The 57,113-nt window shown below is 65.2% G+C and carries 48 protein-coding genes, 1 tRNA gene, 4 pseudogenes and 1 riboswitch (1 of these 54 running past the window's edge); of the genes and pseudogenes, 32 read left to right on the top strand and 21 right to left on the bottom strand.

Features of this window, described 5'->3' with window-relative positions:
* Nucleotides 1-470: the 3' portion of an amidohydrolase gene (locus AB4Y43_RS11605; RefSeq protein WP_368727845.1), read on the top strand. Its footprint begins 409 nt before the window's first position; only the last 470 of its 879 coding nucleotides appear in the window; its start codon lies beyond the left edge, outside the window; its stop codon occupies nucleotides 468-470.
* Between the two features lie 184 nt (nucleotides 471-654).
* Here AB4Y43_RS11605 and AB4Y43_RS11600 read toward each other — a convergent pair whose 3' ends face one another.
* Entirely contained in the window at nucleotides 655-1,137 is a 483-nt protein-coding gene (locus tag AB4Y43_RS11600; RefSeq protein ID WP_368727844.1) for a hypothetical protein, read from the bottom strand.
* Between the two features lie 242 nt (nucleotides 1,138-1,379).
* Here AB4Y43_RS11600 and AB4Y43_RS11595 point away from each other — a divergent pair, with 242 nt between their 5' ends.
* Complete coding sequence (locus AB4Y43_RS11595) at nucleotides 1,380-1,670, top strand: hypothetical protein (protein ID WP_368727843.1); 291 nt, start codon at nucleotides 1,380-1,382, stop codon at nucleotides 1,668-1,670.
* Between the two features lie 636 nt (nucleotides 1,671-2,306).
* Nucleotides 2,307-3,527, top strand: a complete 1,221-nt coding sequence (locus AB4Y43_RS11590; protein ID WP_368727842.1) for a sensor histidine kinase — start codon at nucleotides 2,307-2,309, stop codon at nucleotides 3,525-3,527.
* Between the two features lie 193 nt (nucleotides 3,528-3,720).
* Here the strand turns inward: AB4Y43_RS11590 and AB4Y43_RS11585 are convergent, their stop codons facing one another.
* Nucleotides 3,721-4,104, bottom strand: coding sequence for a hypothetical protein (locus tag AB4Y43_RS11585; RefSeq protein WP_069266268.1), 384 nt, complete (start codon nucleotides 4,102-4,104; stop codon nucleotides 3,721-3,723).
* A gap of 246 nt (nucleotides 4,105-4,350) precedes the next feature.
* On the opposite strand from AB4Y43_RS11585, the gene AB4Y43_RS11580 reads away from it, so the two are divergent.
* The 9 genes from AB4Y43_RS11580 to AB4Y43_RS11540 all read left to right on the top strand — a co-directional run bounded on the left by AB4Y43_RS11580 (nucleotide 4,351) and on the right by AB4Y43_RS11540 (nucleotide 10,770).
* The gene (locus AB4Y43_RS11580) at nucleotides 4,351-4,791 is read left to right on the top strand and encodes an Hsp20/alpha crystallin family protein (RefSeq protein ID WP_342946424.1); all 441 of its coding nucleotides are present in this window, start codon (nucleotides 4,351-4,353) and stop codon (nucleotides 4,789-4,791) included.
* A gap of 15 nt (nucleotides 4,792-4,806) precedes the next feature.
* Nucleotides 4,807-5,214, top strand: coding sequence for an Hsp20/alpha crystallin family protein (locus tag AB4Y43_RS11575; RefSeq protein WP_069266266.1), 408 nt, complete (start codon nucleotides 4,807-4,809; stop codon nucleotides 5,212-5,214).
* Between the two features lie 363 nt (nucleotides 5,215-5,577).
* Nucleotides 5,578-6,018, top strand: a complete 441-nt coding sequence (locus AB4Y43_RS11570; protein ID WP_069266265.1) for an Hsp20/alpha crystallin family protein — start codon at nucleotides 5,578-5,580, stop codon at nucleotides 6,016-6,018.
* Between the two features lie 40 nt (nucleotides 6,019-6,058).
* Nucleotides 6,059-6,469 (top strand): Hsp20/alpha crystallin family protein, encoded by a 411-nt coding sequence (locus tag AB4Y43_RS11565; RefSeq protein ID WP_368727841.1) that lies wholly within the window; start codon nucleotides 6,059-6,061, stop codon nucleotides 6,467-6,469.
* An 80-nt stretch (nucleotides 6,470-6,549) separates the two neighbouring features.
* On the top strand, nucleotides 6,550-6,831 hold the full coding sequence (locus AB4Y43_RS11560) for a DUF6566 family protein (protein WP_069266263.1): 282 nt from the start codon (nucleotides 6,550-6,552) through the stop codon (nucleotides 6,829-6,831).
* A 105-nt stretch (nucleotides 6,832-6,936) separates the two neighbouring features.
* Nucleotides 6,937-7,245: a hypothetical protein gene (locus AB4Y43_RS11555; protein WP_256094838.1), complete on the top strand. Its 309-nt coding sequence runs from the start codon at nucleotides 6,937-6,939 to the stop codon at nucleotides 7,243-7,245.
* A 233-nt stretch (nucleotides 7,246-7,478) separates the two neighbouring features.
* A complete protein-coding gene (locus AB4Y43_RS11550) occupies nucleotides 7,479-7,721 on the top strand; it encodes a hypothetical protein (RefSeq protein ID WP_069266262.1) in 243 nt (80 codons plus the stop codon).
* A gap of 32 nt (nucleotides 7,722-7,753) precedes the next feature.
* Complete coding sequence (locus AB4Y43_RS11545) at nucleotides 7,754-8,347, top strand: hypothetical protein (RefSeq protein WP_368727840.1); 594 nt, start codon at nucleotides 7,754-7,756, stop codon at nucleotides 8,345-8,347.
* Nucleotides 8,348-8,577: 230 nt separating this feature from the next.
* Nucleotides 8,578-10,770: an ATP-binding protein gene (locus AB4Y43_RS11540; protein WP_368727839.1), complete on the top strand. Its 2,193-nt coding sequence runs from the start codon at nucleotides 8,578-8,580 to the stop codon at nucleotides 10,768-10,770.
* 369 nt (nucleotides 10,771-11,139) lie between these two features.
* Here AB4Y43_RS11540 and AB4Y43_RS11535 read toward each other — a convergent pair whose 3' ends face one another.
* Complete coding sequence (locus AB4Y43_RS11535) at nucleotides 11,140-11,859, bottom strand: alpha/beta family hydrolase (RefSeq protein ID WP_069266259.1); 720 nt, start codon at nucleotides 11,857-11,859, stop codon at nucleotides 11,140-11,142.
* Nucleotides 11,860-12,399: 540 nt separating this feature from the next.
* Between AB4Y43_RS11535 and AB4Y43_RS11530 the strand changes: the two genes are divergently transcribed.
* A complete protein-coding gene (locus AB4Y43_RS11530) occupies nucleotides 12,400-16,272 on the top strand; it encodes an autotransporter outer membrane beta-barrel domain-containing protein (RefSeq protein WP_368727838.1) in 3,873 nt (1,290 codons plus the stop codon).
* A 239-nt stretch (nucleotides 16,273-16,511) separates the two neighbouring features.
* On the top strand, nucleotides 16,512-17,696 hold the full coding sequence (locus tag AB4Y43_RS11525; RefSeq protein ID WP_368727837.1) for an endo-1,4-beta-xylanase: 1,185 nt from the start codon (nucleotides 16,512-16,514) through the stop codon (nucleotides 17,694-17,696).
* A 140-nt stretch (nucleotides 17,697-17,836) separates the two neighbouring features.
* On the opposite strand, the gene AB4Y43_RS11520 is transcribed toward AB4Y43_RS11525, so the two are convergent.
* The 7 genes from AB4Y43_RS11520 to fdnG form a co-directional block, all read right to left on the bottom strand.
* Nucleotides 17,837-17,932 (bottom strand) — tRNA-Sec (locus AB4Y43_RS11520).
* 46 nt (nucleotides 17,933-17,978) lie between these two features.
* Nucleotides 17,979-19,907, bottom strand: coding sequence for a selenocysteine-specific translation elongation factor (selB, locus tag AB4Y43_RS11515; RefSeq protein WP_368727836.1), 1,929 nt, complete (start codon nucleotides 19,905-19,907; stop codon nucleotides 17,979-17,981).
* Nucleotides 19,904-21,370 (bottom strand): L-seryl-tRNA(Sec) selenium transferase, encoded by a 1,467-nt coding sequence (selA, locus tag AB4Y43_RS11510; protein ID WP_368727835.1) that lies wholly within the window; start codon nucleotides 21,368-21,370, stop codon nucleotides 19,904-19,906. Before selA ends, selB begins: the two co-directional genes overlap by 4 nt.
* 15 nt (nucleotides 21,371-21,385) lie before the next feature.
* On the bottom strand, nucleotides 21,386-22,318 hold the full coding sequence (gene fdhE / locus AB4Y43_RS11505; protein WP_368685379.1) for a formate dehydrogenase accessory protein FdhE: 933 nt from the start codon (nucleotides 22,316-22,318) through the stop codon (nucleotides 21,386-21,388).
* Nucleotides 22,319-22,445: 127 nt separating this feature from the next.
* Nucleotides 22,446-23,072 carry a formate dehydrogenase subunit gamma gene (locus AB4Y43_RS11500; protein ID WP_368727834.1) on the bottom strand — a complete coding sequence of 209 codons (627 nt, stop codon included), beginning with the start codon at nucleotides 23,070-23,072 and terminating at the stop codon, nucleotides 22,446-22,448.
* Complete coding sequence (fdxH, locus tag AB4Y43_RS11495) at nucleotides 23,059-23,994, bottom strand: formate dehydrogenase subunit beta (protein WP_069266253.1); 936 nt, start codon at nucleotides 23,992-23,994, stop codon at nucleotides 23,059-23,061. Before fdxH ends, AB4Y43_RS11500 begins: the two co-directional genes overlap by 14 nt.
* Nucleotides 23,995-24,006: 12 nt before the next feature.
* The gene (gene fdnG, locus AB4Y43_RS11490; RefSeq protein ID WP_342946436.1) at nucleotides 24,007-27,078 is read right to left on the bottom strand and encodes a formate dehydrogenase-N subunit alpha; all 3,072 of its coding nucleotides are present in this window, start codon (nucleotides 27,076-27,078) and stop codon (nucleotides 24,007-24,009) included.
* A 195-nt stretch (nucleotides 27,079-27,273) separates the two neighbouring features.
* Here fdnG and AB4Y43_RS11485 point away from each other — a divergent pair, with 195 nt between their 5' ends.
* Nucleotides 27,274-28,680 (top strand): YihY/virulence factor BrkB family protein, encoded by a 1,407-nt coding sequence (locus tag AB4Y43_RS11485; protein WP_342946437.1) that lies wholly within the window; start codon nucleotides 27,274-27,276, stop codon nucleotides 28,678-28,680.
* 220 nt (nucleotides 28,681-28,900) lie between these two features.
* The gene (locus AB4Y43_RS11480) at nucleotides 28,901-30,094 is read left to right on the top strand and encodes a porin (RefSeq protein ID WP_342946438.1); all 1,194 of its coding nucleotides are present in this window, start codon (nucleotides 28,901-28,903) and stop codon (nucleotides 30,092-30,094) included.
* 230 nt (nucleotides 30,095-30,324) lie between these two features.
* On the opposite strand, the gene AB4Y43_RS11475 is transcribed toward AB4Y43_RS11480, so the two are convergent.
* The 3 genes and pseudogenes from AB4Y43_RS11475 to AB4Y43_RS11465 all read right to left on the bottom strand — a co-directional run.
* Nucleotides 30,325-31,224 (bottom strand): LysR substrate-binding domain-containing protein, encoded by a 900-nt coding sequence (locus tag AB4Y43_RS11475; RefSeq protein ID WP_368727833.1) that lies wholly within the window; start codon nucleotides 31,222-31,224, stop codon nucleotides 30,325-30,327.
* A 255-nt stretch (nucleotides 31,225-31,479) separates the two neighbouring features.
* Entirely contained in the window at nucleotides 31,480-31,929 is a 450-nt protein-coding gene (locus AB4Y43_RS11470; RefSeq protein ID WP_069266248.1) for an HU family DNA-binding protein, read from the bottom strand.
* A gap of 504 nt (nucleotides 31,930-32,433) precedes the next feature.
* A pseudogene (locus tag AB4Y43_RS11465) lies at nucleotides 32,434-33,044 on the bottom strand (PLP-dependent aminotransferase family protein); the annotation flags it as partial.
* Between the two features lie 11 nt (nucleotides 33,045-33,055).
* Here AB4Y43_RS11465 and AB4Y43_RS11460 point away from each other — a divergent pair.
* The 5 genes and pseudogenes from AB4Y43_RS11460 to AB4Y43_RS11440 all read left to right on the top strand — a co-directional run.
* Nucleotides 33,056-33,418, top strand: a pseudogene (locus AB4Y43_RS11460) (carboxymuconolactone decarboxylase family protein); the annotation flags it as partial.
* A gap of 226 nt (nucleotides 33,419-33,644) precedes the next feature.
* The gene (locus AB4Y43_RS11455) at nucleotides 33,645-34,328 is read left to right on the top strand and encodes a DJ-1/PfpI family protein (RefSeq protein ID WP_069266245.1); all 684 of its coding nucleotides are present in this window, start codon (nucleotides 33,645-33,647) and stop codon (nucleotides 34,326-34,328) included.
* Between the two features lie 172 nt (nucleotides 34,329-34,500).
* A complete protein-coding gene (locus AB4Y43_RS11450) occupies nucleotides 34,501-34,830 on the top strand; it encodes a hypothetical protein (protein ID WP_069266244.1) in 330 nt (109 codons plus the stop codon).
* Between the two features lie 293 nt (nucleotides 34,831-35,123).
* Nucleotides 35,124-36,620 carry a DASS family sodium-coupled anion symporter gene (locus AB4Y43_RS11445; protein ID WP_368727832.1) on the top strand — a complete coding sequence of 499 codons (1,497 nt, stop codon included), beginning with the start codon at nucleotides 35,124-35,126 and terminating at the stop codon, nucleotides 36,618-36,620.
* A 41-nt stretch (nucleotides 36,621-36,661) separates the two neighbouring features.
* Entirely contained in the window at nucleotides 36,662-37,714 is a 1,053-nt protein-coding gene (locus AB4Y43_RS11440) for an Ldh family oxidoreductase (RefSeq protein WP_368727831.1), read from the top strand.
* 82 nt (nucleotides 37,715-37,796) lie between these two features.
* On the opposite strand, the gene AB4Y43_RS11435 is transcribed toward AB4Y43_RS11440, so the two are convergent.
* Nucleotides 37,797-38,969, bottom strand: a complete 1,173-nt coding sequence (locus AB4Y43_RS11435; RefSeq protein WP_368727830.1) for a 4-hydroxybenzoate 3-monooxygenase — start codon at nucleotides 38,967-38,969, stop codon at nucleotides 37,797-37,799.
* A 320-nt stretch (nucleotides 38,970-39,289) separates the two neighbouring features.
* Here AB4Y43_RS11435 and treF point away from each other — a divergent pair.
* From treF to AB4Y43_RS11415, 4 genes and pseudogenes are all read left to right on the top strand, one after another.
* Nucleotides 39,290-41,053, top strand: a pseudogene (gene treF, locus AB4Y43_RS11430) (alpha,alpha-trehalase TreF).
* Nucleotides 41,054-41,153: 100 nt separating this feature from the next.
* Nucleotides 41,154-41,837, top strand: a complete 684-nt coding sequence (locus tag AB4Y43_RS11425; RefSeq protein ID WP_069266238.1) for an HAD family hydrolase — start codon at nucleotides 41,154-41,156, stop codon at nucleotides 41,835-41,837.
* 207 nt (nucleotides 41,838-42,044) lie between these two features.
* Complete coding sequence (locus AB4Y43_RS11420) at nucleotides 42,045-43,004, top strand: glycosyltransferase (protein ID WP_342946444.1); 960 nt, start codon at nucleotides 42,045-42,047, stop codon at nucleotides 43,002-43,004.
* An 89-nt stretch (nucleotides 43,005-43,093) separates the two neighbouring features.
* A complete protein-coding gene (locus tag AB4Y43_RS11415; RefSeq protein WP_256094835.1) occupies nucleotides 43,094-45,064 on the top strand; it encodes a PAS domain S-box protein in 1,971 nt (656 codons plus the stop codon).
* A gap of 34 nt (nucleotides 45,065-45,098) precedes the next feature.
* Here the strand turns inward: AB4Y43_RS11415 and AB4Y43_RS11410 are convergent, their stop codons facing one another.
* On the bottom strand, nucleotides 45,099-45,932 hold the full coding sequence (locus AB4Y43_RS11410; protein WP_069266236.1) for a class II glutamine amidotransferase: 834 nt from the start codon (nucleotides 45,930-45,932) through the stop codon (nucleotides 45,099-45,101).
* Nucleotides 45,933-45,994: 62 nt separating this feature from the next.
* Nucleotides 45,995-46,669, bottom strand: coding sequence for a MarC family protein (locus tag AB4Y43_RS11405; protein ID WP_368727829.1), 675 nt, complete (start codon nucleotides 46,667-46,669; stop codon nucleotides 45,995-45,997).
* 245 nt (nucleotides 46,670-46,914) lie between these two features.
* On the opposite strand from AB4Y43_RS11405, the gene AB4Y43_RS11400 reads away from it, so the two are divergent.
* On the top strand, nucleotides 46,915-47,130 hold the full coding sequence (locus tag AB4Y43_RS11400) for a DUF3311 domain-containing protein (RefSeq protein WP_028205546.1): 216 nt from the start codon (nucleotides 46,915-46,917) through the stop codon (nucleotides 47,128-47,130).
* The gene (locus AB4Y43_RS11395; RefSeq protein WP_069266234.1) at nucleotides 47,127-48,602 is read left to right on the top strand and encodes a sodium:solute symporter; all 1,476 of its coding nucleotides are present in this window, start codon (nucleotides 47,127-47,129) and stop codon (nucleotides 48,600-48,602) included. The genes AB4Y43_RS11400 and AB4Y43_RS11395 overlap by 4 nt, the downstream gene beginning before the upstream one ends.
* A 61-nt stretch (nucleotides 48,603-48,663) precedes the next feature.
* Here the strand turns inward: AB4Y43_RS11395 and AB4Y43_RS11390 are convergent, their stop codons facing one another.
* Nucleotides 48,664-49,281, bottom strand: a complete 618-nt coding sequence (locus tag AB4Y43_RS11390) for a glutathione S-transferase family protein (RefSeq protein ID WP_368727828.1) — start codon at nucleotides 49,279-49,281, stop codon at nucleotides 48,664-48,666.
* Nucleotides 49,282-49,294: 13 nt separating this feature from the next.
* A complete protein-coding gene (locus AB4Y43_RS11385; protein WP_069266232.1) occupies nucleotides 49,295-49,660 on the bottom strand; it encodes a hypothetical protein in 366 nt (121 codons plus the stop codon).
* Between the two features lie 103 nt (nucleotides 49,661-49,763).
* On the opposite strand from AB4Y43_RS11385, the gene AB4Y43_RS11380 reads away from it, so the two are divergent.
* Complete coding sequence (locus AB4Y43_RS11380) at nucleotides 49,764-50,210, top strand: MarR family winged helix-turn-helix transcriptional regulator (RefSeq protein ID WP_069266231.1); 447 nt, start codon at nucleotides 49,764-49,766, stop codon at nucleotides 50,208-50,210.
* Here the strand turns inward: AB4Y43_RS11380 and cobM are convergent.
* From cobM to cbiE, 3 genes are read right to left on the bottom strand one after another with little or no spacing between them, the layout of a single operon-like run.
* Entirely contained in the window at nucleotides 50,207-50,944 is a 738-nt protein-coding gene (cobM, locus tag AB4Y43_RS11375; protein WP_368727827.1) for a precorrin-4 C(11)-methyltransferase, read from the bottom strand. The genes AB4Y43_RS11380 and cobM overlap by 4 nt on opposite strands.
* Nucleotides 50,941-51,684, bottom strand: coding sequence for a cobalt-precorrin-6A reductase (locus AB4Y43_RS11370; RefSeq protein WP_368602867.1), 744 nt, complete (start codon nucleotides 51,682-51,684; stop codon nucleotides 50,941-50,943). Before AB4Y43_RS11370 ends, cobM begins: the two co-directional genes overlap by 4 nt.
* Nucleotides 51,681-52,907: a precorrin-6y C5,15-methyltransferase (decarboxylating) subunit CbiE gene (gene cbiE, locus AB4Y43_RS11365; protein ID WP_368727826.1), complete on the bottom strand. Its 1,227-nt coding sequence runs from the start codon at nucleotides 52,905-52,907 to the stop codon at nucleotides 51,681-51,683. Before cbiE ends, AB4Y43_RS11370 begins: the two co-directional genes overlap by 4 nt.
* A 129-nt stretch (nucleotides 52,908-53,036) precedes the next feature.
* A riboswitch (cobalamin riboswitch) is annotated at nucleotides 53,037-53,224 on the top strand.
* Between the two features lie 95 nt (nucleotides 53,225-53,319).
* On the opposite strand from cbiE, the gene cobG reads away from it, so the two are divergent.
* The 4 genes and pseudogenes from cobG to AB4Y43_RS11345 form a co-directional block, all read left to right on the top strand.
* The gene (gene cobG, locus AB4Y43_RS11360) at nucleotides 53,320-54,717 is read left to right on the top strand and encodes a precorrin-3B synthase (protein ID WP_368727825.1); all 1,398 of its coding nucleotides are present in this window, start codon (nucleotides 53,320-53,322) and stop codon (nucleotides 54,715-54,717) included.
* Nucleotides 54,710-55,336 (top strand): precorrin-8X methylmutase, encoded by a 627-nt coding sequence (locus AB4Y43_RS11355; protein WP_368727824.1) that lies wholly within the window; start codon nucleotides 54,710-54,712, stop codon nucleotides 55,334-55,336. The genes cobG and AB4Y43_RS11355 overlap by 8 nt, the downstream gene beginning before the upstream one ends.
* Nucleotides 55,337-56,068, top strand: a complete 732-nt coding sequence (locus AB4Y43_RS11350) for a precorrin-2 C(20)-methyltransferase (protein WP_368602863.1) — start codon at nucleotides 55,337-55,339, stop codon at nucleotides 56,066-56,068. It abuts the gene before it with no gap.
* A pseudogene (locus tag AB4Y43_RS11345) lies at nucleotides 56,056-57,113 on the top strand (cobalamin biosynthesis protein CbiG); the annotation flags it as partial. The gene AB4Y43_RS11350 and the pseudogene AB4Y43_RS11345, both read left to right, overlap by 13 nt.

Here is a 57,113-nt window from a genome sequence, read left to right as displayed (position 1 = left end):
CTCTCGCAGCGCGTATTGCGCCGCTGGGCTGGCACATCGAACTTGTCGTCCAGGGTGCCAGGCTGCCGGAACTCGCACCACGCCTGAACGCCTTGCCGTGCCCGCTGGTCATCGACCACATCGCGCACATCCCGCAACCGGACGGCCTCGGCTCGGAGGCAATGAAGGCCGCGCAGCGCCTCGTCGACAACGGGAAAACGTGGGTCACGCTCTCCGGACCATACGTGGATACAAAAGCCGGCGCTCCCGCCTATGCAGACGTGGCGCCGGTCGCCAAGGCCTTGATTGCGATGGCGCCCGACCGGATGCTGTGGGGAACCGATTGGCCGCATCCTACGGAAAAAGCGCGCAAGCCGGACGATGCCTTGCTGGTCGACGTCATGGCTTCGTGGATAGGACGAGCGGACTGGCAGGAGAAGATCTTCGTCAAAAACCCGGAGAGGCTTTATGGATTCGTGGGCGCAGAGTGAGCGAAACAAATGGTTGTGAGGGTGTACTGAGGCGGAACGGCCACGTCCGCCGCACGCTTTTTCGCGAAACATTGGGCGCTTTCCTCTGTCGATCGCGCACTGAGATTGCCCGGTTTGATGGACGGATTTGCAGTCGGCGATCTGCGGAAGCATCGTGGCGTCCAATACCTGGTTCCCCTCACCTCTACCAAACCGGAAACACGACGTCTGGTTGCGGCGTAAATTCAATGCCCGAGTCGGGGCAGGATACGCGTCCCCTGACGGCAACCCGCTGTTTCAGATACGGCAGCAGGAGCGTGGGGGATGGTTCGCCCCCCTCTCCAAGAAGGATGTCGGACACCACCTTGTGGTTGCAGGGCGAGGTGGAGGGGCGATCCAGCATGATTGTCGTATAGTCACCCGGCGCATACTCCCCGCTGCCACGCTGGACAGTCCCGGTGATCCAGATGTCGTGTTGCAGGGGCAACGTCGGCAGCGGCGGGCTGGCTGACATGGCGTTCTCTGACCATAACCCGGCAATCACAATTGCCGGGACCAAGGCGCACAATCGTCTGTTCATGGTACAAGCCTCTTGACGTCCAGTGACGCTCCCCTGCATGTCACGTTTTCTTTTCACTTCCCTGAAGCATGCCGCCGTGCGTACGTGCCTCACGACGAGCGTGTGCATACGGATCTCCAGTCCGTTGCGTATCTCGACTCTCAGCCGTTCCATTGAAGCACTCCCCTTCGCGCGGGTACCGGTATCGCACCCTCCATGCGGTGCTCGCGCGAAAACCGCTCCGAACGCGGCGCTGAACGCTTCGTGGGACGGCACCGGGTGCACGGCGCGAACGACGGCATACCGTCGTGGCAAACGGTGCCCGCGGGGCAACCGCCCTGCCAACGGCGGCACAGGCTCGACGTGAACTGGTGAAACGTCAGCTACCCGGCGGCGATGCGCTCCGACAGCGTGCGCCGGGCACGCTGCGCAACCGGCTGGAAAACGCCGGACACGGCGACGATCGTACGGGGGACGTGCCCGAACAACGTAGTCGAAGCCGGGCGGAAATGAAGGCAGCTCATCGTATTCTCCTTCGACGCAGCAAGGAAGAGAACGGGCTTGCGCGCTCCAGTTCGCCTGCCATGCTGCGGGGCAAACAAATCGAAACACGCAGCATGCAACCGATCCATCACCGGGCACACTGCCAGAGCTGGATATAAGTTAGTTTCACTGATGAAAATTTTCAAGGTGGCGCGATGGATCCCGCTCACCTGGACCCGACATCCCGAATTACCGGACGCTGAAAGCCGGCGTTGCCTGTCGGACGGATCGCGTCAGGATATCCGCCCGTGGCTCACGGAGGACACCACCTTTTCACGGTGGCGGGCCTGAGCGCAGCCGGGACCGGCTTGATAAAGACAGTCGTTCCACTGCAGCGGCCCCGGCATCGAAGGTGGCATCGCCGTAGGAAGCAGAATCCGGATGTGTGCCAGCGCAGGATGCGCCCGGATCTGGCGGCACAGCTCACACACCGGTCAGCGACATCGTCTAGTCCGTTATGATCAGATCGGTGGCTGGCGCAGGGCATGGTTGAGGGCCTCCACGCCTTTGTGTGCGCAGTGCACGCCGTACCCGTTCGAGGGTGAACATGAGGCAGTAGGCGTCGGGCAGTTCAGGCGGGTCGTTGACAGGCAGGATAGAAGGTATTCTGCTGGTCGGTGGACTTGTTTCCGCCAGGCGGAGCAAATTGCGTTCCCGGCTGCCATCCTGGTCATTGTCCATAGACGGTGCGAGGAAACGATAATGTGTCCTCCCACGCAGGTCTTTCGAAATGGTGTCACGCATTGGTACGGATCATGACCGATTCTCAAACGGGAACTACCCTGCAGGCCCTCGCCGGATTTCTACGACGGGAACAGGCGCGCCTGACGGAAAGATGGATGCAGGCCGTCGCTGCGGATGCCGACCTCATCGAAGCCGACCGGCTGACGTGGGAGCAGCTGGCCGATCATCTGCCCGCTATCCTGGGCGGCATCTGCATCGCGCTCGAAGAGCAGGATCTCCAACCGGTCGAGCGGGCCATTGAACGCAATGCGAGGCAGCACGGGAACGTGCGCTGGCAGCAGGGGTACCGCGTTGATGAACTCGTTCGTGAACTGGAGCTGTTCCGGCAGGAACTGGCCACCGCCGTCCGGGCATTCGCGGAGTCCGACGACACGTTCACACGCGACCACGAATCCCGCGCCCTGCATCTGATCGACGAGGCGCTCAGCTTTGTCACCCTGACATCGATCCGCGAGGTCATCGGCGAGCGTGACCGGACCATCGCCGAATACACGAGCCAGCTGGAGCGTGCTAACAAGGAACTGCGTGAGCAGCAACGCGAGGTCGGCGAACTGTACCGGTCGCGCATGCAGGTCACGCGCGGCCTCGTGCACGACCTGCGCAACTTTCTGAACGCCTTTTCGATCGACCTGCAACTGATTGCGCGCGTTCCGTCCCGAGCCGAGGCCGGACTTGCGCTCGCGACCCGGCAGGCGGAGGACATGAAGCAGCTGGTCGACGAAATGGTGGAATATTCGGTTGTCGTCGGCGACAGCAGCCAGATCTGCATCGAGCCGGTTGATCTGCCCATGCTGTTTGACGAACTGGTCACGAACGCCCGTCCAGCGATCGAAGGAAAAGGCCTGCGTCTGTCCGCCTCGCTTGAGGCCGGACTGGTCCGTGTGCAGTCCAACCGCATCAAGCTCAAGCAGGTTGCGCTGAACCTGCTGTCGAATGCAACGAAATATACCCGCGAGGGGGGAATCGAACTGGTCATCGCGAGATGCGGTGACGGCCGGTGGTTCATGCGCGTGGCCGATACCGGTGTCGGCATTGCGCCGTCAGATACGGAGCGCGTGTTCAGGGAGTTCGAGCGGGCCGCCAGCGACGACATCCCGGGCGCCGGCCTGGGTCTGGCGATCGTCAGGGAGCTGTGCCACGCACTCGAGGGCGAGATCCACTTCGAGTCCCGCGAGGGTCAAGGCACGACCTTCGAAATCCGCTTTCCGGTCGAACTGAAGCCGCGAGGCTGACGCGGCGCCCGCCCGGCTCGTGATCCGAACGGATGTAAGCAGGGTGAGCGCCTTTCGGTCAGTGTTCCCGGCGGGGTCGATATCGCGGATCCAGCCCGACCTGCTCCGCAGGACGGCCTTCGGCCGACGCCTCACGTCCTTGTCGCGCCGGGGGCACACTCCGGCGGCTGCCACCGGCCCGTCTGCAGCCCTGTCACTGGATCGGCGGTGCGGTGCCCAGCTTTTCGGCCAGCATCCGCTCGTACACGCCGAAGTGCAGGTCCACTTCAGACTGATCGACTGCGGTAACGATCAGGGTGATCTGGTCCGGCAGGAGACCAAGCACGCCTGCGATAAACGTTTCGAGCTGCGGCGCGCATACCTTGTCCTTGGCGACGGTCGTCCCGATCGTGACTTCATAGTTTTTTTCCTGTCGGCAGACCACCTCCACCAGGCGCGCGCGGGCGCTCATGTTGTTGTCGACCGCAGTCCGGATGACGTCCACCGCCTTACGCATTGCTTCCGTCGGAAAACCTTTGGTCGAGCGCAGACGCACGCGGTGCGGGCCCAGGGTCAACCAGTCGGTATCGAATTCCATCGTGTCCTCCGCTTGCTACATGTTTCCGCCGCGATGATATGAGCTGGCAAAATTTTTTCAAGGTGCAACGCTGCTTTTGCTCCTTGAAATCCTCGCCAGAGTACCTATCTTAGGATTCGCTCAGGCAGACGCGCGGGTTTCCGCGTCCCGTGCGCTGCGTGTTTCGATTGTTTGCCAGACGCTGGCAGGCGAGCTGGAGCGCGTAGGCCCGTTCGCCTCCTTGCGTCGTTCAAGGAGAACTGCATCATGAGCGATCTCTATTCTGGATCCGACCTCTTCAGCGAGTTCGACCGGCTGCAGCAGCAGATGGCGAGCCTCCTCGGTACTTTCCCCTCCAGTCTCCGGGCGAGCCGCTTTGGCACGTTCCCGCCCGTCAATATTGGCGCCACCGACGACTCGATCGAGATTGTCGCGTTTGCACCGGGCATCAATGCGGCGGAGCTCAACGTATCGATCGACAAGGGACTGCTGACCATCAGCGGTGAGCGCAAGCCGGCACAACCGGATACCGGTGAGGACACACGCGTTTATGCGCAGGAGCGCTTCACTGGCGCTTTCCGGCGGGTCATCGAACTGCCGGAGAACGCGGACCCCGACAAGGTTCAGGCACGCTACGAGAACGGTTGCCTGTCGATCGCCATCGGCAAGCGCGAATCGTCGAAGCCTCGAGCCATCACAGTCCAGTAATCCAGGGAGCTGAAAATGAGCGATACCACCGAACTGAGCAGGCGCGACCCGTCAGCGGTCGCGCGCAGCGAAAGCCGGCCCTCCGCACGGCGGATGACGATTACTCCTGCTGTCGATATCTACGAGAACACCCAGGGCGTCACGTTGTGGGCGGACCTCCCCGGTGTTACCCGGGACAAGCTCGATGTGCGAGTCCACGACGGCAATCTCGCCATCGAGGCTGAGGCGGTTGTGCCGACACCGGCAAATCTGCGGCTGCAGCATGCTGAGGTTCGTGAGCCGCGCTTTGCGCGCACGTTCACGCTCTCCCCGGACTTCGATACCTCGAAGATCGAGGCGAGCCTGAAGGACGGCGTACTGAAGCTCACGATTCCGCGCCGCGACGAGGCGCGCCCGCGACGAATCGAAGTGCGGACGGGCTGAGGTCGGCGCGCGGGCAACAACGGCAGGAAGCACCGGGTGGCGGCTGCCTGGCTGCCACCCTCTGACAGCGGAGGCCCGTCGACGGCAGATAAACGGCGGCGCGGGAGGCAAGTAGAGCGGCAGTTGCACGGTATCGATCTGCTCCTGAAGCCTGTCGAAAAGGTCCATAAAGCCCCCGGTGACATGTTGCAGGGCCACTTGAAATTTCCGTTCCTTGCGCTATTTTATGCATCGCTCAGGCAGTCGCGATCAAGCGCTGCGTGTTTCGATTTGTTTGTCGGCGGGGTTTCCCACGGGCAGGCGGACTGGAGCGCGTGGTTCCGTTCGTCTTTCGTGCGCGGCCCCGGTTTCAGGGAGCCAGTCATGAGCGATCTTTTCTTCAGCACCGATCTGCTGGGCGAATTCGACCGCCTGCAACGGCAGATGGCCAGCGTCTTTGCGGGCTTGCCCGCGAGCCTGCGCGCCACGCGCAGCGAAACCTTTCCACCCGTCAACATCGGCAGCACCGACGACAGCCTCGAGATCGTCGCGTTCGCGCCAGGACTCGATCCCGCCGCCATCAACGTTTCGATCGACAAGGGGGTGCTTGCGATCAGTGGCGAGCGCAAGCCGCCCGGACCTGAAGCGGACGATCAGACCCGCGTCTACGCCACGGAACGCTTCATGGGGGCATTCCGGCGCGTGATCGAGCTGCCGCAGCACGCGGACCCCGACAAGGTCAGTGCGCGCTATGTGAACGGCTGCCTGACGGTGAGCGTCGGACGTTCCGAGGCGTCGAAGCCACGCGCCATCGCCGTCCAGTGAGCCCGGCGCAAATGGAGTACGTGAAAGCACGGAGGACATCATGAACGACAGCACCCTGGCCGCCCGTGAGTCGCGCACTGACGTTGCCTCGCGCGAGGGTGCGCAACCTGCGAAGCAGCTGACCCGGATCTCACCTGCGGTTGACATCTTCGAGGACAGCCGCGGCATCACGCTATATGCCGACCTGCCTGGTGTGCCGCGCGAAAAGCTCGACGTGCGCGTGCAGGACGGCAGTCTGAACATCGAGGGCGAGGCAGTGATTCCCGTTCCATCAGGACTGCGCCTGCAGCATGGCGAGGTGGTCCACCCGCACTTCAGGCGCGCCTTCACGCTCAGCCCCGATTTCGACGCCTCGCGCATCGACGCACAGTTGCGCGATGGCGTCCTGAAGCTCACCGTTCCTCGTCGTGAGAAGGCAAAGCCGCGACGCATTGAGGTGAACGTTGGCTAGGCGTATGCACAGGGGCAAGGCCGGTCATGCGGCGTGGACCGGGCGGCCCGCGCCGCGTGACCTGTCACGCGGAGGTATTTATGGACGACGTACGCAGCGAATGCTGGAGGGGCTTCGTGATCGAGACCCGCGCGTTTCCGGTTCGGCACTATGCGCTGCCTCATGCCGGCCGCGATACGTACGTGGCCGTCGTGCGCATCCGGCACGCGGAGCAGATGGTCGCGGACTGGCATCTGCCGCGCTACGCCCAGCACTGGGCAAGCGTGGACGAGGCGCATCGGGAGACGGTCGAGTACGCGATACGCGCCATCAACGCAGGCTGTCTGAACGACACGGGTTCGCCGGCGCGATTCCTCGCGTGAGCGCGCCGCGTTGCATGGTAGCGCAGCCCCTTTCCGGCTTGCACTACGTTTCGTTTTTCTGCAGGGGACCGCTGCTTTCGGGACCCTGCCTTACGGGAGAAGAAAATGCTCAGTCCACACGAATTTGCGACCCTGATGCTGGTTCGTCAGGCGCCGGACCAGCTCGACATGGACCGCGCCGAACTCGACGCGCTGCTCGAACGCCAGCTGGTCATGCTGGAACATTGCGCCGAGGGCGCACGCCGCGCATACCTGACCGGGAAGGGCCGAACGTTCCTCGACGCGCTTCACCCGGGCGACGCAGCCCGCCGAAGCCGGAAGACCGCCGGCAACGGCAGTGGGGAGAGGCCGGAGCCGTCCCTCGTGCCGGGCAGCCAACCGGCGGATATCGTGTTGCCGGGACATGCAGGCTGAATGGGTGTGCGATCACAACGCCTGGCTTGTCATCTCCGCGGTCGCGTGTGGGCGCGAGGTTATCGTGAAATTCTCCGGTAACCCCGGTGCGATACAGGTCGTCGCCGGGCGTCCAACCGATGGCCACCCGAGCGTGCAGGTCGGGGAATGACACGTGCTGCGCTTGACGGACTGGACGCGAATTCCGCGTGTCCGGTCATGTTTTGGAAATGATGCTCAGCTGGAGATGTCATATGCAAACGGACAAAGTCATCGAGTATCACGGCTGCGAGGTCCGGCCGGTGGTCACCGCCACCGGGAGTGGCCGTTACGCAGCCGCGGCCGTCGTCACCGACCGGGCGGGCGAAATACGCACGCTCGGTGTCGATGGAGATTTTGCCAACGCCCAGGAGGCACGCGATGAAGCGCTGGAGCTTGCCGTCGCGTGGATCCAGCAGCGCTCGGTCGTTTCGGACCGGTATGTCCGACGAACCTAGCCGCCAATCAGCAACTGCCGTCCGGACGCAGGGTGAACAACGGCGGATTCGAGGGTCGATCCGAGTCCGGTTCGCCGTGCTTCCGGAACCGTTTGGGCACAAGCCACATCAAGGAAAAGAGAATGACAGATATTGCAGTCATCGATCCCGACGACGAAGACGCGCTTTATGAACGCATCCGGCTCCTGCTCTTCAGCGCTGACCTGCCGGTGCAGCGTCTGCAAGCCGACATCGACGACATCGGACGTTTCACCACGCCGAATGTGCGCTCACCGCATCTGCACCTGGTCGAGGCCATGCCGCCGCTTACGCCCGCTGCGGAAGCGATCGTGCGCGCCATGATCCGCGCATACGGCATGGAGCTGTTCGGGCGCGGCAGCGCGAATTCCGGGCTGCGTGCCTTGATCAAGGCTGGACCGGTCAAGTTTGGACAAACTGCCTTGATGCTGGGGCCTGACGCCCCTGTGCCGGTGCGTGCCCGTCCACTCGTCGAGGCGTTCAACCGAATTTTCGAGCGCTACCCCGAAAGCGGCTTCCCGCAGGCACGATACTTTCTTTCGGCTATTGGGCTGCCAGTCGGCCGCGACATGAATTCGCGAGTGCGTCGCTCGCTCCAGCGCAACTAGCACAGGCGTCGTACAGCCAAATATCCAGCGTCGGGAACTTCGCTTCATGTCATAGCGGTCACCGAAATCATCGGGCTGATGCGTCACTGGAAACCGATCAGCACGGAACTGGAGTGTATGCAGCGGAACGATTTTTGCTGGGCATAACGTTGCTCGCACCGCTTTGGTCTTTCGGCGGCCGGGGCTCCGATGCGCAAGGGCGCAGGCGATCCATACCTCCGGTGTCATCGATGAAAACTACCGACGTATTGACGGCAGGATCGGGCGGCCATGCCGACCACTGCGTGCACTTCTATGAAGACGATGCGCCGCTGATCCGGCGCGTCGCGGACTTCGCGGAAGAAGGGCTGGACGCCGGCGGCAGCGCGATCCTGATTGCAACGGAGCCGCATCTTGCCGCGCTTCGGGCGCGCCTGAGCGGTCGCAGCGTCCGCGGCGATCCTGAGGCCCGCGAGTCGTCACTCGTCATGCTCGATGCGCAGACGACGCTCTCAGGTCTGAGCGTTGACGGCTGGCCGGACGAGCGTCTGTTCGATTCGACGGTCGGTGCCATTGTCGCCCGCGCTGCGCGACGCAGCGGACCCGTGCACGCGTTTGGCGAGATGGTCGCGCTGTTGTCCGCGCAGGGCCGGCATGACGCAGCCCTGCGGCTCGAGCACCTGTGGAACGCGCTGGGCACCCGGTACCACTTCTCGCTGATGTGCGCCTACCCGCAACGCCTCTTTCCGACTGGCGAAGAAACTGGCGTTTTCCGGCACATCTGCGACGCCCATACGCGCGTGCTGCCAGACGACATTTTCACCGCCGATTCGCCAGCGGAGGCATTCCGGCACACTGCGCTCTGGCGGCAAAAAGCGGGCGCCCTGGAGGCGGAAATCCTGCGCCGGCAGCGCGCCGAGCGACAGCGTGACGGCATGCTGATGAATTCACCTGTCGCCTCCGCACTGCTCGTCGGTCCCGATCATTGCTTCCGCCTCGCGAATCTCGCCTACGCGGCGCTGGCGGGTCATGATGACGTCATCGGTTGCCGCTACGCCGACGTGTTTCCCGGGGATCATGAGATCGTACAGGCGTTGCGGCGCGCGTTCGCGCGCGGCGAGGCGGTCGTCATCGACGAACACCGCCGTCACGGAGCCGCTGGCGCTGGGCGCGTGTTCACCGTGCACATCAATCCGCTGCATCCGGAAAGCGGCCAGCCTGTCGACAGCCTGATCCTGACGGCCGTTGACGTTACGGAGCATGTGCGTACGCGTGAACGGCTGGAGCGACTGCATGCGGAACGGGCCACGCTGGTCGCTGATCTCGAGCAGGCAGGTCGCGTCAAGGATGAATTCCTCGCCATGCTGGGTCACGAACTGCGCAACCCGCTGGCACCCATTGTCACCGCGCTGCAGCTGATGCGGCTGCGCGGAGAAACGGCAGTGGCCCGCGAGCATTTGATCGTCGAGCGCCAGGTGGACCACCTCGTCCGTCTGGTCGATGACCTGATGGATGTTTCCCGCATCACACGCGGCGACGTGGTGCTGAAAAAGGAAGCCGTCAATGTTCGGGAGGCGATCGCGAAGGCAGTAGAAATGGCAAGCCCGCTGCTCGAGCTGCGCGGACACGCCCTCGAGGTCGATATCGGGAGCGACATGATCTGCGACGCAGATCCCGTGCGCTTCGCGCAAATCATCAGCAATCTGCTTACGAACGCGGCACGTTATACCGATGCGGCGGGCAAGATAAGCGTAAGAGCTTCATGCGACGGTCAACATGTCCAGATCCGCGTACGCGATAACGGCATGGGCATCGCACCGGACTCGCTCACGCAAATCTTCTTGCCGTTCTATCGCGGCAACGCAGCCGACGGACGCGGTGCAGGCGGACTGGGGCTCGGTCTGGCGCTCGTGAAAAATCTCGTCGAGCTGCACGGCGGCTCGGTGCGCGCGACGAGCGACGGGCCCGGATGCGGCAGCGAATTCACCGTCGAGCTTCCGCGCGGCAACGTCGAACCGCTGCCTGCCGATGCGAAGGGCGGTATGGCGACTGTGACGGCAGCCGCGGGGCGGCGGGTTCTCGTGGTCGACGATAATGAAGATGCGGCCCTTGCGCTCGCCGAGTGGCTGCGGATCCATGGTCATATCGTAGAGACGCTTCATGATCCGGTCGCAGCCCTGCAATGCGCGCCGTCAATCGATCCTGACGTCGTCGTGCTCGATATCGGCCTTCCTGGCATGGACGGTTACGAACTGTGCAGGCGCTTACGCACCCTACTCGTCTCGCGGGCGCGCACGTACGTGGCGCTGACCGGCTACGGGCAGGACGGCGACCGGGCGCGCAGCCGCGCCGCAGGCTTCGATCACCACTTCGTGAAGCCGTTGCAGCCGCCCCTGCTTCTGGATATGATCCTGGCCTCGCCAGCAGGCAGGGAGCGAAAGTGATGCCATCTCGCCGAACATTGCGGTTTGTTCGCGCGCACACCGACGTTCATTCCTCACAGCCTGGGTCCTCGCCCCTCCGAGCCGTATGTGCAAGCTCGCCGGGAAATATCTCGGACGGCAAGGCGGCTCCGCGACGCACGCCGCCCGCATGGGAGCGTCCAATCGGGACGCCTCGGGACAGTACACGGTCTTCCGGCGCCCTCGCCTGTTACCCGCGCCCCGATCTGCGCGACTCCTCGCAGGCTTCATGAGTAAGTATTCCTATCTAAACCGTAGGAACGTACCCCCGCGTCGCCCCGACGAACGGACGTTCACGCACTCCCAATCGGGCTCTACCCGGTCTTCGGTTCAGTTGAAGTCTTTGTAGATTTATCGACTCGCGCCTGATTTCCTGGACCAGGTACCTGGCACGAACTCTCCTTCGGCGAAGAACCACGCCGACATCGTCCGTGCCAGTTCGAGCACGACTTCCGCGTCGGTCCGGCCGGAGGATGCGCGCACGTGGAACGAATGATCTGCGTCGTCCACCACATGCAGCGTGGCGCGTGGCCCCAGCGTCTCGACGACCGACCTCAGCAGGTGAAGCTCGGCCAGCTTGTCGCGTGTGCCCTGCAGGAAGAGAATCGGCACCGTGACGTCCGCCAGGTGCCGTGCCCGCTCCACGCCGGGCGCGCCCGCCGGGTGCAGCGGGAATGCGACGAAAGCGAGGCCACGCACGCCGTCGAGCGGTGCGATGGCTTGGGCCTGGGACGTCATGCGGCCGCCGAACGACCTGCCGCCCGCGAAGAGCGGCAGGTCTGGCAGCCGCCGGCGGCCCTCTGCGACTGCTGCCTGCACGGCAGCATGTGCCACGGCCGGCGAGTCCACCCGCCTGGAGCCCCGCTCCATGTACGGAAACTGGTAGCGCAATGTGGCGACATTGGCCGACGCAAGCGCGTCGGCCAATGACGACATGCCGGCATGCTGCATGCCCGCCCCGGCACCGTGCGCGAAGACATACAGGGCTCGCGCGTCCTCCGGCACTCGGAGGAGCGCAGAGACCTTGGTGCCGTCGGGCACTGCCAGGGAAAGCGATTCTGGGTCGTCCATGGTATTCAGGTCGTGTCGTTGTGGCCATTGCGCCGATTCTGCATCAAGCGGTGTAATTGCACGCCTGCATCATTGTCAGCGAACTGTTACGACACTGCAATCAGCGTCAAAGGAGTTTCTCGAAGGGCAGTTCATTTAAAGGGCGAAGCGGCCAATCGTCGCCACCGCTAATTATATTTAGGTATCCAATTTACTGAATGCAAACATATTGAATAACATGCATTTTGGTTGCGCTCACGTGTGTTTAGGAGACGGTATATTCGCAATCGAATCCTTCCGGGTTTCTTCTTGACAATTCGATCTGCCTACCTATTATTAGCGAGGCTTAATTACAACTCAACCGACAGGGCACAACTAGTAGGGCAATGACTGTTCGGGGCCTCGCTGTCCAACATTTATCGTCGATGGGTCGGTCTCCCAAGGTCGAGTTCGTTCTGACCTGGCAAGCTTCCACCGGCGGGTATTGGAGGGGCTGGCATGGCTGCAAGATCGATTCGTCGCGCATCGTTAAACACTTTTGCGGGCGTCGCGCCCAGTCAATTGGCGACATCGCTGACGACGCGGCATCAGCGGCTCAACCCCCTCAACATCCTCCATGCCGTCTGGCTCCTGGGCCTGTCACCCGCGTCGGCGCTGGCACAGCAGATACCCACTGAACTGCCCAATCTCTCCGGGAGCGGAACCATCGACACTCCCCCCAACCACGTCCTGATTGTTGGCACCGACGGCACCGACACCGCTTTCTCCGGCACGATCAACAACGCTGGCGTTGCGAGCGATCCCGTGTCGCTACAAGGCCAGTTTGTCAAAACCGGGGCCGGGACGATTACGATCAACGGCGCGACGATCCAGGGCGGCTCGGCGTTCGTGGTGGGCGGTGGACTGGCGCTCACCAACGGCAGCACCGCGATCGACTATCTTTCGCTGGGCACCGGATCGACGTCTTCGGGCACGTTGAACGTGAGCGGCGGCACGCTCACGTTCAACTCCGCGCTTCAGGTCGGCGACTTCGGCGGCACAGGCACGGTGACGCAGACCGCGGGCAACGTCGTCTTCGGTACGCCGGGCACGCCGGTGTCGCTGAATATCGGCAATCAGGGCGGAACGGGCACCTACAACCTGTTGGGCGGAACGGTCACGTTCGGCAACAGCGTCACCGACTTCGTGACGCTCGGGCGCAATACGCAAGGCAACCCGAGCAGCGGCACGCTCAACCTGAGCGGCGGCACCTTCAACGTGGCCAACGGGTCGCTGTTCCTCGGCTCGAACGTCGCGTCAACGGGTACCGAGGGCACCGGTACGATCAACCAGACCGGCGGCACCCTGGCAATCGGCAACGGGTCGAGACTGTTCCTCGCGGCCGCCGGCAACGGTACGTACAACCTGTCGGGCGGCACACTGCAGATTGGCGGGAATTCGCTGTTCGGCGACTTCAACAATCTGGGCGGCACGTATGCATTCAACCTCGGTGGCGGAACGATACAGGTGGTGGGTTCGGTGCTGAACGCAGGCGTCAACGCAACGCTGGTCGGCGGCACGACGTCGACCATCGACACCAACGGCATCGGCGCGACATGGTCCGGCGTGCTTTCCGGAAGCGGCGCGCTGACCAAGGTCGGCAACGGCGTGCTCACGCTGACCAATGCGAACACCTATACCGGCATGACGACCATCTCGGCCGGCACGCTGGCGCTGACCGGCAACGGCAGCATCAATCTGACCAGCGGGATGTTGAACAACGGCACCTTCGATATTTCGGGCGTCACGACCACGCCGATACCGGGGATCCCGACCGGTGTCGTGCCGCTGCCGAACCTGTCCGGCAGCGGCACCGTGATCGATGGCACGAACATCCTGGTGGTTGGCACCGATAACACGAACACCACCTTCTCCGGCACGATCGTCAATACCGGCACGGTGAACGACGCGCTGCACGGCATCTTGGTCAAGACTGGCACAGGGACGTTCACGATCAACGGCGCGCGGATTCAGGCCGGCTCGGCTTTTGTCGTGGGCGGCGGACTGGCGCTCACCAGCGGCAGCGCCGCGATCGACTATCTTTCGCTGGGCCTCGGCAATGCGCTGGCGACGCAGGTGCCCGGATCGACGTCGTCGGGCACGTTGAACGTGGGCGGCGGCACGCTCACGTTCAACTCCGCGCTTCAGGTCGGCGACTTCGGCGGCACAGGCACGGTGACGCAGACCGCGGGCAACGTCGTCTTCGGTACGCCGGGCACGCCGGTGTCGCTGAATATCGGCAATCAGGGCGGAACGGGCACCTACAACCTGATGGGCGGAACGGTCACGTTCGGCAACAGCGTCACCGACTTCGTGACGCTCGGGCGCAATACGCAAGGCAACCCGAGCAACGGCACGCTCAACCTGAGCGGCGGCACCTTCAACGTGGCCAACGGGTCGCTGTTCCTCGGCTCGAACGTCGCGTCGACGGGTAGCGAGGGCACCGGTACGATCAACCAGACCGGCGGCACCCTGGCAATCGGCAGCGGGTCGAGACTGTTCCTCGCGGCGGCCGGCAACGGTACGTACAAGCTGTTGGGCGGGACACTGCAGATTGGCGGGAATTCGCTGTTCGGCGACTTCAACAATCTGGGCGGCACGTATGCATTCAACCTCGGCGGTGGAACGATCCAGGTGGTGGGTTCGGCGCTGAACGCAGGCGTCAACGCAACGCTGGTCGGCGGCACGACATCGACCATCGACACCAACGGCATCGGCGCGACATGGTCCGGCGTGCTCTCGGGAAGCGGCGCGCTGACCAAGGTCGGCAACGGCGTGCTCACATTGTCCGGCCAGAACACCTATACCGGTGTGACCAACGTTCGCGGTGGCGTGCTCAATCTGACCGGCTCGTTGCAGTCGCCGGTCAATGTGGAAGCGAACGGAACCCTGGGCGGGGCAGGAACGGACTTGAATACCGTCACCAATGCCGGAACGGTTGAGCCGGGCTTCGGTCTCCCAGCGGGGCAATTCGGTGTGATGACCGTCAAAAATTATGTGGGGGCCGGCGGCACGCTCGCGCTGCGCACGTTCCTCGGTCTGGATGGCTCGCCGTCGGACAAGCTCGTCATCAACGGCGGCCGCGCCGACCCTTCAGCCGTACGCGTCACGAACGCCGGCGGCTCCGGTGGGTTGACGACGGGCAACGGCATTCTCGTCGTCGAGACAACCAACGGTGGCACCACGGCGTCGGATGCCTTTACGCTCGCTGGCGAGGCGCGCGGTGGCGCGGAAGACTATCGTTTGTTTCGCGGTGGCCTCAACAGCAGCAATCCCGAGGACTGGTTTCTGCGCTCCTCGTTCGTCGTGCCGCCTCCACCGGGGGGAGGCGAAGAGGAACTGGAACCGGGAACCGGCACCGGGCCCCCACCGGATCCGCTGCCGCCTGGCATCTACCCGATCATCGGGCCGGAACTCGCCACCTACGGCGTCGTGCAACCGGTCGCCCGGCAGATGGGTGTCGAGATGCTCGGGACGCTGCATGAGCGCATCGGCGACACGCTTACGACGCAGAGCGGCGCAGCGGGCGGTTCGGGCTGGGCAAGCTCCGCATGGGGACGCGTGTTCGGCGGCCAGATCGACAACCACTACGAGGCCTACGCCGATCCGCGCGCGAGCGGCGGAGTCGGAGGCTTGCAGACGGGTCTCGACGTATGGCGAGGAAGCTTCCTGCCCGGCCATCGCGATGCGGCAGGCGTCTACTTTGCATACGGCTACGGCAGTGCCGATGTCGATGGCCTCGTCACCAACGCCGCGACAACCGGATACGTGCTGGAGCACACCGGCTCGATGCATCTGAATGCCTACACAGGCGGTGGCTACTGGACGCACTACGGCCCCAGCGGCTGGTATCTCGATGCAGTCGTGCAGGGTACGCACTACGACGGCGCCGCGACCACGCAGTTCGCGAATCTGCCGGTTCAGGGTACGGGCTTCGTGACATCCCTCGAGGGTGGCTACCCGATCCCGCTGCCGCTCGGCCCGGGTTTCGAGCTGGAGCCGCAGGCGCAAATCATCTGGCAGCATGTGTCGTTCTCCGACACGAACGACGGTCTGGGCGACGTGTCCCTCGGCTCCACGTCGGGCGCGACTGGCCGTCTCGGCGTGCGCGCGAAGTGGACCATCGAAGGCAGCCATGAAGCGGTGTGGCAGCCCTATATGCGTGCCAACCTGTGGCGGGATTTCAATGCCCAGGCCACCACGACCTTCGGCAATGAACCGGTGCCCCTGAATGTGCAGGCCACGCGGCTCGAGCTCGCCGGCGGTGTCACCGCCAGGATCAAGGATCGGCTGAACCTTTACGGACAGTTCGGCTACCAGTTCGCCGTAAGTGGAAGTAGCAATGTCCGCCGCAGTGGCGTCGAGGGCGATCTCGGCGTGCGCTTTCTTTGGTAGGTAACGCTGTAGCTAGCGCTGCGACGTGTCGAGCGGCGCAGTCTATGTCGCGCGTACTCGACATCGATGCGCAGTTCTCGTTCTCTCGTCAAAAGCCGCCGCTGCACCTCGCGCGCGTCAGGTAAACCCCGCATGGCAGCCTTGAAGTCCGGTGTTTAACATCCCACGACGTTACCGGTAACGTCGCATGGTACGCAAACATGCTTTCTGGCGAGGCACATCACTATAAGGAGACGGGAATGCGTCCATCGGGAGTCGCCGTGCGTGCACTGTACGCAGGCGTCACATTGCTCACGATTGCGTCGATCTCAGGTTGCGCGCACAACCAAACGGCTGCCACCCCCGATGGATTGCCGCTCGCAGCCGCTCCCACGCAGGCCGTGCCACAACTGAAAAGCGTGATGGCCGCGCATTTCAAGGTAGGCGCGGCGATTGAACCCGATTCCATCGACAGTCCCGCCGACGCCGCGCTGCTGGCCGTCCAGTTCTCGAGCCTGACCGCCGAGAACAAAATGAAGCCGGGCACGATAGGCGTGGCCGCAGGCGAGTACAACTTCGCGCCGGCCGACCAGATCGTGGCGTTCGCGCAGGCGCATGGCCTGGCCGTGCGTGGGCACACGCTGGTGTGGCATTACAGGAGCGGCGAATGGACCGAGGCGCCGGACTGGTTCTTTGCAGGCGACGCCAAAGATCCGCATTATCACGATATCGTCGCGGCACGGCTCCAACGCTATGTGACCGATGTCGTCACGCATTTTCGCGGCAAGGTCTATGCATGGGACGTCGTGAACGAAGTCATCAGCGACGACCCGCATCAGGTCTATCGCGAAGACAGCCCGTGGTATCGCGCGCTCGGCAAGGACTACATTGCAATTGCGTTCCGCGCCGCGCGTGCGGCCGACCCTGACGTCAAGCTCTATATCAACGAGTACAGCACGGACGACGCGGCCAAGCGCGCGAAGCTGCTCTCCGTGATACGCGATTTGCGTGCTCAGGGCGTGCCGATCGATGGCGTCGGGCATCAAATGCATATCAGCATCAACTGGCCGCCGCTGCAAAATATGAAGCAGGCTTTCGACGACGTCGCCGCCCTCGGACTCGAAAACCAGGTGACGGAACTCGATGTCAGTCTCTACAGCGACCCGGGCGCATGCTGGAGCCATCCGCCTGCGTGCTTGCCCGATCTCGGCCAACCGGTGCCGAACGACGTGATGCGTGCGCAGGCGCAGCGGTATCGCGCGGTGTTCGATCTGTTCGAGCACGAGCCAAGCATCAAGGCCGTCAGCTTCTGGGGCTATTCGGACAAGCACACGTGGCTGACCTCGATACCGGTGCCGCGTACCAATCTGCCGCTGCTATTCGACGCGAACCTGAAACCGAAAGCCGCGTTCTGGGCAATAGCCGATTCGTCGTGGCAGCCGTAAGGCGGATGGCGAAATTGAAAGTCCACGATCTTTCCGCCGACGTCCAGGCATCCGTCATATTGCGGCGAGAGGGCTTCGAACAGAATGCGGTCGTCTGGGGGCCATCGGAAGAGAGATCGGAGTAGGCCGTAAGGCCCATATGGCGGAAGGCAGCCAGAGTCGAACTGACCCGGGAGCGGCTGACGCCCCCAACCGGGTTTGAAGCCCGGCCGTACCACCGGATACGAATGCCTTCCTTCGTGAAACCCAACCACCTGCAACCACACGCACATATCGATGTGCCTACAACCATTCGCGCATCCGGCTGTCGTGCCGTAGCAGATGCGTATCGCGCTGAAAGCGAGTATATCCAACGCGGTCGAAGTACTCCAGAATCTGGATCGCACGTTTGCGGCCCAATGCCGTGGCGTCGCGAAACGCCGCGGCGTTGACCGCACCGCCCTGCTCCGCGGCAATCTGTGCGACGGCACGCGCGAGCGTCTGCACCATGTCGCGATCGTAGAAGAGATCGCGCACGACCTGATACACCATACCCAGGCGCGCAAGCTTGCGCAGCAGCGCACGCACCTTCTCTTCCGGCTGCCGCGTCTCACGTGCGAGATCCCGCACCCACGGCGGATCGAAACGCCCTTGTGCGAGCAGCGGCATGAGGCGCGCGGCGAGCGCTTCGTCTTCGGCGTCGAGCGTCACCGCGTGTGACGGCAGATGCAGCCACGGCCCGCTGCGTGCCACGCGCCCCTCGCGCTCGAGCGCTTCGATCGCGGCGCGCCACACCGCATCGCTCACGAGCGGCGCCGCCATGCGGCGCAACCGTGCCGCGTCCGGCCCCTGCTCATCGGGCGAGCGCGCATGAAACTCGGCGAGCGCCTCGACAATGCGTTCGGTGAGCCTCGACCAGTGCGCGTGTGCGATCACCGCGCCTTCGTCGTCGCGTCCTTGCGGTGCGATGGAAATCGCATCGGCGGGCAAAGCGAGCGCAGCGTCGTCGTAACCGGTCAACTGCGTCAACGTCGCGCGCGCAATGCCACGCGGCGCTTCTTCGATCAGCGGCGCCAGGCTCGCTTCGTCGAGCCATGTGCACAACGCGTCGAGCCAGGCACGCTGTTCTGGCGTCCGGCGCCGCCGCGACGGACCGAATGGATCGAGCACACGCCCGCCACCTATGGTGTGGTTTGCCTGCGCGTTGCGGACAATGAAGCGGTCCCCCGGCAACGCGTGCAACGGCGCTTCGAAGACGAGCTGCACTCGGGCAGCCGCGCCCGGCGCGAGCGTTTCGCCTTCGAGCAACGCAACGTTCGCCACGCGATGCGTCGTGCCGAGATGCACATGCAGCGGCGACCAGTGCTGCAACGTGATACCCGCGTCGTCGAGCAACTGCAGTTCGACGTCGAGACGCACGGCCGGCTCGGCCAGCCGCGCATCGACGATCCAGTCCCCGCGCTCAATCTGCTCTTTGTCGATGCCCGCGAGATTGAGCGCGCAACGCTGGCCGGCGTGGCCTGAATCGCCCGCCTGTACCGCTCGGTTCTGCGCATGCAGGCCACGCACGCGCACAGGCGTGCCGGCAGGTGCGAGCACGAGCGCGTCGCCCGCCTGTACGCGCCCGGCGAATACAGTACCCGTCACCACCGTCCCCTGGCCCGTCAGCGTAAATACGCGATCCACGGCGAGGCGAAAGAGTCCATCGTCTCGTCGCGCCCGCCATGTACTCGCGCGCTCGCGCAACCAGGCGTCGAGGCGCGCCACGCCTTGGTCATGCAGCTGCGTGGCATTGGTCTCGAATACGGGTGCGTCCGCAAGCATCGTGTCAGCGAGCCACGCGGCGATTTCGGCACGCACGGCGTCGAGCTGCGCCGCATCCACGCGATCGCCCCTGGTCAGCGCGATGGCGCCTTGCTGCACGCCCAGCAGTTGCAGAATGGCGAGATGCTCGCGCGTTTGCGGCATCACGCCGTCGTCGGCCGCAATCACGAGCAGCGCCAAGTCGATGCCGCACGCACCCGCCGCCATCGTATGGACGAGCTTCTCATGGCCGGGCACGTCGATGAAGCCCAGCACGTCGCCGTTGGCGAGCGGCAGGTACGCATAACCCAGTTCGATCGAAATGCCGCGCGCCTTCTCTTCTTTCAGGCGGTCGGTATCGACGCCGGTCAACGCGCGGACCAGCGTGGTCTTGCCGTGGTCGATGTGCCCCGCCGTGCCGACGATCACAGACGCAGCTCCGCGAGTTGCGCCACGAACGCCGCTTCGTCCGCGGGTTCGAGGCAGCGCAGGTCCAGGCGCAGGGCGTCGTCGGCAATACGGCCGATCACGGGACGCGGCAGTTCGCGCAAGGCGCGTTCGAGCCTGAGCAGCGCACGGCCACTGCCGCCCTTCCCCGCATGGCGCACGACGAGCCCGCTGCTCGGCAGCACGTCTACGGGCAGTGCGCCGCTACCGATCTGGCTGAACATCGGCTCGACGCTCGCCGCATACGCTTCGCCTATGGCGCGCTGAAACGGGGGCAGCGCGCGCTGCGCGGCCTCTTGCATTTGCAGGGCGGGCCGCGTGAGCAGGCGCAGCGTAGTGAGCCGTTCCTGCAGGAATTCGGGCGCTCGATAGAGCCGCAATACGGGCTCGAGCGCAGCGAGCGTGAGCTTGCCGACCCGCAACGCGCGCTTGAGCGGGTGCTTCTTGATCTTCGCAATCAATTCCTTGCGGCCGACGATCAGTCCCGCCTGCGGGCCGCCCAGCAGCTTGTCGCCGCTGAAGGTCACGAGGTCCGCGCCCGCTTCCACGGTCGCGCGCACCGTGGGCTCGGCCGGCAAGCCCCACTGCGCGAGATCGACGAGCGTTCCGCTGCCCAGATCGACCGCTACGGGCAGGCTGTGCTGACGTGCCAGCGGCGCGAGTTCATCGAGTTCGACACTCTTTGTAAAGCCACTGATCGCGTAGTTGCTGCAATGGACTTTCATCAGGAGCGCGGTGTGCGCGTTGATCGCCGCTTCGTAATCCTTGAGATGCGTTCGGTTCGTCGTGCCGATCTCGCGCAAGCGTGCGCCCGCCCGGCTCATGATGTCGGGAATGCGAAATGCCCCGCCGATCTCGACCAGTTCGCCGCGCGAAACGACGACCTCCTTCCGATTGGCGAGTGCGCTCAACAGCAGCAACACGGCCGCCGCGTTGTTGTTCACGACGGTCGCGGCTTCTGCCCCCGTCAGTTCGCAGATCAGCGAGTCGATCAGGTCGTCGCGGTCGCCGCGCTTGCCGCTCGCGAGATCGAATTCGAGGTTTGCGGGTTGCGTGAGCGCCTGCACCACCGCTTTCACGGCCTCGTCGGGCAGCAGCGCGCGGCCGAGATTCGTGTGCAGCACCGTGCCCGTGAGATTGAAGACGGAACGCAGGCCGCTTTGCGCGCGTTCGGCCAACCGTTGCGTGGTCGCCTCGATCACGCGCTCCAATGAAAATGGTTCGGCATCCTTGTTTTCATGCGCCAGAACGCCAGCTCGCACATCGCGACGCCAGCCGTCCTGCGTGGCGCGAATCGCGTCGATCACCTGGGTGCGTCCGTACTGCGCGATCAGCGGCTGCGCTTGCTCCGAGGCAATCACGCGCTCGACCGCCGGCATTTTCGCGAGCAGCACATGCAGGGCGTGCGCATCGTGCTCCGCTGCTTGTCCCACGGCTTCACTCATGGCGTGCGCGGCTCCTTACTGGTCGCCCGGCACTTCGGGCCATAGCAACGGATTCGGGCTCGCGCGACGGTAGCCCGCGTCGCTCATCAGCAGATCGAGCGTGAGGCTCGCCAGGTCGTCCGCGAGCGGCTCGAAATCGAGGTCCTTCTCCTGATAGCCGATCTTGCGGTACGTATGGCATTCGTCGCACGATTCGGCCTTGAGTGCGGCATTGCCGCCTTCGATGCCGTGATACGCAATGCCCTTGGTCGAATCGCAGTTCGTGCACTTCACGCGCACCACGTGAGCCTCGGTGCCGCACAGGCCGCATTGCGCAAACCGGTAGCCCTGATACACGCCGCCAATGCGCACGATGCTGGCAACAGGCGGCGATCCGCACACGGGGCACGCACCTGGTGCGTCGACATAGGGCACGTCGCGTACGTCGATGCGGCTCGCGAGGTCGGTCCACACCACCTGCAGCGCGGCCATGATGAACGGCGCGGTGGCGGGCGCGACTTCGGTGTAGCGCTGGGCGAGAACCGCATCGGCCTGGGCATCGAGTTGCCCTTCGTTCATGGCGCGCAGGTCGCCCAGCACTTTCGCGAGCGCAGGCCCAACCGCTCCTGCCGCTTCGACCCGATCGGCAAGACGCGATAGCACGGCGCGCCATTGCGGATCACGCTCGCCCGAAAGCGCCGGCAGGATCGGCATGGAGTGATGCTGCGCGTTCGTAATCGCTTCACGCGAAGGCATGGAGGCGCTGCAATGTTCTAGCGCCTCCTGCTGCGCGTCGACGAGCGCCGCCATGAGCCGCACGTAGCCGCCAATGGGATTGTGGTCCGCGAGATGCCGCAGGCGCACGGCGCGCGTACTGAAAAAGGCGACCCGTTCGGGCAGACGAATGCGCGGAATGGCCGAAGGATCGAGCGATTCGATTTGCTGCGGGTCGAGAATGCGTTGCGTCACGACGGGTCGACTCCAGAACGGCTTCACGAAGAAAAAACCGCCGTACCCTCGCGGGCGCCGGCGGTTTGCCGCTCGCGCCGCCACTGCCTTCGCCAAACGGCGCGGCAGGCGGCGCGCAGCCTGTGCGTTACTTGATGCTCTCGCGGAACCAGCGCGGATGATGCTTTCTCGCCCAGCCCCAGGTGACGTAACCGCGCGTCATCGCGCCGATCGACCCCTTCACCCATATGGCTGCATAAATATGAATGATGATGCCGCAGATCAACACGAATGCCGCTACCGCATGCACCAACGCTGAGAGCCGGATAATTTCGATCGGAAAGTAGACCGAAAAACATCGCCGCCAGATCACGATGCCGCTCAAGAGCAACAGCACGAGGCAAACCACCATCACAAAGAATAACAGCTTCTGGCCCGCATTGTAGCGACCGATCTCGGGCAGCCTGTCTTCGCGGTTGTTGAGCACGTCGCCCATCTGTTTCATCCACTGGATGTCGTCCTTGTCCAGATAGTTGTGATGCCAGAAGCGCAGCGCAAGGATCAGGAACGAGACGAACATCACCACGCCGATGAACGGGTGCAGAATGCGCGTCCACTGGCCACCGCCGAGCACCGCGTACAAAAATGCCATGGCCGGGTGAAACATCGCGAGGCCCGAGAGCGCGAGCAGGATGAAGCAGATTGCGGTGATCCAGTGGTTGCTGCGCTCGTTGGGCGTATAGCGCTCGATCAGTTGCGGTTCATCGTCTTTCATCGCCGCGCTCCTCCGGTGGTTCGCCACGCATGCGCCGCGCCTCTTCGCGCGCCGCGGCTTCGTCTTCAGCCGTCACTTCGTTCGGGCCGACCCGCGTGTAATGGAAGAAACCGGCCAGTGCGGTGAGCGCCATGATGGCGAGCCCAATCGGCTTGGCCACGCCCTTCCAGATCCGCACCATCGGGCTGATGTGCGGATCCTGGGGCAGTCCGGCATAGAGCGACGGCCGGTCCGCGTGATGCAGCACGTACATCACGTGCGTGCCGCTCACGCCCGGCGGATCATAAAGCCCGGCGTTCTCGAAGCCGCGCTCCTTGAGGTCCACGATGCGCTCGGCCGCGTGCTGCTTCATGTCTTCCTTGGTGCCGAAAACGATCGCACCGGTCGGGCAGGTCTTCACGCACGCGGGCTCCTGCCCCACGGCCACGCGGTCCGAGCAGAGCGTGCATTTGTAGACGCGGCGTTCGCTCGACATGCGAGGAATATTGAACGGGCAGCCAGTAATGCAATTGCCGCAGCCGATGCAGTTTTCCTGGTGGAAGTCGACGATGCCATTTGTATATTGCACGATCGCGCCCGGCGAGGGACACGCCTTCAAACAGCCCGGGTCCTCGCAATGCATGCAGCCGTCCTTGCGGATCAGCCATTCGAGGTTGCCCTGCGAGTTCTCGTATTCCGTGAAGCGCATCACGGTCCACGAGTGCTCGGTCAGATCGTGCGGATTGTCGTAGACGCCCGTATTGATACCGATTTCGTCACGCAGATCGTTCCACTCCATGCACGCGGTCTGACACGCCTTGCAGCCGATGCATTTGGAAACGTCGATGAGCTTCGCGACCGTGCCAGTCACCGGCTCGCGCACGCCGGGTGGCTCCGAGGTGGTCGCGGAGAGGCGTTTGACGTCAAGTGATTGCCATGCCATGTCGTCGCCCCCTTATGCCTTTTCGACCTTCACGAGGAACGACTTGAACTCGGGCGTCTGCGAATTGCCGTCGCCCACGGGTGGCGTGAGTGTATTCGTCAGATAGCCCGGGTGCGTGAGCCCCTTGAAGCCCCAGTGCAGCGGTACGCCAACCTGATGCACGGTCTTGCCCTCGATGGTCAACGGCTTGATGCGCTTGGTGACGACCGCCACCGCGATCAGATAGCCGCGATTGCTCGACACCTTCACGCGCTCGCCCGCCACCACGCCCACCTCCTTCGCGAGCGCCTCGCCGATCTCGACGAACTGCTGCGGCTGAATGATCGCGTTCAGCCGAGCGTGCTTCGTCCAGAAGTGGAAGTGCTCGGTGAGCCGGTACGTGGTCGCCACATGCGGGAACTGCTGCGCGGTTCCAAACGTCTTGCGGTCGTCGGGGAACACGCGCGCCGCCGGATTGCTCGTGGCGAGCGGGTTGTTCGGGTGGAACGGGTTATAGCCGAGCGGATTCTCGAACGGTTCGTAATGCTCAGGGAACGGACCTTCGTTCATGCCGTCGCGGGCGAAGAAACGCGCCACGCCCTCGGGGTTCATGATGAACGGCCCCATGCCCTGATCGGGTGCCTCATCGGCTTTGAAGTCGGGTATGTCCGCACCCCTCCATGCGCTGCCGTTCCAGGCAATCAGCTTGCGGGTGGGATCGAAGGGCTTGCCCGCCACGTCGCATGAGGCACGGTTGTACAGCACGCGCCGGTTCGCCGGCCACGCCCAGGCCCAGTTGAGCGTCTGCCCGATACCCGTGGGGTCGTCATTGTCGCGGCGACCCATCTGGTTGCCCGCCTGGGTCCACGCGCCACAGAAAATCCAGCAGCCGCTCGCGGTCGTGCCATCGTCCTTCAACTGCGCGAACGCCGAGAGCTGCTCGCCCTTCTTCACGAGCACCTTGGTCGGATCTTTCGCGTCGGTCTGGTCGGCGAGCGCGCGGCCGTTGTACTCCCTCGCCAGTTCCTCCGGCGTGGGGCTCGCGGGATCCGAATACGGCCAGTCGAGCTTGACTATCGGATCGGGCAGCTTGCCGCCGTCCTTCTGATACGCGGCGCGTACGCGCAGGAACAGGCCCGACATGATCTCGAGGTCGCTCTTCGCCTCGCCCGGCGGCTCCGCACCCTTCCAGTGCCACTGGAGCACGCGGCTCGAACTCACGAGCGAGCCGTTTTCTTCCGCAAAGCACGTGGTGGGCAAACGGAACACTTCGGTCTGAATCGAAGTCGGATCGACATCGTTATAGTCGCCGTACTTCTTCCAGAACTCGGCAGTCTCGATGGCGAGCGGGTCCATGATCACGAGCCACTTGAGCTTGCTGAGCGCCGAGACGGTCTTGGCCTTGTTCGGGGAAGAAGCGAGGACGTTGAAGCCCTGGCAGATATAGCCGTTGACCTTGCCCTGATTCATCAGCTCGATGGTCTGCAGCAGGTCGTACGGCTTGTCGAGCTTGGGCAGCCAGTCGTAGCCCCAGTTGTTGTCCTTCGTCGCCGCGTCGCCCCACCACGACTTCATGAAGCTCACGAAGAACGCGCCGTAATGCTGCCAGTAACTGAGCTGGTTCGGCCGCATGGGCTGCGACGCGCGCTTCTTGATGTAGTCGTCGTAGTCCTGCTCCGCTTCGGACGGCAGCGTCATGTAACCCGTGAGCAGGTTCGACATGAGCCCGAGGTCCGTCAGCCCCTGGATGTTCGAGTGGCCGCGCAGCGCGTTCATGCCGCCGCCCGCAATGCCGATGTTGCCGAGCAGGAGCTGCACCATCGCGCCGGTGCGAATATTCTGCGAGCCGATCGAGTGATGGGTCCAGCCGAGCGCGTACAGGATCGTGCCCGCGCGGCCCGGCACGGCGGTGGTCGCGAGCATTTCGCACACCTTGAGGAATTTGTCCTTCGGCGTGCCGCACACTTTCTCGACCATTTCCGGCGTGTAGCGCGAGTAATGCTGCTTGAGCAGCTGGTACACGCAGCGCGGATTCTGCAGCGTGTCGTCGGTCTTCACGAAGCCGTCGTCGCCGAGCTCGTAGTTCCACGACGACTTGTCCGGGTACGAATGCTTTTGCGGATCGTAGCCCGAAAAAATGCCGTCGTTGAACGCGTAGTCTTCGCGCACGATGAACGAGAAGTCCGTGTAGTTCTTCACGTACTCGTGCTGGATCTTGTCGTTGGTGAGCAAATAGTTGATCACCGCGCCGAGGAACGCGACGTCCGTGCCGGTGCGGATCGGCGCGTAGAAGTCTGCGACCGATGCGGTGCGCGTGAAGCGCGGATCCACCACGATGAGCCGTGCACCGCGGTGCGCCTTTGCCTCCGTGACCCACTTGAAGCCGCACGGATGCGCCTCGGCCGCATTGCCGCCCATCACCAGAATCACGTCCGCATTGCGAATGTCGACCCAATGGTTCGTCATCGCTCCACGGCCAAACGTCGGGGCAAGACCTGCCACCGTCGGGCCGTGTCAGACACGCGCCTGGTTGTCGAATGCGAGCAGGCCCATGCTGCGGGCCACTTTGTGCGTGAGATAGCCGACTTCGTTGCTGCCTGCCGATGCGGCCAGCATGCCCGTGGTCAACCAGCGGTTCACGGTCTTGCCGTCGGCGGTCTTCTCGACGAAGTTCGCGTCGCGATCTTCCTTCAACAGCTTCGCGATCCGGTCGAGCGCGTCATCCCACGAAATGCGCTTCCACTCGTTCGAGCCGGCCGCCCGGTACTCGGGATACTTGAGGCGGCTCTCGCTATGAATGAAATCGATCAGACTCGCGCCCTTCGGGCACAGCGTGCCGCGATTGACGGGGTGATCGGGATCGCCCTCGATATGGATGATGCTCGTCGTAGCATTCTTCGCGCCATCGCCGAGACCGTACATGAGGATCCCGCAGCCAACCGAGCAGTACGGGCAGGTATTGCGGGTTTCAGTGGTGCGCGCCAGTTTGTATTGTCGGACCTCGGCAAGTGCGTTGTCGGGCGCGAAACCCATCAACGCGAGGCTGGAACCCGCCAGCGATGTTGCCGTGACCTTGAGGAACTGGCGCCGGGACATCTGCAGCATGATTCGTCCTCGGCTTGATTGTGGGTTTTTTCAGTATAAGACGTTTTGGGAGACGGATCGCGCTGGATGCTCGCGAGCGTTACGCACGTACAGCGCGAGCTCGCCCGGGAACCGCGCTTGCTAATATCGAATGGCGAATGAACCATCTTTGTGACGAAAACGAACCACTGAAGCACCACCGCGGGGCGCACCATCATGTCAACGCTTTCCACCGAACGACTGCAGTCCGCCGCACGCAAGGAAGCGTCGTGGGTGGTGGGCGCGTTGCGCCAGTTCATCGCCAATCGCTGCCCGTCGCTCGCGGCGAGCATCGCGTTCTATTCGGCGTTTTCGCTCGCGCCGACGCTCGTGATGGTGATTGCCGTGGCGGGCTGGTTCTACGGCGTCGATGCCGCGCGCGGCGAACTCTTCCGCCAGGTCCACAACGTGCTCGGCGACGACGCGGCCGCGGGCATCACCACCATCGTGCAGAACGCGCATCGGGCGGGCGGCAAGGGCGGCGTCGCGGCGATCATCTCGCTCGCCCTGCTCGTGATCGGCGCGTCCGCAACCTTCTCCTCGCTCAATTCCGCGCTGAACATCGTCTGGCCGCCGGACGGGCAGCGTCCCTCCAGCGTGATGGCGCTCGTGCGCGTGCGGCTCATTTCGTTCAGCCTCGTGCTGGGCGTCGCGTTCCTGCTGATCGTCTCGCTCGTGCTCGACACGGCTATTACGTTCGTCGGTCAGTGGATCTGGGGCAATTCCCCTTATGTGATCATCGGCAACCTGATGCAGCTTGCCGTGGGCCTCGTAGTGCTGGCCGTCGCCTTCGGCGCCCTGCTGCGCTTCCTGCCAGACGCCGACGTGCGCTGGCGCGACGCGATGGTGGGCGGCGTCGTCGCGGCGGTGCTGTTCTCGGCGGGCAAGAAGTTGTTCGCGCTCTATCTCGCGCACGCGGGCATGGCAACGGCCTTCGGCGCCGCCGGCTCTCTCGCGGTGCTGCTCATGTGGCTCTATTTTTCAGCGGCCGTGCTCCTGCTGGGCGCGGAATTCTCGGCCGCGCGCGGGCGTATGCACGATCCGCGCGGCGCGTGGGGTTTCCTCGAGGAAACGCCGCCCGGCAGCCGCGCCAAGCTGGCCTCGGTGCTCGCCGCCTCCACCATCGTCGCGCGGCACGACACGAAGCGTGCGGACCGCCCCGCTGCGTCGGCGCCGCAGGCCGTGCCGATCGGAAACGGCGGCGCAGCCGCCCCGGCAATGCCTGCGGCCCTGGCGGCAGCTGTTTCGGCAGACAAATCGACACTATCGGAAACCCCGCTCGGCGCGATTCGGCGCGCGAGCGCGCACGGTGGCCCATTCGGGAGGCTGAAATCGGGATTGCATATCCGCCGTTCGGTCGTGCGCATGGAAGACAGCGCCACCTACGCGGCCGCGCTCACGCTGGTTCACGCGGGCCGCACGGTCGCCGCCGCCGACCGCTATGTGAAGCGCCATCCGTGGGGTTCGGTGCTGTTCGTCGCGAGCGCGGCGCTCGCCATGACAACCGCCGGCAGGCGCCGCCACCCCCATGCCGCCGCGCCAATTAAGGCTGCTACCAAAGGTCGCAACAAGGCGCAAAAATAACGGCTGTTTACGGAACTTTTATCAAAACCAACAATAATGCTCGATCAACAATCCAATATTTCTTGAAACGGCATAATGGACGGAGTCCCCGCCTGACAAGGGATTCTGGCCGGTGTCAGGTTTTCGCGACAATCTTTATTTTTTCAGTTCAGGTCGCCTGGCCTGCTGCGTTATTCTCCAACGCGCAACAACTACACAATTTCTGCGTGGAGAAAACAGAATGAAACGAGTCGCTCTCTCGACCCTCTCGCTGGCCCTCTTGGCCGCAGCAGGCACCGCGCACGCTCAAAGCAGCGTGACCCTCTATGGGGTGATCGACGAATCGATCCAGTGGGCCCACAACACGATGGACGCCAACAACAAGAATGCAAACCTGGTCGGCCTCGCCGGTGGCAACCTGTCGGGCAACCGCTGGGGCCTGAAGGGTACGGAAGATCTGGGCGGCGGCCTGAAGGCGATTTTCCAATTGGAAAACGGCTTTGACATCAACAACGGCAAGCTCGGTCAGGGTGGCCTGATGTTCGGCCGTCAAGCCTATGTCGGCCTGACGCACGAGCAGTTCGGCACGATCACTCTCGGCCGCCAGTACGACCCGCTGGTCGACATGGTTCAGCCGCTGACCGCGGACAACTATTTCGGCAGCACGTTCACAACGCCGGGCGACGTCGACAACAACGATAACAGCTCGCGTACGAACAGCGGCATCAAGTACGTCTCGCCGGTTCTCCAAGGCTTCCAGTTCGAAGGCATGTACGCTCTGGGCGGCGTGGCTGGCGCAACGGGCTCGGGTCAGAGCTGGGGCGCAGCGGCTACGTACGGCATCGGTTCGTTCAACGTCGCTGCTGGCTACTTCCGCATGGACAACGCGTCGTCGCTCGCTGCGCGTACGACGACGTCCAACGGCGTGAGCACGGTGGGCTGGGCTTCGGGCGCAACCTCGGGCGCCATGTTCGACAGCCAGATCAACGAAGCCTACGCGTCGGCCAAGTCGGTTGGCACCGCTGCGATCGCTGCGCAATACGTCGCTGGCCCGTTCACGTTCGGCGCACGTTACAGCAACGTTCAAATCCGTCCTGACGGCTACTCGACGTTCTCTTCGACCCAGCGTTACAACGTCGCTGCTGGCTTCTTCGGCTACCAGCTGAACCCGGCCCTGCTGCTCGGCCTCGGCTACACTTGGACGCACGGTGCTGGCGACTCGTCGAACACGTACAACCAGGTTTCGATCGGCGCGGACTACAATCTGTCGAAGCGCACCGACCTGTACGGCGTCGCCGCATGGCAGCACGCCAACGGCCAGCAACCGGGCGAACCGGCAGGCACGGCAGCCGGCGCATCGATCGGTTCGTACGGCTTCAACTCGGCTTCGAGCTCGCAGACCCTGGTCAGCCTGGGCATCCGCCACAAGTTCTAAGCAACGCTTTACTCCGGGCTTCGGCCCGGCGCCGGAACTGGCTGACGAGCCAATCCGGCGAAGCGAGCGAGACCGCGCAGCTAAAACCTACACGCTGCACAAACCAGCCTCGGGCGCAAGCCCTGGCTGGTTTTTTTATGGCCGCCGGGTTTTAGAAGCGATCCTCCAGGGTGTTCTCACGCAACGCCACAACTTGCGCCGTTTACGCGCCATTTACACGAGCGCAAGACTCAGCGCAGTCGCGCCAGCGCGGCGCCGGCGTGCCACACGAACGCGTCGCTGAGCGCCGTCGCCGCGCGCTGCGCTCCGCGCACGACATGGAGCGCGCTCGACAGCGTGGGCGTGAAGCGTTTCACGCTCACCCGTGCGCTCGCGTGCTGGGCGGTCAGCGCGTCGACGAGCGCGATGCCCATCCCCGCTTCCACTATCGCCACGACCGATTGCGCGAGCGCCGCTTCGACGCCGGGCTCGCGCACCACCCCGCATTCGGCAAAGAGCCGGTCGATGGAGAGGCGCGCCTCGCTCGCCGCGGCAAACGAAATGAAGCGTTCGCCCGCGCAGTCTTGCGCATGAATCACGCGTTTGCGCGCAAGCCGGTGTCCGCGCGGCACGATGCAGCGCAGCGGCCATTCACCCAGATACTCGAGACGCGCGCCAGGATGCGCGACGGCTTGCGCGACGAAACCGAGATCGCAGCGTTGCGCCGCCACGCGCTCGGCAATCCCGGCGGCTTCGCCAGTCAGCAGTTCGAAATCGACGCCTTCGTGCTCGCTTGCAAACGCGGCGGCCACGCGCGGCAGGAAGTCGGCGCAAAGATCCGCTGAAGCGGCAACGCGCACGACCCCGCGCCGTTGTGCGCGAATCTGCGCGGCCGCCTGAGCCACGCGCTCGAAGCCGAAGAACGCGCGCTCGACTTCATCTTGCAGCGTATGGGCCTCGACGGTCGGCAGCAAACGCCCCTGGCGCCGCTCGAAAAGCGCGAACCCCATCCTGGCTTCGAAGTCGGCAAGCAAACGGCTCACCGCAGGCTGAGAAATGCCGAGCGCCTGTGCCGCGCGCGTGACGGTACCCCAGTGCATCAGCGCGCGAAACGCTTCCACCTGCCGCAAACTGAGGTCGGTTGCCTGCATAACACTATGCTATGGAAATTTAAATTAGCGGGTCTACGACATCGTTTTCGTACGACATGAATGACACTGATGCCTCTAACACAGGGACATCATACCGGATACCTGACCATAACATCAGAGCATAGATATGCATGTTCTGTGCGCATTGCACGCACCAAATGAAAAATCCCCGTGAGCTCGACGCCAACGGGGATTTTTTGGTACTGACAGGTAACCGCTACCCGAAGGTCGCGGCTTCAAGCGCAATCAGCGCAATCAGGCTGCTGCTGCGTCCTTCAGCTTCTTCAGGGCGCGCGCCTTGATGCGGACCGATGCGGGCTTCGCCGGGAACCAGCGCTCTTCACCCGTGAACGGATCCTTGCCGAAGCGCTTCTTCTTCGCCGGCACGGCCTGGACGACGATCTTCAGAAGGCCCGACAGCGTGAATTCGCCAGCGCCCTTCTTGTGGACCGAACCGAGGATCGTGTCTTCCAGCGCGGCGAGCACGGCCTTGGCAGCCTTCGGCTCGACGCCTGCACGTTCAGCGACGTGGGTAGCCAGCGAGGCCTTCGTGAAGGTGTCCTTGATCGGCGTCGGTACGCCGGACGCCTTCACGGCGACCTTCTTAGCTGCGGCCGTCTTGGTGGCGGGCGCTTTCTTTGCGGCAACCTTCTTGGCCGGGGCAGCTGCCTTTTTTGCGGCCACTTTCTTTGCGGAAGTCGGCATGTTTCTCCTACCAGTGTTGGTCAGTGAATCGAAGAAGCACTGCGGAATGCACGTGCTTCAACGGCGGATTCTACATACGCGCAAGCGTTTTGCGTGAAGCTTTTGCATTGTCGTTACGATTTTGTTGCGCAGCGCTGACTCTCGAACACATTTTGACGCCTGTTTACAGGGGTAAACGTGCACCTGGCGCAGCCGGATCACCGACGGACGATACGCTTCGGTGGGGCGCAGCGCACGGCGCGTTCGACAGGAAAGCGCCACACGTATGGCGTTTTCTCGCGATTTCGGCTGCCATGCCGGTGTCGCCGCGACGGCAAAATGCAGTCAAAGCGTGCGCAGCAGCGTGGCGAGCGATGTCAGCGCGGCGTCGATACGCTCGGCGTCGACCCCACCGTAACCGAAAAGAAAACCGCTCTGCACAGGCGCTTCGAGATGAAACGGCGCGAGCGGATGCAGGCCGATCGACGCGCGGCGCGCGGCCTGCGCCACCGCGGCAGCGTCGAGCACGTACACGAGCCGCGCCGCTTTCGGCAGCCGCGCGACGACGAGCCCGTCGTGATCCACCGGCACCGGCACGACCTTCGCGCCCAATGCGGCAAAGATGTTGCGCGCGAGCAGATCGAGCGCCTGCTGCGCGCCCTGCGTGACGATCACGTCCTGCCAGATGCCCTGCACCGCGCGGTTGAAAGCGAGATAGCGCGACACCGCAAGGCGCAGCTTCTCCTCGCCCGCCGGATCGCGATACATGCCGAAACCGCGCGCCTGCACGCGCAGCGCGTCGTTGATGCAGCGCCGCCAGACGTCGAAGGGAAAGCGCGACTTGTCGGTGACACCGCCCGCGAAATCGCAGGCGAGCCGCGTATCGAGGCGCGGCAACGAACCGTGCAGCGCCTCGGCTTGCGCCTGCGCGCCACGCGCGGCACCTTCCCGGTACGCGCAGAAGTGATCGCCGCGGTGGCCGCGCGTATCTGCGGATTCGGATGACCGTGCTCGCGCGCGGGCAGGCGTTCGAGCGTCTGCGCCACGAAAGTGCCCGAGCCGCGCCGCGATTTCAGATAGCCTTCGGCGAGCAGCCGTTCGAATACGTCGAGCGTGGTCTTGCGCGAAACGCCGAGTAGAGCGCGCGAGCAAAAGCTCGATTGAAAAGCCGCTCGCGGAACCGGTGCGCCTGCGCGCTTCGCAGATCAACGGCTGCGCCTATTGCGTGGACATGCACACCGGTGATGCGCGTAAAGGCGGCGAAACCGATCGCCGGCTCGCCACGGTATCGGTGTGGCGCGAAACCCCGTTCTTCACCGAGCGCGAGCGCGCGGCGCTCGAATGGACCGAATCAGTCACGCTGCTCGCGCAAACGCACGTACCCGACGAAGTGTGGGAACGCGTGAAGCCGCATTTCAGCGATCAGGAGATCGCCGACCTCACGCCGCTGATCATCGCGATCAACGGCTGGAACCGCATCGCGGTGACGTTCCGCAAGATGCCGGCTTGAGTCCAAGCAGCAAGCGCGCTGCTTCAGCTGCCGCAAATTAAGCGGCGACTGAACGCGGCGCGGGTGTCGATCACCGAGTGCTTTCCGATTGCGGCTCGCGCGCCGCTGGCAGTTTTTGCGCGGTTTTTGGCATGGTTGTGGAGCGGCGCGAGATTACAGTGATTCCCGAATCATCGGCACACCGCGTCGGCCTTTTCGACAGCCAAACCTTGACCGGGAACACCACATGGCACTGCAGATCGGATTTCTCGTCTTCCCCAACGTTCAACAGCTCGACCTGACCGGCCCATACGACGTGCTCGCCTCGATGCCGGACACCCGCGCGCGGCTCATCTGGAAGACGCTCGACCCGGTGCGCTCGAGCACCGGCCTCATGCTCACGCCCGACACGACCTTCGAGGACTGCCCGCCGCTCGACGTGATCTGCGTGCCGGGCGGCAGCGGCGTCTCCCAGCTGATTCCAGACGACGAGACGCTCGCGTTCCTGCGCCGCCAGGCGAGCACGGCGCGCTACGTCACTTCGGTTTGCACGGGTGCGCTCGTGCTCGGCGCGGCCGGGCTGCTGCGCGGACGCCGCGCGACCACGCACTGGGCCTTCCACGAACTGCTGGAGCCGCTCGGCGCGCTGCCCGTGAAAGCGCGCGTGGTGCGCGACGGGAACGTGCTGACCGGCGGCGGCATCACCGCGGGTATCGATTTCGCATTGACGCTCGCCGCCGAACTGATCGGCGACGAGGACGCCCAGGCGCTCCAGCTCGAACTCGAGTACGCGCCCGCGCCGCCGTTCGATGCGGGCGACCCCGCCAGCGCACCGCGTGCAATCGTGGAAAGGTTGCGCGCGCAGACAGCCGCATCGCTCGCCGCACGCGCACGCGTAGTCGCGGCGGCGGCCGCGAAGCTCGGTGCTTGAGCGCCCGTTGAGGCCGCCGGGGTAACTACTGCGATTACCGGCAAGCCAGGGTCAGCGCTTGCTACCGTCTTTGATGGGGATCGATTACATTGAGCAACGGGCGCGCCGCAGTCGTTTGCGCCCGTCCTCCCAGACCTGGGTAAGTCGTTCAAATCAACCATTAAGGGAATCAATGCGCTCCACCACCAGCAAGCTGACTCTCGCCGCGGCGACCGCCGCATTCCTGATCGGCGTTGCCGCGCCGGCATTTGCGCAAACGGAAGCCAGCGCACCCGCCGCCACGGCCTCGCAACCGCTCACCAAGGAACAAAAGGCGCAGGCCAAAGCTCAAGCCAAAGCGCAGCGCAAGGCCGAACGCAAACAGGCCCGCGCGAAGAACAATGCCGAGTTGAAGAAGCTGGAAGACGCAGGCTACAAGCCGGCGCTGAACGACCCGAACTATCCGCAGAACCTGCAGGACGCACAGAAGAAAGCTAACGCTGCTGCAGGCGCCAGCCAGTAATTCGCGTCAGCGGTCGTTTTAACCGGCTGTTTTGCCGGTTAAAACGCCTCCACCCTCAACGTGCCCGCATCACCCGCAGCATGCTGCAACGCTGCGCTTCCCCCGCCTTCGCGCTCGCGCACTCCCGCTGTACACACTAAACGCTTCATCAGTCGAATGGCAGTACCATCCGCGAAGCGAATGCGCTGACTCGTTCGCAAGCCGCCACACCGCCGCTTTTCGATGCTGCATGCGCTCTGCCAGAAGCGACACGCGAGCCATGCCGCGTGCATGCCCAACAGGGAGTCATCGCCATGAACGCACCCCAGCCAGCCGCCAACGCGAGCGCGGCGCCGCAGAAGAAGGGCATACCTGTGGGCCTGATCGCGGGCGTGGTCGCGCTCGTCGTCGTGCTTCTGCTGCCCCTTCCCGATAGCCTCCCGCCCGCCGGCCAGCGCATGCTCGCCATCCTCGCGTTCGCCGTGGTCGTGTGGCTCACCGAAGCCGTATCGTACGAAGCGAGCGCCATCATCATCACGTCGCTCATGGCGTTTCTCGTGGGCACCGCGCCCACCATCGAAAACCCCGCTGTCGATTACGGCACCAACAAAGCCATCAGCATGGCGCTCGCGGGCTTCTCCAATTCCGCGCTCGCGCTCGTGGCCGGCGCACTCTTCATCTCCGCGGCGATGACCGTCACCGGGCTCGACCGGCGCATTGCGCTCGTCACGCTCTCGCTGATCGGCACCACCACGCGGCGCATCCTGATCGGCGCGGTCGCCGTGACCATCGTGCTCTCGCTCGTCGTACCGAGCGCCACTGCGCGCAGCGCGTGCGTCGTGCCGATCATGGTGGGCGTGATCTCGGCGTTCGGCGTCGACAAGCGCTCGAACATCGCGGCGGGCATCATGATCGTGGTCGCGCAAGCCACGAGCATCTGGAACGTCGGCATCCAGACCGCCGCCGCGCAGAATCTGCTGACCGTGGGCTTCATGGACAAGATGCTCGGCGCGCGCGTCACGTGGCTCGACTGGCTCATTGCGGGCGCGCCCTGGGCGATCGTGATGTCGGCGGCGCTGCTCTTCATCGTGCTGAAGATGCTGCCGCCCGAAGCCGATGCCATCGCGGGCGGCAAGGAAGCCGTCGAAGCCTCGCTGCGCGAACTCGGCCCCATGACGGGCCCGCAGAAACGCCTGCTCGGGGTGTCCATCGGCCTGCTGCTCTTCTGGGCGACCGAAGGCAAGCTGCACCCGTTCGACACCACTTCGGTCACTTACGTGGGGCTCGTGCTGCTGCTGTTGCCGCGCTTTGGTGTGATGGACTGGAAGACCGTGCAAAGCCGCATTCCGTGGGGCACGGTGATCGTGTTCGGCGTGGGCATCAGCCTCGGCACGGCGCTGCTCACGACGAAAGCGGGCCAATGGCTCGGCGACCTCGTCGCGCATCACACGGGGCTCGACACCGCCACGCCGTTCATGGCCTTCGCGATTCTCTCGGCCTTCCTCATCCTCATCCACCTCGGTTTTGCGAGCGCAACGGCGCTCACCTCCGCGATGCTGCCGATTCTCGTGTCGGTGCTGCAGTCCATGCAGGGCGACTTCAACCGGCTCGGTCTCACCATGCTGCTCGGCTACGTGGTGAGCTTCGGCTTCATCCTGCCGATCAACGCGCCGCAAAACATGGTGTGCCTCGCCACCGAAACGTTCACGGCGAAGCAGTTTGCGCGCGTGGGCATCGTGCTGACCGTCGTCGGCTATGTGTTGTTGCTGCTGTTCGCCGCGACGTGGTGGCGCTGGCTGGGCTGGATCTGAACACTGCACCCGAACGCTGCACGGTTAGCAAGGAGCCGCTCATGGAAGTCAGGATCGACGACGCACGCCGCTTCGCCACGGCCGTGCTCACGAACGTCTCGGTGCCCGAAGACATCGCCGCCGACGTGGCCGACCATCTGATCGAATCCGACCGCGTGGGCTACGCGAGCCACGGCCTGTCGATCCTGCCTAACTACAAGCGCGTGCTGGCCGCGGGCTTCGTCACCGCAGACGGCCGCGCCGAGCGCGTCGTCGACCGCGGCAGCCTGATCGGCTATGACGGCCACAGCGGCTTCGGGCAGCACATTGGCAAGGTCGTGATGGAAGACGCGATCGCTCGCGCGCGCGAACATGGGCAGTGCATCGTAACGCTGCGTCATAGCCATCACCTGGGGCGCATGGGCCACTACGGCGAAATGGTCGCGGCGCAGGGCTACGTGCTGCTCGCCTTCACCAACGTGGTCAATCGCGCGCCGACCGTCGCGCCGTTCGGCGGACGCGAGCCCCGGCTCACGACCAACCCGCTGTGCTTCGCGGGTCCGCTGCCGGGCGGGCGGCCGCCCTTCGTCGTGGATATCGCCACGAGCGCCATCGCCGTGAACAAAGCGCGCGTGCTCGCCGAAAACGGCCTGCCGGCGCCTGACGGCTCGGTGATCGACGCGAACGGCCAGCCGAGCACCGACCCCAACGTGTTGTTCGCCGACCCGCCAAGCGCGCTGCTGCCGTTCGGTCTGCACAAGGGCTATGCGCTGGGTCTCGTGGCGGAACTGCTCGCGGGGGTGCTCTCGGGCGGCGGCACGATCCATCCGGACAACCCGCGCAATGGCGTCGCGACCAACAATCTGTTCGCGCTGGTGCTCGATCCGCAGGTGGACTTCAACACGACGTGGCGCTCGCAGGAGGTCGAATCGTTCCTCGACTATCTGCTCAGCTGCCCGCCGCAGGATCCGTCGCAGCCGGTGCAGTACCCCGGCCAGTACGAAGCGGAAAATCGTGCGCGGCACATGCAGACGATCACGCTGCCCGACTCCGTGAGAAAGCCGTTCGCCGACATCGCCACCGAACTGGGCATTGCGCCGCTTACGGCGATTTGAGGCGATCCAACGCGACGCTGTAAACAAAAAACCGCGCGAACCCTGCGGGACTCGCGCGGCCGTTTCATGCGTTGAGCTTACCTCACACGGCAACCGCGCCCACGTAGTTCTCGGCCATCGCCGTCGCGGCGGGGCGGGACGTGGTGACATGTTCCAGTTCGGCAACCTGCAGGCGCTGCTCGAACGGCGTGGCGTCGTCAAGGCGGTGCATCATGCGCGTCATCCAGTACGAGAAGTGTTCGGCGCGCCAGATGCGGCGCAGCGCCGTTTCGCTATAGCCATCGAGCAGATCGGTGCGGCCTTCCTGGTAGAACGCCACGAGCGCCGCGGTCAGCACGCGCACGTCCGCCACCGCGAGATTGAGGCCCTTCGCGCCGGTCGGCGGCACGATGTGCGCCGCATCGCCCGCGAGAAAGAGGCGGCCGTGCTGCATCGTGGTCGTGACGAAGCTGCGCATGCCCACGATGTTCTTCTGGAAGATCTTGCCTTCCACCACCTGGTGGCCTTCGCGCGAATCGACGCGCGCGTGCAGCTCGGCCCAGATGCGGTCGTCGGACCAGTTGTCGACGTTGTCCGTCGGATCGCACTGGAAGTACATGCGCTGCACGTTCGGCGAGCGCGTGCTGACGAGCGCGAAGCCGCGATCGTGCCGCGCGTAGATCAGCTCGTCGGAAGTGGGCGGCGCCTCGACGAGAATACCGAACCAGCCGAACGGGAACACGCGCTCGTAGTCCTGGCGCAGCGCCGCCGGAATCGAGGCGCGCGACACGCCGTGGAAACCGTCACAGCCGATCACGTAGTCGCAGTGCAGCTCGTGCTCTTCGCCTTCGTGCGTGAAGCGGATCGACGGCGTGCTGGTTTCGACGCCGTGAATCGACGTGTTCGAGACATTGAAGAAGAGCTTGCCGTCCGCGGCCACGCGCGCCGCCACGAGGTCCTTGAGCACTTCGTGCTGCGCGTAGACGGTGATGGCTTTGCCCGTGAGGCCGGTGAGATCGATGCGGCGGCGCTTGCCTTCGAACGCCAGTTCGAAGCCGTGATGCAGCGCGCCTTCGGCCTTCATGCGCTCGCCGACGCCCGCTTCGGTGAGCACGTCCATCGTGCCTTGCTCGAGCACGCCGGCGCGTATGGTCGATTCGATCTGCTCGCGGCCACGCAGCTCGATCACGACCGAGTCGATGCCACGCAAATGCAGAAGATGGGAAAGAAGCAGGCCCGCGGGCCCGGCGCCAATGATGCCAACCTGGGTGCGCATGAGATGTCTCCTGATGCGGCGTTGCTTGAATTGATTTTTGGCAAGTTTCGCCGCAGCACGCGTTATCGCGCAACGCGATATGGAGAATATGGACTATCTCTATTTTGAATAGTGCTGCAGTCGCCAGCCGTCTCGCACCGCCATTGTGCGGAACGGAAATTGCTTATTGCCACGCTTCGCCTGCGCCCCAGGTTTGCGCACTGGCGCGCTCGTCGCCCCTCAAAAACATTAAGGCCATGTCCTTCCCGTTCCGCTCCCGCACGCCCACATCCGCCACGACATCCCGCCCCGTCCCGTTTGCCGCCACGCTCGCCGCTGCGCTGTGCCTCGCCTGGCCGCTCGCGCAAACCGCCCATGCCGCCGACGCACAAGCCGACGTCGCAGCCTCCGCTAGCGCACCCGCCAACGCGCAGGAATTACAAACGCCCGCGCGAGCGGCAATGCCGGTTCGCTCGCCGGCGCAGCATGACGCCGCAAAAGAGAGCCGGCCCGCCACGCCCGCCGACCTCTATGGCCGCCTCTATCACGACGTGCAGCTCGCGCAGATCTTCCCCGACGGCAAGACGTTTGCCGACATACTGCCCAACGAGCGCCCGAGCCAGATCACGGCCGCCTACGAGCGCTGGCGCCAGCAACACGCGGGGCTGCACGACAGCGCCGCGCGCAAGGCCGCGCTCGCGCAGTTCGTGAACCGGTACTTCACGGCCCCGGCGCAAACCGAAGATCACTACGTTTCCGATCCGAACCAGGATGTCGTCGGCCATATCGACACGCTCTGGAACGTGCTGAGCCGCCGCCCCGACGCAAAGCCGAATCCGTATTCGTCGCTGCTGCCGCTGCCCTATGCGTACATCGTGCCGGGCGGGCGCTTCAACGAAATCTACTACTGGGATTAGTACTTCATCATGCTCGGCCTGGAAGCGAGCGGCCGCCACGAACTCGCGCTCGACGAGCTGAGCAACTTCGGCGCGCTGATCGACCGATACGGCCACATCGCGAACGGCAATCGCACGTACTACCTGAGCCGCTCGCAGCCGCCGTTTTTCGCGCAGATGGTGAGCCTCGTTGCGGAAAAAGACGGCGACGCCGTGTACCTCCACTACCTGCCGCAATTGCGCAAGGAATACGACTACTGGATGGCCGGCGCGCAGACGCTCAAGCCCGGTCACGCCGCGCGCCACCTCGTGCGCCTGCCCGACGGCACGCTGCTCAACCGCTACTGGGACGCGCGCAACCGCCCGCGCGACGAGTCGTACCGCGAGGACATCCTGACCGCGCGCGCCACGCCGCAACGCGACGCCTCCGACCTCTGGCGCAACTTGCGCGCGGGCGCGGAAACGGGCTGGGACTACAGCTCGCGCTGGCTCGCCGACGGCCAAACGCTCTCGACTATCGATGTGACCTCGCTCGCGCCGGTCGACCTCAATTCGCTGATGGTGATCCTCGAACGCACGCTCGCGAAGGCCTATGGCCTCAGGGGCGACGCGCGCGAGGCCGAACTGATGACGAAGCGGGCGCAACAACGCGCCGACGCCATCGACCGCGTGCTCTGGGACCCGCAACTGCATGCCTACAGCGACTACGACTTCGCGCACCGCACGCTCACGCACCGGCTCACGGCGGCGACCGTCTATCCGCTCTATGCGGGCGTGGCGACGAAGGCCCAGGCGCAGGAAGTGGCCGCCGCGGTGCGCGCCGGGCTGCTGCGCCCCGGCGGCCTCGCCACCACCCAGGTCGCGACCGGCCAGCAATGGGACGAGCCGAACGGCTGGGCGCCGCTGCAATATCTCGCGGTCATGGGGCTGCGCCGCTACGGCGCACAGGACCTCGCGCAGGAAATCGCCACGCGCTGGATCGCGACGAATCTCGCCTACTACGCGCGCACGCATAAGCTCGTCGAGAAGTACGACGTGAGCGCGTCGGCCACGAAGGCCTCGTCGGCAGGCGGCGGCGAATATCCGCTGCAGGACGGCTTTGGATGGACCAACGGCGTCCTGCGCGTGCTGCTGCAGATGTATCCGCAGACGGGCGCCGCGCAAGGCGCACCGGCGGCGTCCGCCGCGGCCGCCGCCAGCACGCCCTGAGGCGCCGCCGCGCGCCCGCCGCGCCGCACGCCGGCGGCGCGCGGCGTACACTTTTTGCGCCACCGCAGCGTAATCGTCGTATAGCAACCAGGAGCCCCCCATGCGCAACGAAACGGCCTTTTTGTTCGACCTCGACGGTACGCTCGTCGACAGCGTGTATCAGCATGTGCTCGCATGGAAGGAAGCGCTCGACGCGGACGGCATCGAGCTCTCGGTGTGGCGCATTCACCGGCGCATCGGCATGAGCGGCGGTCTCTTCATGAACCAGTTGCTGCGCGAGACCCACGAGGCCCACGAGTCGATCGCCCCCGAGCGCATCGCGCGCTTGCAAAAACTACACGCCGACGCCTACCGCCGCCACGCCGACCAGGTGCGCCCGCTGCCCGGCGCCCGCGCGCTGCTCGACACCCTCAGCGCGGCGCAAGTGCCCTGGGCGATCGCCACGAGCGGGCGGCTCGCCACGGCGTCCGTGAACCTGCAGGCGCTCGGCGTGGACCCGTCCGTCACGACGGTGGTCACGCGCGACGAAGTGCGCCACGCCAAGCCCGACCCCGATCTTTTCGTCGCCGCGGCGCTGCGGCTGAACGTGCCGATCGAGCGCTGCCTCGTGGTGGGCGACAGCGTCTGGGACATGCTAGCGGCCCAACGCTGCCGCGCGCTCGGCATCGGCCTGCAGTCGGGCGGCTACGGCACCGAGGAGCTGCAACGCGCGGGCGCGCTACGCGTGTACGAAGATCCCGCCGACCTGCTCGACCACCTCGACGAAGTCTGCGCTCGCGATTGAGCCGCTGATCGAGCCGCCGCTCGGACTGATTGCGCGCGCCGCCGCACGCGGCGCGAAAATTGCGCAGCTCTCGGCTGTGCAGTGCAGCACCGCGGCTGCGCCGCCCCGCCTCTGGCGCACGTCATGTACTGCATGTCGCGCGCCATCGGCGTATGCTGACATAGGTCAATTCGACAACTCACCGGCCGGCTCCCGCCGCCTGCTGCGATGAACGACTCCGCCCCTGCCCCCGGAACTCCCAGCGCGCCGCGCGTGACGGTGGTCGTCCTCACGCGCAATCATGTACGTCAAACCGTCGATACCGTCGCGCGCCTCACCGCCCTTCCCGAACACCCGGACGTCATCGTGGCCGACAACGGCTCCACCGATTCCACCGTCTCCCTGCTGGCGTCGCTCTTTCCGCAAGTGCGCATCGTCCAGTCGCTGGGCGATCACGGCATGGCCGGTTTCAATCGCGCCGTGCTGCTCGCGCGCACCGACTATGTCGCGTGCTGCGACGACAGCACCTGGTTCGCGCCCGGCGCGCTCGCGCGTGCGGCGCACCTGCTCGACGCCCACACGCAGGTGGCCGTGCTCAACGCGCGCGTGGTGAGCGGCGACGAGCGCGAAATTCACCCCGCCTGCCTGATGCTCGCCGCCACGTCGCCGGGTACGGAAGGCGAAGCCGGGCCTGCGCTCGCGAACTTCATGGCCGGCGCGTGCATTTTCCGCGCGGCCGTGTTCCACGCGCTCGGCGGCTACGAGGAGCGGCTGTCACACGGCGGCGCCGAAGAGCTTGCCGCGCTCGACATGCTGTCGGCCGGCCACCAGATCGTTTATTGCGAGCAGGCGCTCGCGCATCGCGAGCCGCTTTACCGCTGGTTCACGCGCGCGCAGCAATGCTCGCTCGCGCGCAACACCGCCTGGGTGGCGTGGATGCGATTGCCCGCGCGCGATGCGATCGCGGCGACCGGCCGTGCGCTCGCCGTGTTCGCGCGCCAGCGCTCGCTCGGGCCCGCGGGCGTGGCGCTGCTGCGCGGCGCGTTCTGGACGTTGCGCGCACGCCGCGTGGTGCCGCCGCACGTCGTGCTGCTCACCCGCCAGGTACGCCGCGCGGAACGCCACGTGCGCGCGGGCATTCCGGCAATGGCCGAAAAGTACGACCGCTCAGGGCAGCGCGCGTGGTAAGCTGCGACGCCCGCTGCGTGCGGGCCGTCCATTCAGGAGGCCGGAGCCTGTCAATCTTGTGAACAGGCCCTATGACAGACCCGAGGACCATGACGACGCCCGACCCCGGCATCGCCCAGCAAAACACCGTCGCCGAAAGCCACCACGAACGCCGCTTCGAGGCGCTCGTGGAGCCGATCGAGGACTACGCGATCTTCCTGCTCGATACGCGCGGCTACATCGTGAGCTGGAATCGCGGCGCGGCCCGCATCAAGGGCTATGAAGCGCACGAGATCATCGGCCAGCATTTCTCGCGTTTTTACACCGACGAAGCCAACGCGCGCCGCTGGCCCGATCACGAGCTGGAGCAGGCCGCGCTGCACGGACGCTTCAACGACGAAGGCTGGCGCGTGCGCAAGGACGGCTCGATGTTCTGGGCCAACGTCGTCATCACCGCGCTGCACGAGAGCGACGGCTCGCTCTCCGGCTTTGCCAAGGTCACGCGCGACCTCACCGCCGAACGCCGCCAGGTCGAAGCGCTGCGTCTTTCCGAAGAGCGCTTTCGCCTGCTCGTGGAAAGCGTGAGCGACTACGCGATGTTCATGCTCGATCCGCAGGGCAACGTGGTGAGCTGGAACACCGGCGCGACCAACCTGAAGGGCTACCGTCCGGCCGAGATCGTCGGCCAGCATTTTTCCGTGTTCTATCCGCCCGACGAGGTCGCCGCCGGTCAGCCCGAACGCGAGCTGCGCCGCGCGAAGGAGTTGGGCCGGGTCGTGAGCGAGGGCTGGCGCGTGCGCAAGGACGGCTCGATGTTCTGGGCCAGTGTCACGCTCACCGCGGTGCATGACGGCCAAGGCCGCCTCACGGGGTTCGCGAAGGTCACGCGCGACATGACCGAAAGCCGCCGCACCGACGAACTCGAGCATTCGAGCGAACAGATGAAGCAGTTCCTCGCCTTGCTCGCGCACGAACTGCGCAACCCGCTCGCGCCGGTGCGCAACGCCGTGGCCACGATGCGCCTCATGGATGCGCCGAGCCCCGAGATCGAGCGAGCGAGCGAAATGATCGACCGTCAGATCGTGCACCTCACCCGGCTCGTGGACGACCTGCTCGACGTCGGGCGCATCACGTCGGGCAAGATCGAGTTGCGCGAGGCGCCGCTCGACCTGCACGAAGTGGTCGCGCACGCCATCGACGCGGCGCAGCCCTTCACCTCGGCACGCGGTCAGCACGTGGACGTGCAGATGCCCGACGAGCCGCTCACCATGAAGGGCGACCACACGCGGCTCGTGCAGGTGCTGCAGAACCTGCTGCACAACGCCTCGAAGTTCTCGCCCGACGGCAGCCGCATCGTCGTGGACGTGCGTTCCGCCGCGCGCGCCGTGCAGATCCAGGTGCGCGACGAAGGCCGCGGCCTGCGGCCCGGCACATACGAGTCGATCTTCGGCCTCTTCAGCCAGGACCGCTCGGCGCCGGGGCCCACGGAAAACGGGCTCGGCATCGGCCTCATGCTGTGCCGCTCGCTCGTCGAGCTGCATGGCGGCACCATCTCCGCCAGAAGCGACGGGCCCGGCAAAGGCAGCACGTTCACGATCCGCCTGCCGTTCGCGCGCGAGGCCACGCATGCCGTGCAGCCGCCGCCGCTCACGCCGGACACGGCCGAGCTTGCCGCGCTGGCCGAAGCCGGCGTGCCGCCGCTGCGCGTGCTCGTGGTCGACGACAACCGCGATTCGGCCGACAGCCTCGCCATGCTGCTCGAACTCAAAGGGCACGACGTGCGCGTGGCCTACAGCGCCGCCCACGCGCGCGAGGAAGTGGACGGCTTCACGCCGGACGCCGCGCTCATCGACATCGCCATGCCCGAGATCGACGGCTACGCGACGCTGCGTGCCCTGCGCGCGCTGCCGCCACTCAAGCACACGCTGTTCGCCGCGATGACCGGCTTCGGCCAGGCTGCCGACATCGAGCTCACGCACGAAGCGGGCTTCGAGATGCATCTCGTGAAGCCCGTGGACGTCACGCTGTTCGACGAGGTGCTCGCGCTTGCGGCGGCAAGGCAAAGGCGCCGCAGCGCGTGACGTTCGACTTGTCGCGCCCTTGAGTTACGGTGCCTTAAGGTGAGATAGGTGCGAACGGCCGGTATTCGACCTCGGGCCCGCGCACGACAATGGCCGTCGATTCCGGCACTTCGGCCCATACATCGGGCGCATCGCCAAGTGGCTCGGAAACGAGCAGATACGCGTCGTCGCCGGCTGCGATGATGCGCGGGTCGTCGGGATACAGTTCGCGCAGATGCCGGAACGCCGTGGTGTGATAAAGCGAGCGGGAATTGCGCTCGCTCGAATAGCGCACAGCGACGATCTGCTCGCCGTCGCATGCGCAAACCGTCATGTTGAGCGCCGGCTCGACGCCATGCTTTTGCGCGGTTGCCTCCACAAAACCCGCCATGCGTTCCAGCGCAAGAACGGGCTCGACTTCGAGGCCGAACGTCATCGCGAGATAGAACATCGTTTCCGAATCCGTCGACCCCTCGAGCGCATTGAAGCGCCCCGGATCGATCGCGACCAGCAGGTCGCGCCGCATCAGCGGATAGCTGCGGATCAGACCGTTGTGCGCAAAGATCCAGCGCCGGTGCCGAAACGGATGGCAGTTCGTTTCCTGCACCGGCGTATGCGTGGCCGCGCGAATGTGCGCGACGAACATGGGCGCACGCACCGCGCGCGCCAGTTCGCGCAGGTTGCGGTCGTTCCAGGCGGGATGCACGCTGCGGTAACGATAGGGAATGTCGTGCGGGTCCTGATACCAACCCATGCCGAAGCCATCGCCATTCGTGGTGGTCGCGCCTTTGGTGGAATGCAGGCTTTGATCGATCAGCGAATGCCGTGCGTGAAACAGCACGGTTTCGAGTTGCACGGGGTTCCCGCTATAAGCGAGCCAGCGGCACATGATGGTCTCCTTCGCGTGAGGACGCTTGTGTACGCCGGCCTGCTCACGAGCTACAGGCGCCGCTACTTCGCGGCGCGCAGGTCGGCGATCGGCGTGAGAAAGCCGGTCAGGCCAGTCAGTATGATCTGCACCCCGATGCACAGGAGCAGAAACGACGACACGCGCATGGCCACGCGCGTGCCTTCCACACCCAGGTACTGCGAAAGCCGTGCGGCGCGGCTGTACACGTAATAGATCACGAGCATGACGAGCGCGGAGATCACGAGCGACGCGAAGCTCGAGAGCAGCCACGCCGAAAGCTTGTGCGTGCGGTTGGCATTCAGCGCAATGGCCGTGGCGATGGAGCCCGGGCCGGTGGTGAGCGGAATGGTCAGCGGAAAAAAGGCTTTTCCGGAAGCCGAACTCGCGCTCACGGGCTTGACCGGATGATCGACCGCGGGCTCCGGCTCGGGCGCGTTGAGCATTTGCCAGCCGGCCACGGCTACGGCGAGGCCGCCGCCGATACGCAGCGCTTCCATTGAAATACCGAAGAAATGCAGGATGGGCGTGCCGACGAAAAAAGCCCCGACCAGCACGAAGAACGCGTTGATCGCCACGCGTTTGGCGAGCAGGCGCCGCTCTTCGTCAGTAAGCGTTGTGGTGCGATCGAGAAAAACAAAAGCACCGCTCAAGGGATTGATGATGCTGATGAGTCCGGTGAAACCGAACAGGATGTCTGAAATCAGGCTCTCGATCATGGAGTCGATCCGTTGAGGGCATGCGCAAAAAGCGCGCCGGGCTGCGAGAAGTGTAGCCGGATCGGCGTCGGGCGTGCCTGATCGATGTCGCTCGATGCCGCGAAAAATGGCGCGTTGCACCAATCTTTACGGCAAGCCCTTCAGTATTTTTGGCGGCTTTACGGGGCGCGTTCACAAGCATAGAGTGGGTGGCTTCGCACCCCGACGCGACGTTTCTTTTCTTCTCATATGAAAGAGGAGTTGCCATGTCACTGCGGTTGCTCGCTGCCTTGCCCTTTATCGGCATCCTGCTAGGGGTGCCGTTCGTCAATCGCACCGAGCCGCTCGTGCTCGGCATGCCGCTCGTGCTCGCGTGGATCGTCATGTGGGTGGTGCTGGCCGCGGTGATCATGGGGATCGTCTACCGGCTCGACCCAGTCAACCGGCTCTCGGGCGAAGCGGACGCGGAGGTGCGATCATGAGCGCCCTCATCATCATCGCGGCGATGACCTTCGTCGCGCTCTACCTCGGCATGCGCGCCCGCCGCGGGCACGACATGAACCTCGAGCAGTGGGCCGTGGGCGGCCGCAGCTTCGGCACCGCGTTCGTGTTCCTGCTGATGGCGGGCGAGATCTACACCACCTTCACGTTCCTCGGCGGCAGCGGCTTCGCCTATGGCAAGGGCGCGCCCGTCTACTACATTCTGGCTTACGGCACGCTTGCATACATCCTCTCGTACTGGATGCTGCCGCCCGTGTGGCGCTTCGCCAAGCAGCACCGGCTCGTCTCGCAGCCGCACTTCTTCGCGCGCAAGTACCAGAGCCCCGCGCTGGGCGTGCTGGTGGCTTGCGTGGGCGTGCTCGCGCTCGTGCCGTATCTCGTTCTGCAGCTCAAGGGCCTCGGCATCATCGTGACGACGGCCTCGTATGGCGCGATCTCCTCCACGGCGGCGATCTGGATCGGCGCGGCCGTGGTCACGGCTTACGTGATTGTTTCGGGCGTGCGCGGCTGCGCGTGGAACTCGGTCGTGAAGGACACGATGATTCTCGCCATCGCCGTGTTCCTCGGCATTTACCTGCCGATTCACCACTATGGCAGCCTGAGCGAGATGTTCCGCGCCATCGACGCCGCCAAGCCCGGCTTCCTCACCTTCCCGGCACGCGGCCAGAGCGTGACGTGGTTCCAGTCCACCGTGCTGCTCACGGCACTAGGCTTCTTCATGTGGCCGCATACGTTCATGTCGGTCTACACCGCGAAGAACGAGCGCATCTTCCGCCGCAACGCGATGATCCTGCCGCTCTATCAGCTTATTTTGCTGTTCGTCTTCTTCTGCGGCTTCGCAGCCGTGCTCAAGGTGCCGGGCCTCAAGGGCGGCGACATCGACCTCTCGCTGTTCCGTCTCGCCCTGCAGACGTTCGATCCATGGTTCGTGGGCGTGATCGGCGCGGCCGGCGTGCTGACCGCACTCGTGCCGGGCTCGATGATCCTCACCACGGCTTCGACGCTGCTCGCGAACGACATCTATCGCGGCGGCCTCGCGAAGAGCGCGGACGACGCGCAAGTCGCGAAGCTCGCGCGCGCCTTCGTGCCGGTGATCGCGCTCGTGGCAGTCGGCTTCACGCTCAATGGCGGGGACACCATCGTCGCGCTGCTCCTGATGGGCTACAACTTCGTCACGCAGCTGTTCCCGGCGATGGTGTGCAGCCTCTCCGCGCGCAATCGCGTAACGAAGCAAGGCGCATTCTGCGGCATCGTGGCGGGCGTGCTGGTGGTGATCGTCACGACGCTCACGCATGTGAGCGTGGCTCAGCTGATTCCGTTCGCGCCGGACGCACTCAAGGACGTCAACATCGGCTTCCTTGCGCTGTTCGTGAACGTGATCGTGCTAGTGGTGGTGAGTACGGTAACGCAGCCGCGCACGCATGTGGATCATGAGCATGCGCGGGCGCATTGAGTTGGCGTAACGCGGTAGCGAGGCGGCCCAATCGGCGAGATCCGATTGGGCCGTTTTCCATTTATGCCGCCTTGCGCGCTTCGGCGATGCGCTGCGGCGCCTCGGGACGCGCGTAGAGGCGTTCGAGATACGCCTGCAAGCGCGGGAAGCCCTCCAGCAGTTGCACTTCGTGGGCCCAGTCCATCAGATACACCGTCACGCAGTCGGCGACCGAAAGCTTGTTGCCGACGATGAACTCGCGTCCTTCGAGGTGCCTTTCGAGCACCGCGGCCATGCTGCTGAAGTCCTCCCGCGCGAGTTCGATATCGGCGGTACTGCGCTTTTCCGGTGGATACAGAAACGAATGCCGCGTGATTCTCCAGAGCGGCTGCTCCAGTTCGGTGACCGCGAACAGGGTCCAGCGATACGCCTGCGCGCGCTCGTCGAGATCCGCGGGCAACAGCGCCTTCTCTGGATATTTATCCGCGAGATACAGCACGATTGCAGCCGATTCGGGAATCACGCGGTCGCCGTCGATCAGCACGGGCACCTTGCCTGCGGGATTGATGCGCAGGTATTCAGGCCGCTTGTGCTCGCCTGCGAGCAGATTGACCGAGATGAATTCAAAATCGGCGTCGACTTCCTTGAGGCCCCATAGCGCGCGCTGCGAACGCGTGCCGGCAAAACCATAGAGTTTCATGACGCGCCTCCGTTCACACACCGGGAATCGGCAGAACGGGCATCACCTCGACGGCCTCGCCCGGAAAAATCGAAAAGTGCGGGTGGCCTTCGAACAGCTTCGCAGCCTCTTCGTGCGATGCAGCACGGAAAACGGTATAGCCGGTTAGCGCGTTAGATGTGTCTGCGATGCCATGCTCGCCAATCGATTTCGTCTTGCCGAGCGGGCCGCCCATATCGACGATCGATGCCTTGTGCTTTTCGACCCACGCGTGCCAGGCCGCAATGCCCTCCTTTTCCTTCGCGTGCCGATCGGCTTCGGAAAGCGCCGCCCATCCCTTCATGCGCGCGTTGTCTTTGGTACCGAGAAAAACAGCGAGAAACAGTTTCTGATCGCTCATGTGTCCTCCAACTGCTGGTCTGGTTGCTGGTCTGAAAACGGGAGCAACGGTATGTCGCCCATCCGGCCTTGACAGCATAGGTTGATATCAACATAATTGCAACATGGCACGCGCAAAGAAACTTCCCTTCGAAACCACGCTATTGGTGCGCGATTGCTGCCTGTGTCTGCATATGCAGCGGGCGGCACGCAATCTCGCGCGCATTTTCGACGACGTGCTGCGTCCGCTCGATCTCACGAACGGGCAGTTTTCGCTGCTGATGTCGCTGAACCGGCCGCATCCGCCCGGTATGAAAGACGTGGCGTCGCTGCTCGCCATGGACCGCACCACCCTCACGGCCGCACTCAAGCCGCTGGAGCGGCGCGGTCTCGTGGTCATCGAGCAGGACCCGGAAGACAAGCGCAGCCGTCTGCTGAGCCTCACGGACGAGGGGCATCGGCTGCTCAATGCTGCGTTTCCGCTATGGCAGCAAACGCATGAGGAGATCGAAAAGGAGTTCGCCGAGGGCGAGGTGGACAAGCTGCGCGCGCACTTGCGCGCGCTTTCCTAGTCGTGGCGCTTCTGCGCCCCATACAGCGTCGATTCCGCAAACCCCTCCGCCGCGAGCACGCGCCCTACGAGAATGAGCGCGGTACGCTCGATATCCGTAGCGAGCACCTTCTGCGCGATATCCGCGAGCGTGCCCGTTACGCGTTCCTCGTCGGGCCAGCTCGCGCGATAGATCACCGCGACCGGGCAATCTTCGCCGTAGTGCGGCAGCAATTCCTCGACGATGCGCGCGATATGGCGCACGCCCAGGTGAATCGCGAGCGTCGCTCGGTGACGCGCGAGGTCGCCTAACTGCTCGCCTTCGGGCATCGACGTTTTGGTGGCGTAGCGCGTGAGAATGAGCGTCTGCGAAATGCCGGGCAGCGTGAGTTCGCTGCCGAGCGCCGCCGCGCACGCGGCGGTCGCGGTCACGCCGGGCACGACTTCATAAGGAATACCGAGCATACGCAACCGCCGGATCTGCTCGCCGATCGCGCCATAGAGCGACGGGTCGCCCGAATGCACGCGCGCCACGTCGAAGCCCTGGGCATGCGCGTTTTCGAGCAACGCGACGATCTCGTCGAGCGTGAGCGGCGCCGTGTCCACCACCTTGTGCGCGCGGTGGCCCTCCAGCACGGCGGGCGGCACGAGCGAGCCCGCGTAGAGAATGACGGGGCAATTGCGCACGAGGCGCTGGCCTTTCACGGTGATCAGTTCAGGATCGCCCGGCCCCGCGCCGATGAAGAAAACGGTCATGCGTGGAAACTCCGCTGAATAGGGTTCGCGAGCGCGTCGATTGCCGCTTGCGCCGACGTGAATTCACGTTGCGCGTCGGGCAGCGGCGGGCGCTGCATCATCACCACGGGCAAGCCCATTTCGCGCGCGACGGCGAGCTTCGCTTCGGTCGCCGCGCCGCCGCTGTTCTTGCTGACCACGACGTCGATGCGCGCTTCGGTAAAGAGCGTGCGCTCGCCAACGGCCGTGAACGGCCCGCGCGCGTCGATGATGCGCGCACGGGCGTGGCCAGGATGCGCTTCGAGGCAACGGACCGTCCAGTGCTGATGCTCCGGCACCTCGTTCAGATGCGCAAGCGGCTCGCGCCCGAGCGTGAAGAGCGGGCGCGCGAACGGCATGACCGCTTCGACCACGCCGGCCCAGCCGCTCACCATGCGCCAGTCGTCGCCGGGCTGCGGCTGCCACGGCGCACGCCGCAGCGCCCAGTACGGCACGTGCGCCGCTTCGCACGCACGCGCCGCGTTGGCGCTGATTTGCGCGGCATAGGGATGCGTGGCGTCGAAAACCAGTGTGATGTTTTCGTCCGCGAGAAAGCGCGCGAGCCCTTCGGCTCCGCCAAAGCCGCCCACCCGCACCGCGCAGGCGAGATCGGCGGGCACGCGGCCAAGGCCCGCGAGCGAGTAGACGTGCTGGGGGCCGAGCGTGCGCGCGATCGCCAGCGCATCGCCGGTGCCGCCGAGCAGCAGGATGCGCGCCGTCATGGCTTGACGGCCTCGTAAAGCGTGACGGGCAAGGCCTGACGCCAGGTGTCGAAGCCGCCCAGCGGCTGCGCCTCGCCGATGCCGACGCGCGTGAGCGCGCCGCCGTGCTGCGCGCGCCATGCCACGAGTGCCGCTTCGCTCTGCAACGTCACCGCGTTCGCGACGAGCCGCCCGCCGCTCGCGAGCGCCGCCCAGCACGCGTCCAGCACGCCGGGTACGGTCACGCCGCCGCCGATAAAGACCGCGTCTGGCGCGGCGAGCCCTGCGAGCGCGTCGGGCGCGCGGCCCGCAACGAGTTGCAAACCCGGCACGCCCAACGCCGCGCGATTGTGCTCGATGAAGCGTTGACGCTCGGCGTTCGCCTCGATCGCGATCGCGCGGCAAGCGGCGTGCGAACGCATCCATTCGATGCCGATCGAGCCGCTGCCCGCGCCCACGTCCCACAGCAACGCGCCGGGCGTGGGTGCGAGACGCGCGAGCGTGAGCGCGCGCACGTCGCGCTTCGTGATCTGACCGTCGTGTCGGTAGGCGTCGTCGGGGAGGCCTGGCGTGAGCGTCCAGCCGCGCGCGGGCGTCTGCGCACTATCGCTTTCGCATTCGAACGCGACCAGATTGAGCGCCGCGGCTTCTTCAACGTGCCACGCATCGGCGCGGCCTTCTATGCGGCGTTCGAGCGGGCCGCCCAGATGCTCGAACACGGCAAGACGCGTGGCGCCGAAGCCCGCTTCGGCGAGCAACGCGGCAAGCGCCGCGGGCGTGCGCCCATCCGCGCTCAACGCGAGCACGCGCGAGCGCGCGTAGAGATGGCGGCGCAGCGCATCGAGCGGACGACCGACGAGCGAGACCATCGCCGTATCTTGCAGCGCCCACCCCTTGCGCGCCGCCGCGAGCGAGAGCGACGACGGCGCGGGCAGCACGCGCATTTCACCGGGCACCACGCGGCGCGCGAGCGTCGCGCCCACGCCGAACAGCATGGGGTCGCCGCTCGCGAGCACGCATACGGACTGATTCGACTCGCGGTACGCAAGCAGCGCCTCGACGCTAAACGGCTGGGGCCACGCTTCGCGCCGTGCACGCACGCGCGAGGGCAGCATCGCCAGATGGCGTTCGCCACCCGTCACGATGGCCGCGTCGAACAGCACGCGCCGCGCGTCGCGCCCGAGCCCCGCGTATCCATCGTCGCCGATGCCCACCACCGTCAGCCATGCCTGCGTGCCCTGCATTCGCTCTCCCGCCGTTGCCTGTTTGGTTGCCTGTTTCCCTACACCGCCACGGCCCGCAGCCCGATCGTGGGGTGGAGCACGCGTGAAAACGGGCATAATACCGTGTCCGCCGGTGCCGTTAAGGCAGCTTTGCATGAGACCGGAGCAAGCGCTGAAGCGCCAACTCCGGATCGCAAAAAGGGAACACAGCAAGCTGTGGCCGCCCCGCGACTGTGAGCAGCGAGACCGCATCCACCCGAGCCACTGGTTTTACCGGGAAGGCCGATGCGGCTCACGACCTGCGAGCCAGGAGACCTGCCGGCCGACTGTTCGCGCGAACCCATATCGGACGGGGTGTACCGATACCGCTGCCGTTTCCCGCCTGCCGTGCGGGCAACGCGCCGCTCCAGCGTGATGCTTACCCGGTAATGCCTTGAAACACGAAACGAAGCCTGTCTCGCCCGCTGCCGCATTGGCCGTGCTCCGCCCCTCGGCGTGCCCGGGGCTCCTGCGCGTGGTCGCGGCGCGCGACGGCGGCCTGTGCCGCATCCGCCTGCCTGGCGGCGCGCTGAGCGCCGCGCGTGCGCGGGCCCTCGCCGACGCAGCGTCGACGCACGCGAACGGCGTACTCGAACTGACCAATCGCGCGAACGTGCAGATTCGCGGCGTGCGCGCCGGCGAAGAAGCGGCATTGAGCGCCGCGCTGATCGACGCAGGCCTCGGCCCTGCCGGCATCGACGCCGCGAGCCCGGTCGAGCGTGCATGCGCCGCCGACGAATTGCGCAACGTGATGCTGAGCCCGCTCGCGGGCCTCGACCCTGACGCGTTGTGGGACACGACGGAACTCGCCGCTGCGCTCATCGACATGATGCAGCGCGAGCCACGCTTCGCCGCACTCTCGCCCAAGTTCGCGTTGCTACTCGACGGCGGTGAACGTGTGGCGACGCTCGAGCATCCGCACGACATCTGGCTCGCCGCGCTGCATGATGGCGCAACGGTGCGCTTCGCAGTGGGCCTCGCAGGTCGCCCCACGGCGCGGCCAGTCGGCACGCTCGCGGCCGAAGACGTTTGCGCATCGATGCGCGCGCTGTTGCATGCGTTCCTCGATCTCGCGGGCGCGGCCGCCACACGCATGCGCGACGTCCTCGCCACTCATTCGCTCGACGCGCTGCTACAGCGCGCGCAACAGCATGGCGACTTCACGTTGACGCGCGACGACGCCACGCTGCCCGCTTGGCGCCGCGCGGCGAGCCCCGCCGGCTTGCGCCTCGGCGCATACGCGCTGCACGCCGACGGCAGCGGCTACGTGGGCGCGCAGCCCGCTCTCGGCCGTATCGACGCGCCAACGCTGCGCGCACTTGCCGCGCTCGCGGAAGACTCGGGCGACGCGACATTGCGCGTGACGCCCTGGCAAGGCGTCCTGCTGCCGAATGTGCCCGCGCACGCCATGCACGCCGCGCTCGAACGCCTGGACGCGCTCGGTCTCATCGCCTCCCGCGCCGACCCGCTCGCGCGCCTCGTCGCGTGCACGGGCTCGACGGGATGTGCAAAAAGCCGCGCGGACACGAAGGCAGACGCACAGCGCCTCGCCGCAATGCTGCCGCCCGACGCCGAAGCCCACCTGAGCGGCTGCGAGCGCTCCTGCGCGGCCGCGCATTGCGCGCCGTTCACGTTGCTCGCCAGCACCCCGGACCACTACGACCTGTACCAGCGCGACGACACGCAAAGCGGCTTCGTCCAGCGCTTTGGCCAACTCATCGCGCGCAACCTGACGATCGAAGCCGCTGCGCTTGCACTCGCGCAGCGGCCCCGGAGTAACCAAGATGTCTGATTACATTCGCGACGGCCAGGCGATCTATCGCGAGTCGTTCGCGACGATCCGCGCCGAAGCCGACCTCTCGCGCATTCCCGCCGACCTCGAAAAACTTGCCGTGCGCGTGATTCACGCATCCGGCATGGTGGATGTGGCCGCCGACCTCGCATTTTCCGCAGGCGCGGGCACAGCGGGCCGCAACGCGCTCGCGGGCGGCGCGCCGATTCTCTGCGACGCGAAAATGGTCGCTTATGGCGTGACGCGCGCGCGCTTGCCGGCGAACAACGCCGTGATCTGCACGCTCGACGGTCCCGCTGTACCGGATCTCGCGCGCGAGATCGGCAACACGCGCTCGGCAGCCGCGCTCGAACTGTGGCGGCCGCATCTCGCAGGCAGCGTCGTGGCGATCGGCAATGCGCCCACCGCACTCTTTTATCTGCTCGATATGATTGCCGCCGGCGCTCCGCGCCCCGCGCTCATCCTCGGCTTTCCCGTCGGCTTCGTCGGCGCGGCCGAGTCCAAGGCGCAGCTTGCAGCCGAAAGCCACGGCGTACCCTTCGTCGTCGTGCACGGCCGCCGCGGCGGCAGCGCGATGGCCGCCGCCGCCGTCAACGCACTCGCTTCGGAGACCGAATAAATGATCCGCAAAGGACGTCTGCACGGCATTGGCGTCGGCCCCGGCGACCCCGAACTGCTCACGCTCAAGGCGCTGCGCCTGCTCAAGGCCGCGCCCGTGGTCGCGTATTTCGTCGCGAAGGGCAAGAAAGGCAATGCGTTCGGCATCGTCGAGGCCCATCTCGAAGCGGAGCAGGAACGCCTGCCGCTCGTGTACCCCGTGACGACCGAAGCGCTCGAACCGCCGCTCTCGTACGAAGCGATCATCGCCGACTTCTACGACGGCGCGGCGCAAACGCTTTCGCGCCATCTCGACGCCGGACGCGACGTGGCCGTGATCTGCGAAGGCGATCCGTTCTTCTACGGCTCGTACATGTATCTGCACGACCGGCTCGCCGCACACTACGAGGCCGAAGTCGTGCCGGGCGTGTGCTCGATGCTGGGCGGCGCGGCGGTGCTGGGCGTGCCGCTCGTCTACCGCAACCAGAGCCTCGCCGTACTCTCGGGCGTGCTGCCCGAGGACGAATTGCGCCGGCGCCTGGCCGACGCGGATGCCGCCGTGATCATGAAGCTGGGCCGCAATTTCGACAAGGTGCGCCGCGTGCTGGGCGAACTGGACCTCGCGCATCGCGCGCTGTATGTCGAGCGCGCAACCATGGCGAACCAGCGCATCGTCCCGCTCGACGACGTCGATCCGATGGCTTCGCCGTACTTCTCGCTGCTCGTCGTGCCGGGGGTGAAATGGCAGTCGTGACGCCGCCCGCCATCGTCATTCTCGGGCCCGGCGCGCTCGCCACGGCGCGGCGCGTGCAGACGCTTTACCCAGGCGCGCAGGTCCATGCGCTGGAGGGCCGCGTGGCAGGCGATGTCGCGTTCAGCGAGCTTGGCGCGCATTTGCGCGAATGCTATACGCGCGGCCTGCCCATCGTCGCGCTGTGTGCGGCGGGCATCGTGATCCGCTGCCTCGCGCCGCTCCTTGCCAACAAGGGCGCAGAGCCGCCGGTGCTCGCGCTCGCCGAGGACGGCAGCGCCGTCGTGCCGCTGCTCGGTGGACTCACGGGCGTGAACGTCATGGCACGCGAAATCGGCGCGGCGCTCGCGGTTGCTCCCGCCATCACCACGAGCGGCGAATTGCGCTTCGGCACCTGCCTGCTCAATCCGCCTGCGGGCTATGCGCTCGCGAGCCTCGCGCAAGGCAAGCGCTTCGTCTCCGATCTGCTTGCGGGCGCAGCGACACGCGTGGACGGCCACGCACCGTGGCTCGAAAATGTCGATCTGCCACGCGAGGCCGCGGCGCGCCATGCCATCCGCGTGAGCGCGCATGTCTGGGACGGCAGTCCCGACGACCTCGTCATTCATCCGCGCAGCATCGTCGCGGCCGTGGGTGCGCCACGCGAGGCGCTTGCCGATAACGTGCGCCGCGCGCTCGATGCGCACGGCCTCGCGCCGCTTGCGCTCGCGGCGCTCGTCGCCCCTGCTGCGCACATGCGCGATGCGTCGCTCGCGCAGGCGGCAGCGGAACTCGGCGTACCGCTGCGCTTCGTCGATAGCGAGGAGAACACGGCGCAAGCTACGCTCGCCGCCCTCGACTTCGCGGCGGACGTCGAGCGCTACACGCCGAACGACGACGGCGTCGCCCTCGCCTGCGCGGCCGTGCCGCTCGACCCGCTCACGTTGGGCCGCGCGCGCGGCAAGCTCACGGTGGTGGGCCTCGGCCCCGGCCGCGCCGACCTGCTTACGCCTGCCGCGCGCGCCGCGCTCGACAGCGCCACCGATATCGTCGGCTATGCAACCTATGT

The sequence above is a fragment of the Paraburkholderia sp. BR10872 genome (assembly GCF_040965835.1).
In the GTDB taxonomy this organism is placed as follows: domain Bacteria; phylum Pseudomonadota; class Gammaproteobacteria; order Burkholderiales; family Burkholderiaceae; genus Paraburkholderia; species Paraburkholderia nodosa_A.
This window is presented reverse-complemented; position numbering and strand designations above follow the sequence as displayed.

Coding starts and splice junctions, on each gene's coding strand:
- AB4Y43_RS11580 (WP_342946424.1), top strand. CDS start 4,351: ATGAGCGATCTCTATTCTGGATCCGACCTCTTCAGCGAGTTCGACCGG.
- AB4Y43_RS11480 (WP_342946438.1), top strand. CDS start 28,901: ATGAAACGAGTCGCTCTCTCGACCCTCTCGCTGGCCCTCTTGGCCGCA.
- AB4Y43_RS11435 (WP_368727830.1), bottom strand. CDS start 38,969: ATGCGCACCCAGGTTGGCATCATTGGCGCCGGGCCCGCGGGCCTGCTT.
- AB4Y43_RS11560 (WP_069266263.1), top strand. CDS start 6,550: ATGGACGACGTACGCAGCGAATGCTGGAGGGGCTTCGTGATCGAGACC.
- AB4Y43_RS11585 (WP_069266268.1), bottom strand. CDS start 4,104: ATGGAATTCGATACCGACTGGTTGACCCTGGGCCCGCACCGCGTGCGT.
- AB4Y43_RS11390 (WP_368727828.1), bottom strand. CDS start 49,281: ATGAAACTCTATGGTTTTGCCGGCACGCGTTCGCAGCGCGCGCTATGG.
- AB4Y43_RS11415 (WP_256094835.1), top strand. CDS start 43,094: ATGACGACGCCCGACCCCGGCATCGCCCAGCAAAACACCGTCGCCGAA.
- AB4Y43_RS11535 (WP_069266259.1), bottom strand. CDS start 11,859: ATGGACGACCCAGAATCGCTTTCCCTGGCAGTGCCCGACGGCACCAAG.
- AB4Y43_RS11355 (WP_368727824.1), top strand. CDS start 54,710: ATGTCTGATTACATTCGCGACGGCCAGGCGATCTATCGCGAGTCGTTC.
- AB4Y43_RS11570 (WP_069266265.1), top strand. CDS start 5,578: ATGAGCGATCTTTTCTTCAGCACCGATCTGCTGGGCGAATTCGACCGC.
- AB4Y43_RS11540 (WP_368727839.1), top strand. CDS start 8,578: ATGAAAACTACCGACGTATTGACGGCAGGATCGGGCGGCCATGCCGAC.
- AB4Y43_RS11575 (WP_069266266.1), top strand. CDS start 4,807: ATGAGCGATACCACCGAACTGAGCAGGCGCGACCCGTCAGCGGTCGCG.
- AB4Y43_RS11420 (WP_342946444.1), top strand. CDS start 42,045: ATGAACGACTCCGCCCCTGCCCCCGGAACTCCCAGCGCGCCGCGCGTG.
- AB4Y43_RS11590 (WP_368727842.1), top strand. CDS start 2,307: ATGACCGATTCTCAAACGGGAACTACCCTGCAGGCCCTCGCCGGATTT.
- AB4Y43_RS11440 (WP_368727831.1), top strand. CDS start 36,662: ATGGAAGTCAGGATCGACGACGCACGCCGCTTCGCCACGGCCGTGCTC.
- AB4Y43_RS11385 (WP_069266232.1), bottom strand. CDS start 49,660: ATGAGCGATCAGAAACTGTTTCTCGCTGTTTTTCTCGGTACCAAAGAC.
- AB4Y43_RS11470 (WP_069266248.1), bottom strand. CDS start 31,929: ATGCCGACTTCCGCAAAGAAAGTGGCCGCAAAAAAGGCAGCTGCCCCG.
- AB4Y43_RS11395 (WP_069266234.1), top strand. CDS start 47,127: ATGAGCGCCCTCATCATCATCGCGGCGATGACCTTCGTCGCGCTCTAC.
- AB4Y43_RS11425 (WP_069266238.1), top strand. CDS start 41,154: ATGCGCAACGAAACGGCCTTTTTGTTCGACCTCGACGGTACGCTCGTC.
- selA (WP_368727835.1), bottom strand. CDS start 21,370: ATGAGTGAAGCCGTGGGACAAGCAGCGGAGCACGATGCGCACGCCCTG.
- AB4Y43_RS11450 (WP_069266244.1), top strand. CDS start 34,501: ATGCGCTCCACCACCAGCAAGCTGACTCTCGCCGCGGCGACCGCCGCA.
- cobM (WP_368727827.1), bottom strand. CDS start 50,944: ATGACCGTTTTCTTCATCGGCGCGGGGCCGGGCGATCCTGAACTGATC.
- cbiE (WP_368727826.1), bottom strand. CDS start 52,907: ATGCAGGGCACGCAGGCATGGCTGACGGTGGTGGGCATCGGCGACGAT.
- AB4Y43_RS11485 (WP_342946437.1), top strand. CDS start 27,274: ATGTCAACGCTTTCCACCGAACGACTGCAGTCCGCCGCACGCAAGGAA.
- AB4Y43_RS11525 (WP_368727837.1), top strand. CDS start 16,512: ATGCGTCCATCGGGAGTCGCCGTGCGTGCACTGTACGCAGGCGTCACA.
- AB4Y43_RS11370 (WP_368602867.1), bottom strand. CDS start 51,684: ATGACGGCGCGCATCCTGCTGCTCGGCGGCACCGGCGATGCGCTGGCG.
- AB4Y43_RS11565 (WP_368727841.1), top strand. CDS start 6,059: ATGAACGACAGCACCCTGGCCGCCCGTGAGTCGCGCACTGACGTTGCC.
- AB4Y43_RS11405 (WP_368727829.1), bottom strand. CDS start 46,669: ATGATCGAGAGCCTGATTTCAGACATCCTGTTCGGTTTCACCGGACTC.
- AB4Y43_RS11600 (WP_368727844.1), bottom strand. CDS start 1,137: ATGCACACGCTCGTCGTGAGGCACGTACGCACGGCGGCATGCTTCAGG.
- AB4Y43_RS11445 (WP_368727832.1), top strand. CDS start 35,124: ATGAACGCACCCCAGCCAGCCGCCAACGCGAGCGCGGCGCCGCAGAAG.
- AB4Y43_RS11500 (WP_368727834.1), bottom strand. CDS start 23,072: ATGAAAGACGATGAACCGCAACTGATCGAGCGCTATACGCCCAACGAG.
- AB4Y43_RS11410 (WP_069266236.1), bottom strand. CDS start 45,932: ATGTGCCGCTGGCTCGCTTATAGCGGGAACCCCGTGCAACTCGAAACC.
- AB4Y43_RS11475 (WP_368727833.1), bottom strand. CDS start 31,224: ATGCAGGCAACCGACCTCAGTTTGCGGCAGGTGGAAGCGTTTCGCGCG.
- fdxH (WP_069266253.1), bottom strand. CDS start 23,994: ATGGCATGGCAATCACTTGACGTCAAACGCCTCTCCGCGACCACCTCG.
- AB4Y43_RS11555 (WP_256094838.1), top strand. CDS start 6,937: ATGCTCAGTCCACACGAATTTGCGACCCTGATGCTGGTTCGTCAGGCG.
- AB4Y43_RS11455 (WP_069266245.1), top strand. CDS start 33,645: ATGGCACTGCAGATCGGATTTCTCGTCTTCCCCAACGTTCAACAGCTC.
- AB4Y43_RS11550 (WP_069266262.1), top strand. CDS start 7,479: ATGCAAACGGACAAAGTCATCGAGTATCACGGCTGCGAGGTCCGGCCG.
- AB4Y43_RS11380 (WP_069266231.1), top strand. CDS start 49,764: ATGGCACGCGCAAAGAAACTTCCCTTCGAAACCACGCTATTGGTGCGC.
- AB4Y43_RS11350 (WP_368602863.1), top strand. CDS start 55,337: ATGATCCGCAAAGGACGTCTGCACGGCATTGGCGTCGGCCCCGGCGAC.
- AB4Y43_RS11400 (WP_028205546.1), top strand. CDS start 46,915: ATGTCACTGCGGTTGCTCGCTGCCTTGCCCTTTATCGGCATCCTGCTA.